This window comes from Campylobacter sp. IFREMER_LSEM_CL2256, assembly GCF_025771645.1.
Taxonomy (GTDB): Bacteria; Campylobacterota; Campylobacteria; order Campylobacterales; family Campylobacteraceae; genus Campylobacter_D.
The window spans coordinates 57,672-114,545 of sequence record NZ_JAKMQQ010000004.1 but is presented as its reverse complement, the minus strand read 5'-3'; the positions used below and the strand labels follow the sequence as shown (position 1 = coordinate 114,545).

Annotated in this window: 64 protein-coding genes (2 of these 64 running past the window's edge); 58 read left to right on the top strand and 6 right to left on the bottom strand. The window is 30.6% G+C overall.

Annotated elements, in window-relative coordinates:
• The 23 genes from L8U00_RS03195 to L8U00_RS03085 all read left to right on the top strand — a co-directional run.
• Nucleotides 1–1,135, top strand: the 3' portion of a protein-coding gene (locus L8U00_RS03195; protein ID WP_173786794.1) for a LutB/LldF family L-lactate oxidation iron-sulfur protein. The gene continues 281 nt to the left of window position 1, outside the view; only the last 1,135 of its 1,416 coding nucleotides appear in the window; its start codon lies off the left edge, out of view; the stop codon is at nt 1,133–1,135.
• The gene (locus tag L8U00_RS03190; RefSeq protein WP_230107723.1) at nt 1,128–1,778 is read left to right on the top strand and encodes a LutC/YkgG family protein; all 651 of its coding nucleotides are present in this window, start codon (nt 1,128–1,130) and stop codon (nt 1,776–1,778) included. Before L8U00_RS03195 ends, L8U00_RS03190 begins: the two co-directional genes overlap by 8 nt.
• 198 nt (nt 1,779–1,976) lie before the next feature.
• Nucleotides 1,977–3,920 (top strand): BCCT family transporter, encoded by a 1,944-nt coding sequence (locus L8U00_RS03185; protein WP_230107724.1) that lies wholly within the window; start codon nt 1,977–1,979, stop codon nt 3,918–3,920.
• 43 nt (nt 3,921–3,963) lie between these two features.
• On the top strand, nt 3,964–5,499 hold the full coding sequence (locus tag L8U00_RS03180; RefSeq protein ID WP_263708474.1) for an ABC transporter substrate-binding protein: 1,536 nt from the start codon (nt 3,964–3,966) through the stop codon (nt 5,497–5,499).
• 11 nt (nt 5,500–5,510) lie between these two features.
• Nucleotides 5,511–6,449, top strand: coding sequence for an ABC transporter permease (locus L8U00_RS03175; protein ID WP_318529511.1), 939 nt, complete (start codon nt 5,511–5,513; stop codon nt 6,447–6,449).
• A complete protein-coding gene (locus L8U00_RS03170) occupies nt 6,442–7,218 on the top strand; it encodes an ABC transporter permease (protein ID WP_070255426.1) in 777 nt (258 codons plus the stop codon). Before L8U00_RS03175 ends, L8U00_RS03170 begins: the two co-directional genes overlap by 8 nt.
• Nucleotides 7,215–7,988 (top strand): ATP-binding cassette domain-containing protein, encoded by a 774-nt coding sequence (locus tag L8U00_RS03165; protein ID WP_070255422.1) that lies wholly within the window; start codon nt 7,215–7,217, stop codon nt 7,986–7,988. Before L8U00_RS03170 ends, L8U00_RS03165 begins: the two co-directional genes overlap by 4 nt.
• Entirely contained in the window at nt 7,972–8,640 is a 669-nt protein-coding gene (locus L8U00_RS03160; RefSeq protein WP_070255459.1) for an ATP-binding cassette domain-containing protein, read from the top strand. The genes L8U00_RS03165 and L8U00_RS03160 overlap by 17 nt, the downstream gene beginning before the upstream one ends.
• Before the next feature lie 119 nt (nt 8,641–8,759).
• The gene (locus L8U00_RS03155) at nt 8,760–9,179 is read left to right on the top strand and encodes an NAD(P)H-quinone oxidoreductase subunit 3 (RefSeq protein WP_263679533.1); all 420 of its coding nucleotides are present in this window, start codon (nt 8,760–8,762) and stop codon (nt 9,177–9,179) included.
• Nucleotides 9,158–9,655, top strand: a complete 498-nt coding sequence (locus L8U00_RS03150; protein ID WP_039619352.1) for a NuoB/complex I 20 kDa subunit family protein — start codon at nt 9,158–9,160, stop codon at nt 9,653–9,655. Before L8U00_RS03155 ends, L8U00_RS03150 begins: the two co-directional genes overlap by 22 nt.
• Nucleotides 9,655–10,446: an NADH-quinone oxidoreductase subunit C gene (locus tag L8U00_RS03145; RefSeq protein ID WP_070255416.1), complete on the top strand. Its 792-nt coding sequence runs from the start codon at nt 9,655–9,657 to the stop codon at nt 10,444–10,446. Before L8U00_RS03150 ends, L8U00_RS03145 begins: the two co-directional genes overlap by 1 nt.
• Nucleotide 10,447: 1 nt before the next feature.
• Entirely contained in the window at nt 10,448–11,674 is a 1,227-nt protein-coding gene (gene nuoD / locus L8U00_RS03140; RefSeq protein WP_039619347.1) for an NADH dehydrogenase (quinone) subunit D, read from the top strand.
• Nucleotides 11,671–11,898 (top strand): NADH-ubiquinone oxidoreductase subunit E family protein, encoded by a 228-nt coding sequence (locus L8U00_RS03135; protein ID WP_039642382.1) that lies wholly within the window; start codon nt 11,671–11,673, stop codon nt 11,896–11,898. Before nuoD ends, L8U00_RS03135 begins: the two co-directional genes overlap by 4 nt.
• Nucleotides 11,895–12,611 (top strand): hypothetical protein, encoded by a 717-nt coding sequence (locus L8U00_RS03130; RefSeq protein WP_070255409.1) that lies wholly within the window; start codon nt 11,895–11,897, stop codon nt 12,609–12,611. Before L8U00_RS03135 ends, L8U00_RS03130 begins: the two co-directional genes overlap by 4 nt.
• Nucleotides 12,608–15,061 (top strand): NADH-quinone oxidoreductase subunit G, encoded by a 2,454-nt coding sequence (locus tag L8U00_RS03125; protein WP_230107727.1) that lies wholly within the window; start codon nt 12,608–12,610, stop codon nt 15,059–15,061. Before L8U00_RS03130 ends, L8U00_RS03125 begins: the two co-directional genes overlap by 4 nt.
• Entirely contained in the window at nt 15,058–16,056 is a 999-nt protein-coding gene (gene nuoH / locus L8U00_RS03120) for an NADH-quinone oxidoreductase subunit NuoH (RefSeq protein ID WP_039619340.1), read from the top strand. The genes L8U00_RS03125 and nuoH overlap by 4 nt, the downstream gene beginning before the upstream one ends.
• Nucleotides 16,057–16,064: 8 nt before the next feature.
• A complete protein-coding gene (nuoI, locus tag L8U00_RS03115) occupies nt 16,065–16,697 on the top strand; it encodes an NADH-quinone oxidoreductase subunit NuoI (RefSeq protein ID WP_039668894.1) in 633 nt (210 codons plus the stop codon).
• Nucleotides 16,690–17,196, top strand: coding sequence for an NADH-quinone oxidoreductase subunit J (locus tag L8U00_RS03110; RefSeq protein ID WP_070255396.1), 507 nt, complete (start codon nt 16,690–16,692; stop codon nt 17,194–17,196). Before nuoI ends, L8U00_RS03110 begins: the two co-directional genes overlap by 8 nt.
• A complete protein-coding gene (gene nuoK, locus L8U00_RS03105) occupies nt 17,196–17,507 on the top strand; it encodes an NADH-quinone oxidoreductase subunit NuoK (RefSeq protein ID WP_070255456.1) in 312 nt (103 codons plus the stop codon). Before L8U00_RS03110 ends, nuoK begins: the two co-directional genes overlap by 1 nt.
• The gene (nuoL, locus tag L8U00_RS03100; protein WP_230107728.1) at nt 17,495–19,297 is read left to right on the top strand and encodes an NADH-quinone oxidoreductase subunit L; all 1,803 of its coding nucleotides are present in this window, start codon (nt 17,495–17,497) and stop codon (nt 19,295–19,297) included. The genes nuoK and nuoL overlap by 13 nt, the downstream gene beginning before the upstream one ends.
• 1 nt (nt 19,298) lies before the next feature.
• Nucleotides 19,299–20,768: a complex I subunit 4 family protein gene (locus tag L8U00_RS03095; protein ID WP_220701701.1), complete on the top strand. Its 1,470-nt coding sequence runs from the start codon at nt 19,299–19,301 to the stop codon at nt 20,766–20,768.
• A complete protein-coding gene (locus L8U00_RS03090) occupies nt 20,768–22,165 on the top strand; it encodes an NADH-quinone oxidoreductase subunit N (RefSeq protein WP_220701700.1) in 1,398 nt (465 codons plus the stop codon). Before L8U00_RS03095 ends, L8U00_RS03090 begins: the two co-directional genes overlap by 1 nt.
• Before the next feature lie 24 nt (nt 22,166–22,189).
• Nucleotides 22,190–24,553: a tetratricopeptide repeat protein gene (locus L8U00_RS03085; RefSeq protein WP_263708472.1), complete on the top strand. Its 2,364-nt coding sequence runs from the start codon at nt 22,190–22,192 to the stop codon at nt 24,551–24,553.
• On the opposite strand, the gene miaA is transcribed toward L8U00_RS03085, so the two are convergent.
• Nucleotides 24,544–25,419, bottom strand: coding sequence for a tRNA (adenosine(37)-N6)-dimethylallyltransferase MiaA (gene miaA / locus L8U00_RS03080; protein WP_263708471.1), 876 nt, complete (start codon nt 25,417–25,419; stop codon nt 24,544–24,546). The genes L8U00_RS03085 and miaA overlap by 10 nt on opposite strands.
• 69 nt (nt 25,420–25,488) lie before the next feature.
• On the opposite strand from miaA, the gene mqnP reads away from it, so the two are divergent.
• From mqnP to purF, 22 genes are all read left to right on the top strand, one after another.
• A complete protein-coding gene (gene mqnP, locus L8U00_RS03075) occupies nt 25,489–26,364 on the top strand; it encodes a menaquinone biosynthesis prenyltransferase MqnP (protein WP_263708469.1) in 876 nt (291 codons plus the stop codon).
• Complete coding sequence (locus L8U00_RS03070; protein WP_263708468.1) at nt 26,355–26,858, top strand: hypothetical protein; 504 nt, start codon at nt 26,355–26,357, stop codon at nt 26,856–26,858. Before mqnP ends, L8U00_RS03070 begins: the two co-directional genes overlap by 10 nt.
• Nucleotides 26,851–27,372, top strand: a complete 522-nt coding sequence (locus L8U00_RS03065; protein WP_070255378.1) for a hypothetical protein — start codon at nt 26,851–26,853, stop codon at nt 27,370–27,372. Before L8U00_RS03070 ends, L8U00_RS03065 begins: the two co-directional genes overlap by 8 nt.
• A 9-nt stretch (nt 27,373–27,381) precedes the next feature.
• Nucleotides 27,382–28,350: a GTP 3',8-cyclase MoaA gene (moaA, locus tag L8U00_RS03060; RefSeq protein ID WP_173776936.1), complete on the top strand. Its 969-nt coding sequence runs from the start codon at nt 27,382–27,384 to the stop codon at nt 28,348–28,350.
• On the top strand, nt 28,350–29,099 hold the full coding sequence (locus L8U00_RS03055; RefSeq protein ID WP_074692349.1) for a 7-carboxy-7-deazaguanine synthase QueE: 750 nt from the start codon (nt 28,350–28,352) through the stop codon (nt 29,097–29,099). Before moaA ends, L8U00_RS03055 begins: the two co-directional genes overlap by 1 nt.
• Complete coding sequence (locus tag L8U00_RS03050; protein WP_074692352.1) at nt 29,096–29,680, top strand: 6-pyruvoyl trahydropterin synthase family protein; 585 nt, start codon at nt 29,096–29,098, stop codon at nt 29,678–29,680. The genes L8U00_RS03055 and L8U00_RS03050 overlap by 4 nt, the downstream gene beginning before the upstream one ends.
• Complete coding sequence (locus L8U00_RS03045; RefSeq protein ID WP_074692355.1) at nt 29,680–29,880, top strand: hypothetical protein; 201 nt, start codon at nt 29,680–29,682, stop codon at nt 29,878–29,880. The genes L8U00_RS03050 and L8U00_RS03045 overlap by 1 nt, the downstream gene beginning before the upstream one ends.
• Nucleotides 29,880–30,290: a hypothetical protein gene (locus L8U00_RS03040; protein WP_039668881.1), complete on the top strand. Its 411-nt coding sequence runs from the start codon at nt 29,880–29,882 to the stop codon at nt 30,288–30,290. The genes L8U00_RS03045 and L8U00_RS03040 overlap by 1 nt, the downstream gene beginning before the upstream one ends.
• Nucleotides 30,290–30,952, top strand: coding sequence for a 16S rRNA (uracil(1498)-N(3))-methyltransferase (locus L8U00_RS03035; RefSeq protein WP_173776935.1), 663 nt, complete (start codon nt 30,290–30,292; stop codon nt 30,950–30,952). The genes L8U00_RS03040 and L8U00_RS03035 overlap by 1 nt, the downstream gene beginning before the upstream one ends.
• A 77-nt stretch (nt 30,953–31,029) precedes the next feature.
• Nucleotides 31,030–31,230 (top strand): 50S ribosomal protein L31, encoded by a 201-nt coding sequence (gene rpmE / locus L8U00_RS03030; RefSeq protein WP_012662118.1) that lies wholly within the window; start codon nt 31,030–31,032, stop codon nt 31,228–31,230.
• A complete protein-coding gene (gene rsmI, locus L8U00_RS03025) occupies nt 31,230–32,048 on the top strand; it encodes a 16S rRNA (cytidine(1402)-2'-O)-methyltransferase (RefSeq protein ID WP_263708466.1) in 819 nt (272 codons plus the stop codon). Before rpmE ends, rsmI begins: the two co-directional genes overlap by 1 nt.
• Before the next feature lie 19 nt (nt 32,049–32,067).
• On the top strand, nt 32,068–32,748 hold the full coding sequence (gene rlmB / locus L8U00_RS03020; RefSeq protein ID WP_263663882.1) for a 23S rRNA (guanosine(2251)-2'-O)-methyltransferase RlmB: 681 nt from the start codon (nt 32,068–32,070) through the stop codon (nt 32,746–32,748).
• Nucleotides 32,741–33,619: a hypothetical protein gene (locus L8U00_RS03015; protein WP_263708465.1), complete on the top strand. Its 879-nt coding sequence runs from the start codon at nt 32,741–32,743 to the stop codon at nt 33,617–33,619. The genes rlmB and L8U00_RS03015 overlap by 8 nt, the downstream gene beginning before the upstream one ends.
• Nucleotides 33,613–34,419, top strand: a complete 807-nt coding sequence (locus L8U00_RS03010) for a hypothetical protein (protein WP_263663884.1) — start codon at nt 33,613–33,615, stop codon at nt 34,417–34,419. Before L8U00_RS03015 ends, L8U00_RS03010 begins: the two co-directional genes overlap by 7 nt.
• 12 nt (nt 34,420–34,431) lie before the next feature.
• Nucleotides 34,432–35,634 carry an LL-diaminopimelate aminotransferase gene (locus tag L8U00_RS03005; RefSeq protein WP_263708464.1) on the top strand — a complete coding sequence of 401 codons (1,203 nt, stop codon included), beginning with the start codon at nt 34,432–34,434 and terminating at the stop codon, nt 35,632–35,634.
• A gap of 1 nt (nt 35,635) precedes the next feature.
• Nucleotides 35,636–36,889 (top strand): homoserine dehydrogenase, encoded by a 1,254-nt coding sequence (locus tag L8U00_RS03000; RefSeq protein ID WP_263708463.1) that lies wholly within the window; start codon nt 35,636–35,638, stop codon nt 36,887–36,889.
• The gene (locus L8U00_RS02995) at nt 36,890–37,228 is read left to right on the top strand and encodes a YraN family protein (protein WP_220555475.1); all 339 of its coding nucleotides are present in this window, start codon (nt 36,890–36,892) and stop codon (nt 37,226–37,228) included.
• Between the two features lie 51 nt (nt 37,229–37,279).
• Nucleotides 37,280–37,594: a thioredoxin gene (trxA, locus tag L8U00_RS02990; protein WP_012662110.1), complete on the top strand. Its 315-nt coding sequence runs from the start codon at nt 37,280–37,282 to the stop codon at nt 37,592–37,594.
• Nucleotides 37,595–37,712: 118 nt separating this feature from the next.
• Entirely contained in the window at nt 37,713–38,651 is a 939-nt protein-coding gene (gene trxB / locus L8U00_RS02985) for a thioredoxin-disulfide reductase (RefSeq protein ID WP_149062791.1), read from the top strand.
• Between the two features lie 64 nt (nt 38,652–38,715).
• Nucleotides 38,716–39,015, top strand: coding sequence for a PepSY-like domain-containing protein (locus tag L8U00_RS02980; RefSeq protein ID WP_070255351.1), 300 nt, complete (start codon nt 38,716–38,718; stop codon nt 39,013–39,015).
• 70 nt (nt 39,016–39,085) lie between these two features.
• Entirely contained in the window at nt 39,086–39,814 is a 729-nt protein-coding gene (gene dapB, locus L8U00_RS02975; RefSeq protein WP_263708462.1) for a 4-hydroxy-tetrahydrodipicolinate reductase, read from the top strand.
• Nucleotides 39,815–41,155 (top strand): amidophosphoribosyltransferase, encoded by a 1,341-nt coding sequence (gene purF, locus L8U00_RS02970; RefSeq protein ID WP_263708461.1) that lies wholly within the window; start codon nt 39,815–39,817, stop codon nt 41,153–41,155. It begins immediately after the preceding gene.
• A 3-nt stretch (nt 41,156–41,158) separates the two neighbouring features.
• On the opposite strand, the gene L8U00_RS02965 is transcribed toward purF, so the two are convergent.
• The 4 genes from L8U00_RS02965 to ilvE are packed head-to-tail and all read right to left on the bottom strand — an operon-like array spanning nt 41,159 to nt 44,240.
• The gene (locus tag L8U00_RS02965) at nt 41,159–41,689 is read right to left on the bottom strand and encodes a DUF2393 domain-containing protein (RefSeq protein ID WP_263663889.1); all 531 of its coding nucleotides are present in this window, start codon (nt 41,687–41,689) and stop codon (nt 41,159–41,161) included.
• A complete protein-coding gene (locus L8U00_RS02960; protein WP_263708460.1) occupies nt 41,689–42,225 on the bottom strand; it encodes a DUF2393 domain-containing protein in 537 nt (178 codons plus the stop codon). Before L8U00_RS02960 ends, L8U00_RS02965 begins: the two co-directional genes overlap by 1 nt.
• Nucleotides 42,226–42,242: 17 nt before the next feature.
• Nucleotides 42,243–43,313, bottom strand: a complete 1,071-nt coding sequence (locus L8U00_RS02955) for a prohibitin family protein (RefSeq protein WP_263706757.1) — start codon at nt 43,311–43,313, stop codon at nt 42,243–42,245.
• A 12-nt stretch (nt 43,314–43,325) separates the two neighbouring features.
• On the bottom strand, nt 43,326–44,240 hold the full coding sequence (ilvE, locus tag L8U00_RS02950) for a branched-chain-amino-acid transaminase (protein ID WP_012662102.1): 915 nt from the start codon (nt 44,238–44,240) through the stop codon (nt 43,326–43,328).
• A gap of 97 nt (nt 44,241–44,337) precedes the next feature.
• Between ilvE and L8U00_RS02945 the strand changes: the two genes are divergently transcribed.
• The 11 genes from L8U00_RS02945 to L8U00_RS02895 all read left to right on the top strand — a co-directional run bounded on the left by L8U00_RS02945 (nt 44,338) and on the right by L8U00_RS02895 (nt 55,202).
• Nucleotides 44,338–44,544, top strand: coding sequence for a tautomerase family protein (locus L8U00_RS02945; RefSeq protein WP_263706753.1), 207 nt, complete (start codon nt 44,338–44,340; stop codon nt 44,542–44,544).
• Nucleotides 44,541–45,002, top strand: a complete 462-nt coding sequence (bcp, locus tag L8U00_RS02940; protein WP_263682466.1) for a thioredoxin-dependent thiol peroxidase — start codon at nt 44,541–44,543, stop codon at nt 45,000–45,002. The genes L8U00_RS02945 and bcp overlap by 4 nt, the downstream gene beginning before the upstream one ends.
• Nucleotides 44,996–46,069 (top strand): epoxyqueuosine reductase QueH, encoded by a 1,074-nt coding sequence (locus L8U00_RS02935; protein WP_263682465.1) that lies wholly within the window; start codon nt 44,996–44,998, stop codon nt 46,067–46,069. Before bcp ends, L8U00_RS02935 begins: the two co-directional genes overlap by 7 nt.
• A gap of 68 nt (nt 46,070–46,137) precedes the next feature.
• The gene (fabZ, locus tag L8U00_RS02930) at nt 46,138–46,578 is read left to right on the top strand and encodes a 3-hydroxyacyl-ACP dehydratase FabZ (protein WP_039619275.1); all 441 of its coding nucleotides are present in this window, start codon (nt 46,138–46,140) and stop codon (nt 46,576–46,578) included.
• Nucleotides 46,578–47,369, top strand: coding sequence for an acyl-ACP--UDP-N-acetylglucosamine O-acyltransferase (lpxA, locus tag L8U00_RS02925; RefSeq protein ID WP_257942047.1), 792 nt, complete (start codon nt 46,578–46,580; stop codon nt 47,367–47,369). Before fabZ ends, lpxA begins: the two co-directional genes overlap by 1 nt.
• Nucleotides 47,362–48,591 (top strand): ATP-dependent Clp protease ATP-binding subunit ClpX, encoded by a 1,230-nt coding sequence (gene clpX / locus L8U00_RS02920; protein WP_039619273.1) that lies wholly within the window; start codon nt 47,362–47,364, stop codon nt 48,589–48,591. The genes lpxA and clpX overlap by 8 nt, the downstream gene beginning before the upstream one ends.
• Nucleotides 48,592–48,593: 2 nt before the next feature.
• Complete coding sequence (locus L8U00_RS02915) at nt 48,594–49,631, top strand: rod shape-determining protein (protein ID WP_012662095.1); 1,038 nt, start codon at nt 48,594–48,596, stop codon at nt 49,629–49,631.
• The gene (gene mreC / locus L8U00_RS02910) at nt 49,621–50,364 is read left to right on the top strand and encodes a rod shape-determining protein MreC (RefSeq protein ID WP_214116643.1); all 744 of its coding nucleotides are present in this window, start codon (nt 49,621–49,623) and stop codon (nt 50,362–50,364) included. Before L8U00_RS02915 ends, mreC begins: the two co-directional genes overlap by 11 nt.
• Nucleotides 50,365–50,450: 86 nt before the next feature.
• A complete protein-coding gene (locus L8U00_RS02905) occupies nt 50,451–51,422 on the top strand; it encodes a catalase (protein ID WP_263708458.1) in 972 nt (323 codons plus the stop codon).
• A gap of 97 nt (nt 51,423–51,519) precedes the next feature.
• Nucleotides 51,520–54,783: a carbamoyl-phosphate synthase large subunit gene (gene carB, locus L8U00_RS02900; protein WP_263708457.1), complete on the top strand. Its 3,264-nt coding sequence runs from the start codon at nt 51,520–51,522 to the stop codon at nt 54,781–54,783.
• On the top strand, nt 54,780–55,202 hold the full coding sequence (locus tag L8U00_RS02895) for a Sua5 YciO YrdC YwlC family protein (protein ID WP_263708456.1): 423 nt from the start codon (nt 54,780–54,782) through the stop codon (nt 55,200–55,202). The genes carB and L8U00_RS02895 overlap by 4 nt, the downstream gene beginning before the upstream one ends.
• On the opposite strand, the gene L8U00_RS02890 is transcribed toward L8U00_RS02895, so the two are convergent.
• Nucleotides 55,203–56,237, bottom strand: coding sequence for an isoaspartyl peptidase/L-asparaginase family protein (locus tag L8U00_RS02890; RefSeq protein WP_263708455.1), 1,035 nt, complete (start codon nt 56,235–56,237; stop codon nt 55,203–55,205).
• Nucleotides 56,238–56,411: 174 nt separating this feature from the next.
• Between L8U00_RS02890 and L8U00_RS02885 the strand changes: the two genes are divergently transcribed.
• Both L8U00_RS02885 and L8U00_RS02880 read left to right on the top strand, forming a co-directional pair.
• Nucleotides 56,412–56,759, top strand: a complete 348-nt coding sequence (locus L8U00_RS02885; protein ID WP_087699708.1) for a DMT family transporter — start codon at nt 56,412–56,414, stop codon at nt 56,757–56,759.
• Nucleotides 56,759–56,874: the 5' portion of a DMT family transporter gene (locus tag L8U00_RS02880; RefSeq protein WP_039619256.1), read on the top strand. The gene runs 199 nt beyond the window's last position; the window shows 116 of its 315 coding nt (coding positions 1–116); it begins with the start codon at nt 56,759–56,761; its stop codon lies off the right edge, out of view. The genes L8U00_RS02885 and L8U00_RS02880 overlap by 1 nt, the downstream gene beginning before the upstream one ends.

Below are 56,874 nucleotides of genomic sequence, written 5' to 3'. Positions count from 1 at the left end.
TGAATTAATGGTAGAAAAAAACATCGGTAAAATTCTAAAAGGCAAATCTATGGCTAGTGAGGAAATAGGTTTAAACCACTACCTAGAATCCAAAGGCTTAAAAGCCATAGAAACAGATTTAGGCGAACTTATATTGCAGTTAAATGATGAAACTCCCGTGCATATTGTAGTTCCAGCGGTACATAAGAACCGCTATGAAATTGGTAAAATTTTTCAAGAAAAATTAGGCTCTAATTTAGAAAGTGAGCCAGAAAAGCTAAATTCTATTGCAAGAAAGCATTTAAGAGATGAATTTGAAGGGCTTAAAATGGGACTTAGCGGAGTAAATTTTGCTATGTCTAAAGAAGGCGCTTTTTGGCTTATAGAAAATGAGGGAAATGGTAGGATGTGCACCACAGCAAGTGATATACATGTAGCACTTTGTGGTATAGAAAAAGTTATGGAAAGCTTTGAAGATGCTGCCACTATGGTGTCTTTACTTACTCCATCAGCTACGGGTCAATTTATACCAACTTATAACAATATCATTACAGGACCTAGAAAAAATGGAGATTTAGATGGCCCAAAAGAAGTGCATATTATTCTTTTTGATCATAATAGAAGCAAAATGCTAAATGATGAAGATTATTATGAAGCTTTGCGTTGTATAAGATGTGGGGCTTGTATGAATTTTTGTCCTGTGTATGATAAAATAGGCGGCCATACTTATCAAAGTGTATATCCAGGGCCGATTGGAGAAGTCATAAGTCCTAATCTTTTTGGTATGCAAGAAAATGGTGATATTCTTACTTTTTGCTCGCTTTGTGGAAGATGTTCTGAAGTTTGTCCGGTAAGAATTCCTCTTGCGGATTTAATACGCAAATTAAGAGCAGCAAAAGTAGGTCAAGGAAGTTTTGATAATATCACTCCAAATACTGCTGAAGCTATGGCATTTAAGATTTTTGAAAAAGTAGCTACAAGTCCTATTATTTGGAAAAATACTTTAGCAAATTTACATAATTTTAATTGGCTTTTGCAAAAAGGAAAAAATTCTTTACCAGTAGTTAAAAAATGGAGTGCTTATAAGGAATTTCCACAAATAAAACTTGATCTTTATAAAGAACTTGAAAATATGCAAGGAGTAAAGTGTGAGTAGAATAAATGAAATTTCTTCACAAAGCAAAAAAGCTATTTTGGATAAGATTAAAAATACACATTTATCTTTTGAAAAAATTCCGACTATGGATCCTATAGAGCATATCAAAACAAGTGATGATATGTATAGTGAGTTAAAAGAAAAAATGAGTGCAAATAAATACATAGTAGAAGAAAGCTCGTTAGGAAAATTAGAAGAAAAAATCAATCAAATTGTTAAAAGTTATGGCTATAAAAGTCTTATTTATCCTGATAATTTAAATTTAGATATAAATAAAATTGAAGCCGAAAAAAAGACTTGTTTTAATCAAGAGATTGAAAAAATACGAAAAGAAGTTTTTCATAGTGATTTTTCTATCATCCAAGCAAGAGTTGGAGTAAGCTCACATGGCGTTGCTTTAGTTTTGTCTGATAAAACTCAACCAAGAATGCTTTCTTTGGCTCCTATGCTTTGTATTGTCTTATTAAAAAAAGAAAATATTGTAAAAAGCATTAGCCAAGCATTGAATTTAGTAAAAGAAGAAAATGAAATTTTACCTAGCAATATTTTGTTTATAGCAGGGCCATCAAGAACTGCAGATATTGAACTTATCACTGTTTTTGGAGTTCATGGATCTCAAAAGGTTCATATTATACTTTATTGATTTATTTAGAATTTGCACTTAGTGTAAATTCTAAAATCACCTTCAAATCAAAAATTAACTTCTTGGTTTTTAAAACATTAATTAAATTATATTTTTATCAACCTTTGCTATTTTATTGATTTTAGTTATATTTAAGATATTTTTTGACATAGTAAAAAAGGTATTAACTTAAATTTTAAAACTATAAAAAGGAAAATCATGTTAAAAACAAGTTTTAAAAAGGCAGTATTTTTACCAAGTATTAGTATTATAGTTGTTTTAAGCCTTAGTTGTATTTTCTTGCCTAAACTTACAAATGATTTTATCAATCATATAAAAAGTGGAATTTTTGCAAATTTTTCATGGTTTTATATATTAAGTGTGAGCTTTTTTGTGTGTTTTATGCTCGCACTTGCACTTTCAAAATTTGGCGATATTAAACTCGGTGATGACGATGAAAAACCTCATTTTAAATTTACTTCTTGGCTTGCTATGCTTTTTGCTACGGGTATGGGTGTGGGGCTTATGTATTTTGGTGTGGCTGAACCTCTCATACATAAAAAAGCCTTGCAAACAAGCGATGAAGAAGCTATGCTACATACTATCTTTCACTGGGGAATTCACCCATGGGCTATTTATGGGGTGTGTGCTTTGGCTATGGCGTATTTTGGTTTTAGATATAAAATGCCTCTTAGTTTGCGTAGTGCTTTTTACCCTTTACTTAAAGATAAAATTTATGGTTTTTGGGGAAATTTAGTTGATATGCTTGCTTTAATTGTCACGGTTTTTGGCATTAGCACTACACTTGGTTATAGTGCATCTCAACTAAATGCGGACTTTTCAAATTTGGGTATTTTAAACGGACAAAGCTTTTTAGAACAAAGCGTGATTATAATCATCATTATTTCTTTAGCCACACTCTCATCGATTAGTGGCTTAACAAAGGGTTTAAAAATTTTAAGTGAAGCAAATTTAGTTTTTGCAGTGTGTTTAATGCTTTTTGTGCTTTTTTCAACAAATACCATCCAAATTCTTTCACAATTTAGCTCTAATATTGGAAATTATTTGCAAAATTTAATTTCTTTGAGCTTTAAGACTTATTATTATGAAAAAGAACATATAGAATGGTTTAATAATTGGACTATTTATTATTGGGCTTGGTGGCTTAGTTGGGCGCCTTTTGTGGGCTTTTTCATTGCTAAGATTTCTCGTGGTAGAACGATAAGGGAATTTATTTTTGGCGTGCTTGTAGTGCCTACTAGTTTTAATATACTTTGGTTTAGCATTTTTGGCAATAGTGCTTTAAATTTCAATGATATTTTAAGTCCTTTTACTTCAGCACCTGAAAGTTTGCTTTTTTATTTTTTACAAAATTTTTCTTTTTCTTATTTTAGTTCTTTGCTTGCGCTTTTAGTTTTAGCTTTGTTTTTCATCACTTCAGCAGATAGTGGGATATTTGTGTTAAATTCTTTAAGTAGTGGTGGCGCTCATGAGCCATACAAATGGCAAAATATCCTTTGGGGTTTTGTGCTTGCGCTTTTAGCTACTTCTTTGCTGTATTCAGGCGGCTTGGGGGCGATTTTAAGTATCACTATGATAGTGGCTTTACCTTTTGCATTTTTGCTTTGTTTGATGTGTTTTTCATTGCTTAAAGGCTTAATTGTAGATGTGAATTACTCTTTAACTAAGCTTAGTCAAAGCAGTGTGTATTTTACAGGAGAATTTTGGCAAGAAAGACTTGCTAGAATTTTAAAACAAAGCAAAGAACAAGACATACAAAATTTCTTAAATACCAAAGTTAAAAATGCTATGGAATCACTCAGCCAAAGTCTAAAAAACTACGGCTTGAAAACACAGATCGTTCAAGAAAAATCAAGTATAAGTTTGATTATAAAAAAAGAATTTGCAAAAGATTTTATCTATGGAGTGCAAGTGGTAAAAAAACAAGCAAGCCAAAGCATAATCGATGATAAATTTATGCCAACTTATTCTAAAGAATTTATCTTTGAGCCACAAACTTTCTTTGCTGATTCGCGTAATGGTTATAATATAGAGTATTTAAACGAGCAAGAAATCATCGTAGATATACTAAAGCAATATGAGAGGTATTTGCAACTTTTATTTGATGATAAAAATGAAATTTTTACCAAAGCTTATGATTAAAAAGCGTTATAATTACACTTTATTCTTATAAGAAAGGCCTTTTATGTTGAGATTTTTTTTAATGTTTTTTTGTGCTTTAAATCTTTTTGCTATTACGCCAAAAGATACGATCGTTATAGCAGTGGAAAATGAGCCAGAGCGTATAAATCCGCTTTTTAGTGAAGATCATGATGTGGCAATTGCTCTTGTGTTTTCAGGACTTACACGCTTTGATGAAAATATGAGCTTAGCGCCTGATCTTGCTAGATCTTGGAAAGTTAGTAAAGATGGGCTTGTTTATGAATTTACTTTAAGAGATGATATATTGTGGCATGATGGGACTAAATTTAGTGCCAAAGATGTGGAATTTAGTATAAATGCTTTAAAAGATGAGAAGTTAAATTCACCCTCAAAGGTAAATTTTGACGCAGTTAAAGAAGTAAAAATCATTGATGATTATCATTTGTCCATCACACTTTCAAAGCCTTTTCCTGCATTTTTAGACGCTTTGAGTGTGGGAATTTTACCAAAACATTTACTTGAAAAAGAAAATTTAAATACTACTAAATTTAATCAAATGCCTATAGGAACAGGACCATATAAGCTAAAACAATGGAAAAAAGGTCAATACATGATCTTAGAAGCAAATGAAAATTATCATTTAGCTAAGGTAAAAACACCAAAACTCATACTAAAACATATTAAAGATCCAAGTATTAGCGCTATTGAGCTTAAAAATGGTTCTATTGATGCAGCTTTAGTCGATTTTGCTCTAGCTTCAAATTTTGCAAATGATAAAAACTTTAAAATGCTTATAGAGCCTTCGGCTGATTATCGTGCTTTGATGTTTAATTTTAATCATGAGTTTTTAAAAGATCAAAATGTGCGTTTAGCACTAAATTATGCTATCGATAAGAAAGCTATTGTGGATTCTCTTTTGCATTCTTTTGGAAAAGTAGCAAATCATCCTTTGGAAAAATCATGGGCAAATCCTAAAGAATTTGCAACTTATACTTATGATGTAAAAAAAGCAAATGAGCTTTTAGCAAAAGCAGGCTTTGTGAAAAACAAAAATGGAATTTTAGAAAAAAATGGCAAAGAATTTAGCTTTGAAATGTATGCTATGAGTGAAGATCCACTAAGAATAGCTTTGGTAAATATCTTACAAAGTGAGTTTTTAAAGCTTGGTATTAAGGCAAAGGCAGTTGCTAAGCCGAGTGGAAGTTTTGACTATACTAAGATTGACAGCTTTTTGGTAGGTTGGGGTAGTCCTTATGATCCTGATTTTCATACTTTTAGAGTTTTTGAAAGCTCTCAAGATAGTGCTTTAAACTCTAGTGGATGGAATTTTGGTCATTATCAAAATGCTAAAGTTGATGAAGCTTTGATAAAAGCTAGAAATTCACTTGATGTAAATGAAAGAAAAAAATACTATAAAGAATTTATTGACGCTTTATATAAAGATCCTGCATTTTTATTTATAGCTTATATCGATTATCCTTTAGTTTTTGCTAAAAATATCCAAGGTATAAAACCTCATATTTTAGGTCATCATGGGGTAGGTTTTACTTGGAATGCTTATGAGTGGAGCAAAAATTAGTGCTAAAACTCATTTTTAAACGCCTTTTATGGGCGTTTTTTTTGATGATTTTTGCAAGTTTTTTATGTTTTGTGATGATTTATCATGCTAAAGGAAGTGTGGTTTTTGCTAGTGTGCCTCAAGGAACTAGCCTTAAAATAAAAGAAGAAATTGAGCATAATTTAAATTTAGACAAGCCTTTATTAGAGCAGTATGAAAATTGGCTTTTTAATGCCATGAAAGGCGACTTTTCCTACTCTTTAATCAGCGGAGAAAAGGTTAGTGAAATTTTAAAAGAAAAACTTCCCTATACCATCATACTAGGAAGTTTGGCTTTTTTGGTGCTTTTTGTGTTGTCTTTGGTTTTGGCACTTTTTTGCGTTCTTTATAAAGATAGTTTTTTGGATAAAATTATTACCTTTTCAACGATGAGTTTTTTTGCATTGCCTACTTTTTCTTTATCGCTAATGCTTATTTTAGTTTTTACTGTATTTTTTAAGCTTTTTCCAAGTTCGGCTATTGCTGATATTGGCTTTGAAGATGATATATTTAATCGTTTGTGGCATTTGTTTTTACCAGTGTGTGCTTTAGTGCTTTCACATTTAGCTGTTTTTGTGCGTTTTATAAGGACAAGTTTGATTGATAGTTTAAATCAAAGCTTTATAGAAAGTGCTTTTGCAAGAGGGCTTAGCAAAACAAGAATTTATTTGCACTTTGTGTTAAAAGATGCTTTTGGTTCTATACTTGCGTATTTTGGTGCTTCTTTTGTGAGTTTTTTAATGGGAACTTATATAGTAGAAAGTGTGTTTTCTTATGAGGGTGTGGGAAATTTGGTGATTAAAAGCATATTGTTTAAAGACTATCCTGTGGTGCTAGCTGTGGTGATTTTTAGCATTTTAGTAGTGGTGCTTGTAAATTTGATCGTAGAAATAATTTGCAAGATGATTAATCCAAGGTTTGCTAATGCGTAAGTTTTGCGTGATGATGATTTTGCTAAGTTTTATTTTAGCACTTTTTGCACCTTTAATAAGTTCTTATGATCCAAATTTAGTAGATTTAAGCAAGGCTAAAATAGCCCCAAATTTAAGTCATATTTTTGGCACAGATTTGCTTGGTAGAGATGTTTTTACGCGTATTTTATATGCCTTGCGTGTTTCTTTGTTTGTAGGGGTAATGGCAGCATTTTTTAGTGTGCTTTTTGCTTGTGTTTATGTGTTTTTAACAAGATTTTTTGCTTATGCTTTTTTTGCTAGGGTGCTTGATATGCTTTTAGCACTACCTTCTTTGCTTGTGATTATGTTTTTTCAAAGCTTTTTGGCGGGATCTTTGTGGAGTATGATTTTTATCATCGCTTTGGGGCATTTTGCTTTTGTGGCAAAAGTGCTTGATACCCAACTGAATAAATTTCAAAAACTTGAGTTTTATCAAAATGCTATCATTTTAGGTTCTAGCAAGATGAAAGCTTTATTTAGTGAGCTTTTGCCTGCTTGTTGGAATTTGCTTTTTGTGCTTTTTGTTTTAAATATTGCTCATGCTATTACAAGTGAAGCCACTTTGAGTTTTTTTGGCTTGGGTGTAGAGCTTTGGACTCCAAGTTTAGGAAATATGCTAAATGAAGCAAGCAAGGCTGTGTTTTTAGGATTTTGGTGGATGATAGTTTTTCCAGTAGCCTTTATACTTATGCTTATCTTGCCTTTGCTTGCTTTGGGTAATGATTTACAAGAAGAGATTAAAGTATGATAGAAATTTCAAATCTTAACCTTAGCTTTAAAGATAAAATCTTACTAAAGGATATCAATCTTAATTTAGAAGATGGCAAAGCTTTGTCTATCATGGGCAAAAGTGGAGCTGGAAAAAGCTTGCTTTTAAAAAGCATGATTAGGCTTTTTGATAAACACTATAAACTTAATGCACAAAAATTTCAGATAGATCAAAAAGATATTTTAAATTTAAAAGAAAAAGAACTAAATGCCTTAAGAGCTAAGGTAAATTTACTTTTTCAAGATGTTTATGGGAGTTTTTATCCTCTTGTTGATATAGGGAGTTATTTTAATATAGTTTTAAAAACTCATACTAATTTAAGCACAAAAGAGATTAAAGAAAAGGCCTTTTATTTTTTTGAGTGCTTAGGGCTTAAAAATCATGATCTTTTGTGGCATTCTTTTATATATCAGTTAAGTGGTGGTATGGCAAGACGCATTCAAATAGCTCTAGCTTTGCTTAGTGGGGCTAAGTATTTATTGTGTGATGAGATTACAAGCTCACTTGATAGGGCTAATGAAGAAAAAATCATCGCTATTTTAAATGAGTTAAAAGCACAATTTAAAAATCTCATTTTCATCACGCATGATATAAATTTAGCTAAAGAGCTTTGCGATGAGGTGGCTATCATAGAAGATAAAACTTTGCTTTATCAAATGCCTATGAAAGAATTTTTAAGCAATCCAAAAGGAACTTTTGCAAAAGAATTGCTAGAACTTTATGAGAATGAAAATGTTTTTAGAAGTTAAAAATTTAAGCAAGTCTTATAAAATTAAAAAACACTGGTATTTAAAAGAAGAAGAAATTTTTGTTTTTAAAGATGTGAGTTTTTCTTTAAATCAAAATGAGAATTTATTGCTTTGTGGGGAAAGTGGTAGCGGTAAAAGCACTCTAGCTAAAATTCTTTGTATGCTTGAACGCGCGAATACTGGAGAAGTTTTGTTTGAAAATGAAAGTATATTAAATTTAGATTTTAATACTCAAAGAAAATTACGCCAAAAAATTCAATATATTTTCCAAGATCAAAAGCTAGCTTTAAATCCCTACAAAAGCACTAAAAGACTTTTACTTGATGTGTATGAAAATTTTAAACTTAAGCCCGATTTTGAAGAGCTTTTTAAGCTTTTTGATGCTTTTGAGCTTGAAAAAGATATTTTAAATTTAAAACCCTCTAAGCTAAGTGGTGGTCAAAGCCAAAGATTAGGTTTGATTAGAGCTTTGCTTTTAAGGCCAAAATTGCTTATTTTAGATGAAATCACAGCAGCGCTTGATGTAGTAACTGCTTATAAAATTTTAAACTATTTGCACACTTTTCAAAAAATGCATGATATTACTTATATATTTATTTCTCATCAAGAAAAAATCTTACAAGATATATGCCATAAAAAAGTGTTTTTATAATAAAGATAAAAATTGTTTCATTTTGAAATACCTAAAAAATTATTTTTTTGATAATAAGTTTTTATATAGCTAAGTTAAAGTAAAATAAATTTTAATTATGCTTGAATAAAAGGTTTATTATGACGCACGCAACTATAGAGCATCAATACTTTGGCATCTTTGCAATGCTTGTTATTGCAAGTGTTATATTTTTTACTTTGGTGTACATTTCTTCTAAAATAGGATCCAAACTCGCCTCTCATAATAGAAAAAAACTCGGACTTGGGATTTATGAGTGTGGACCTATGGCTTCTAAGCAAGCAAACAAAATTAATTCTCAATTTTTTGTTTTTGCTTTGATTTTTATTTTGCTTGATATTGAAGTAGTATTTTTATTTCCTTGGGCGGTGATTTTTAAAGATTTAACCGCAGAGCTTTCAAATTACGGCCTATCTTTATTTGCCTTAGTGGAAGTATTTGTTTTTATTTTATTGCTTGCAATAGGTTTTTTATACGCTTATAAAAAAGGAGCATTCGCATGGCAGAGTATCAAAAAATGAGCAATGCACCAGTTGTTTTAACTACGGTTGATAAGTTAGTGCAATGGGGTAGGAGTAATTCTTTATGGGCACTATCTTATGGGCTTGCCTGTTGTGCTATTGAAATGATGGCAGCAGGTGGTGCAAGATATGATTTTGATAGATTTGGAACGATTTTTAGAGCAAGTCCAAGACAATCTGAAGTAATGATTATAGCGGGTACTTTAAGCAAAAAACATGCTGAATTTACAAGAAGACTTTATGATCAAATGCCTGATCCTAAATGGGTTATTTCTATGGGTTCTTGCGCAAATACCGGTGGTATGTTTAATACTTATTCTACTGTTCAAGGGGTAGATAGAATCATTCCTGTTGATATTTATGTACCAGGCTGTGCCCCACGCCCTGAAACTTTTCAATTTGCTTTGATGATTTTGCAAAAAAGAATTCGTAAAGAAAAAGCAAGCAGAAAAATAGCTCCAAAAAGGCTTATATGATGAGAAAATATAGCGATAAGAAAAATGCTCAGCTAAAAAATTATTATGAAGATAGATTTTACCATGCACCTGCAACTAAAAAACTAAGCACAGAGAGTAGTGCTTTTGAGAGTGATCATCAAATTTTAAGCCAAGAATTTGAGTTAAAAAATTCTTTTATAGAGCTTGATTTTTGGGTGATTGAAATAAATAAAGATGATAATGTTGCTATTCTTAGTAAGCTTAAAAATTTAGGTTATAGTTGTTTTACTGATGCAAGTGCGATTGATTTTGTTGCTCAAAAACAAGGTTTTGAAGTATATTATCAGCTTTTAAATATGGAGAAAAATTTAAGAGTGAGAATAAAGACTTTTGTTGGTTTAAAAGAAAGACTTCAAAGTGTTATGAGTGTTTTTAAGGGTGCTAATTGGTGTGAGAGAGAAATATATGATATGTTTGGAATTTTCATTATCAATCATCCGAATTTAAAAAGACTTTTAATGCCTGATGATTGGTATGGACATCCTTTTTTAAAAAGCTATCCTTTGCATGGTGATGAATTTGCTAAATGGTATGAGATAGATAAAATTTTTGGAAAAGAATATCGCGAGGTTGTAGGTGAGGAAAATAGAGATCCAGGTTTTGTAGATGAAAAAGACACGCTAAACTTTAGCAGAATTTATCATGAGGTTGGTAAAGGCGAAGTCCCAAGAGAAGATAAATATCTACAAGAATATCAAGAAGAAGGTGGCGTGCCTTTTGTGAAAAAAGCCAAAAGAACGCAAGTAAAAATTTTAGATAAGAGAAGATAAAATGCAAATTTCTACTAAATTAAAACCTTATTATGAAAATATAAGCTTTGAGCGTGAAGATGGTACTATGATAGTAAATCTTGGTCCCCAACACCCTAGCGCTCATGGAAATTTACGCCTTATTTTAGAGCTTGATGGAGAAGAAATCACCAAGGCTGCTCCTTGTATAGGCTATATGCATCGTGGTATGGAAAAAATGGCTGAAAATATGATCTATCAAGAGTTTATTCCAACTACTGATAGAATGGATTATATCGCAGCTAGTGCAAATAATTATGCCTATGTAGCTGCTGTAGAAAAACTTTGTGGTTTAGAAATTCCACGCAGGGCAAGTGTGATAAGGATGATTTTGCTTGAGTTAAACCGCATTGCTTCGCATTTGCTATGGCTTGCTACACATGCTCTTGATATTGGTGCGATGACAGTATTTTTATACTGCTTTAGAGAGCGTGAATATGTGCTTGATCTAATAGAAAAATATTGTGGGGCAAGACTTACACATTCATCTATGAGAATAGGCGGGGTAATGCTTGATTTACCTGAAGGTTTTTTAGATGAACTTTTAGCATTTTGCAATAAATTTCCAAATGATATAAAAGATTATGAAGCCTTGCTTGATGATAATAGAATTTGGCGCGCAAGAACTGAAAATGTAGGAGTGGTAAGTAAAGAACAAGCGCTAAGTTGGGGTTGTAGCGGGGTTATGCTAAGAGGAAGTGGGATTGCTTATGATGTTAGAAAAGAAGAGCCTTATTTGCTTTATGATGAGGTAGATTTTGGCGTGCCTGTGGCTAAAATGGGTGATTCTTATGCAAGATATAAAGTTTATATGCAAGAATTTAGAGAAAGTTTAAAAATTTTAGTTCAATGTGCTAAGCTCTATCAAGATACTCCGCCTGAAATTTTATGCAATCATCCTGAGTATGTAAGTGCTTCAAAAGAGCAAATCATGACACAAAATTATTCGCTTATGCAACATTTTGTCCTAGTAACCCAAGGCTTAAAACCACCAAAAGGAGAGGTGTATGTGCCAACTGAAAGTCCAAAAGGCGAACTTGGGTTTTTTATTCACTCAGATGGTAGCGGTAGGCCATATAGATTAAGAGCTAGAACCCCAAGTTTTTTTCACTGTGCGTTTTTAGAAGAAATGCTTGTAGGATCATATTTGGCTGATGCGGTGGCGATTTTAGGGAGTATTAATATAGTTTTAGGTGAGATAGACCGATGAGACGCGTGGATTTAAGAAAAAGTCAAGATTTGTTTAAGGATTTAGAACAAATCATTCAAAATGCTTATATGGGTGAAGTTTTAGTGGTTTTGTTTGAAATAGGAGATTTTTCTAATGTAGAAAAAAGTTTTGCTTTCATAAAAGAGCAAAATTGTGAACTTTTAAATTCTTTAAAATTTAATCAAGTAGATTGGACTATAGTTTTTAAAAAGGTAGGACAATGAAATTAGCAAAATATCAAGAAGGCTTAAATGCTTTGTGTTTTGTGGATTTGCTTTCTTTAAAAAATCCTTCACTTTGTGCTAAGCTTAACAAAAGTAAAAATTACAATATTTCCTGTTTAGAAGATAAAAATTTAAAAGCAAGCTTTTATAAATGTGAGATTGCAAGTGTGCCTTTCGTGCTTGCATTACTTTGTAAGATGAGTTTGGATACTGAATTTAACGAGCTTGATGAGGGTTATTTAAGTGCTGAATCTTGCTTTGGTGAAGAAGAGGCTTTAGAGATTTTGGAATTTTTAAAAGAAGCAAAGTGTATTATTTTTGATGAAAATTTATACCAACATAAAGACTTTGAAAATATTAAGTATTTTTTAGAAAAACTTTGTCATAAATTTAATCTTTTGCTGATTTGCTCTAATGAAAATGAAGAAAATTTGTTAATACAAAATTCTTTTAGTGAACTTTTAGAACTTGATAATTTTGATGGAACTATCATCATGCAAGCACCTTTAAGGGATAAAAATTTGCATTGTTCTTCATCTTTTGCTTTGATTGCCAAGGTTAAGGATGAGGATAAAATTAATTTAAAAATAAACACTCAAGAATTTACAACTATAGTAAAAATCAATCATGATTTAAAAGGCACGGTGGCTTTGTTTGATTATGAAAGCGCTGGTTTTGCTTTTTCAAAAGCTCAAGTTAAGGTTATAAAATGAAAGTTATCATTAATGGTATAGAATGTGAGGCAAATGAGGGTGAGTATATCTTAAATGTCGCAAGAAAAAATGATATTTTCATTCCCGCAATTTGTTATTTAAATGGTTGTTCTCCAACACTTGCATGTCGTATGTGTATGGTAGAAGCTGATGGTAAAAAGGTTTATTCTTGTAATACTAAAGTTAAAGAAGGTATGGTAGTAGAGAGTGATTTGCCAAATTTATGGGATGAGCGTAATGCTATCATGCAAGCATATTGTATCAACCACCCTTTACAATGTGGGGTATGTGATAAATCTGGCGAATGTGAGCTTCAAAACTTTACACACAAAGCAAGAGTAAATGTGCAAAATTATTGGATTAAAGATACCCATAAAGAGCATAAAAAATGGGGCGAGATTAATTATGATCCAGCTTTATGTATAGTGTGTGAAAGATGTATTACAGTTTGTAAAGATAAGATAGGTGAAAGTGCTTTAAAAACTACTCCAAGAGGGGCAAATGCACCTGATGCAAGCTTTAAAGAAAGTATGAGTAAAGACGCGTTAGCGATTTGGACTAAATTTCAAAAGAGTTTAATTGCGCCAAGTAGTGGCGATATGCTTGATTGTTCTTTTTGTGGAGAATGTACAAGTGTATGTCCAACGGGAGCTTTGGTGGGTTCGGCTTTTCAATATACATCTAATGCTTGGGAATTAAAGAAAATTCCAGCTAGTAATCCACATTCTAGTGATTGTGAGTTGATGTATTATGATATTAAACAAACTAGTATTAATAATCAAAAAGAAAAAATTTATAGAGTGAGTAATGATTTTGCTTTTGCTACGCTAAATAAAGCTGCAAGATATGGTTTTAATACCCAAAATGAAGTTCAAGGTAAAGATGAAAAAGCTTTTGAAAAACTAGTAAATATGATAAAAAATGATGAAATAAAAAATATTTTATTTAATAGTTTTATTACTAATGAGGAAGCTTTAATCTTGCAAAATTTAAGTAAAAAATTTAATCTTAACCTTATAAACCATGAAGCTAAAAAATTCCAAGATTTCCTAGCTTGTTTTTATCAAAATGCAAATGCAATGTATAATGCAAATACAGATGATATTACTCAAAGTGATTTTTTAATCATCGTAGGTTCATTTTTACGCTATGATGCGCCAACGCTAGGATATAAAGTTAATAACGCTTTAGTGATGAATAAAGGTGCGGGACTATATTTTCATCCTATAAAAGATAAAGGTGTGGATAAATATTCTAAAAATTTCTTGCAGATTAATCATGATATTAAAGATAATGAAAATATTTTATTGTTTATCTTGCAAAAATTTGCTAAAGAGTTTCCACAAGATTTTAAAAATACATTAGAAAATGCGTATCATCAAGGCACTAAAGAAATAGAAGAAACTATTAATGAAGAAGTTATTGAAAAGATAGAAAAGCAAAATGAAAATGGTGAAACTATTATAGAAGAAGTTAAAAAGCTTGTGCCTAAAAAAATTAAAAAAAGCATAGAGGTGCAAAGATCAAATTATGCGAAAAATCTTGGCATAGATGAGGATATTTTAGAAACTTTGCTCGCAAAAAAGCAAAAATTTACACTTGTTATAGGAAGTGATTTTTACTATGACGAGCAAAGTGTAAAGCTAGCAAAACTTTGTGCTTTGGTGCAAAAATATACTGATTTTAAAGTCTTTTTAAATCCAACTTGTACCAATACTTTAGGCGTGAGTTTAATTTGTGATTTAAGTCAAGATTTTCAAGCGGGAAAAACACTAGGTTATAACGAAAAAGGCGATTTTACTTTTTCTTATGATGGGCATTTTGATCTTGCAAGTTCTAGTTTAAATCAACAAGAAGGTAGCTTTGTAAATTATGACAAAAGATTAGTTCCTACAAATGCAGCTTTAGAATTTAAAGGTTATTTTTTAAATGATTTAGCAAATGCTTTAGGTTTTGATGAGGAATTTACAATCAACTATACTAAATTTTTACCACAAAATAAAGGCTTTATGGCAATTGATTTTGATGAGTTGGAAAATCATTATGATAATGGTGAGGCAAATCATAGAGGCTATGAGCTTGATTTTTCTCATTTTGAGTTTGAAAAAACATTAAGCGTTCAAGAAATTAAAGAGCAAAATGAAGGAAATTTAACCTTATATCATGCAAATTGTATTCACCAGTTTTCAAAGCTTAGCAATAGAGCTTTTAATGAGGTTGGAGCTTTATTTTTATCGTCTGATTTAATGCAAAAATTTGATTTAAACCAAGATGATAGTGTTATTTTAAAAAATGAAAAAACTCAAATTGCTATAAGTGTAAAATGTGATGAATCTTTAGAAAATGGCGCGTATTTGGGGGATTATGATAGTAAGATTGATTATAAATCTTTATTTAATAATACTCGATATGCAAAAGTTTGGCTTGAAAAAGTAGGAGCTAAAATATGAGTGATATTACTTTTTTTATTATAGAAACAATTATCAAATGCGTGCTTGTTATAGCTATTTTTGCAACTTTAGCAGGCTTGGCAACTTATCTTGAAAGAAAGGCTTTGGCTTTATTTCATCGTCGTTTAGGGCCTGATATGGTAGGTCCTTTTGGATTGCTTCAAGTAGTTGCTGATATGATTAAGCTTTTTACTAAAGAAGATATTGTTCCAACTTATGCTCAAAAAGTGGTGTTTTTAATCGCTCCATTGATTGCAGCAATTTGTGCTTTTGTGGCAATTGCGGCTATACCTATTTTTCCTGAGTTTACTTTATTTGGTAGAGTGATTCGTCCTATTATCGCTGATATTAATGTGGCCTTGTTATTTGTCATAGGTATGGGCGGGGTTAGTTTTTATGCGATTTTTTTAGGAGGTTTGGCTAGTAATAATAAATGGTCATTGCTAGGCGGGGCAAGAGGGCTTGTTTCTATCATTTCTTATGAGAGTGTTGCAGGACTTTCTTTGGTGTGTGTTGTAATGCTTGTTGGATCTTTGTCTTTAGTAGATATTAATAATTATCAAAGTGAAGGCATACTTTCTTGGCTTATTTTTAAACAACCTTTAGCTTTTATTTTATTTGTAATAGCCATTTTTATAGAAACCAATAGAACTCCACTTTGTTTAAGCGAAAACGAAACTGAACTTGTTTCAGGTTATGGCACTGAATATAGTGGGCTTAGATGGGGTATGTTTTTTATCGGAGAATATACAGCCATGATAACAGGAGCGATTATGATATCGCTTTTATTTTTGGGTGGATTTAATGATTTTTGGATTATACCAGGGGCTATTATGATGCTTTTGAAAGTGTCTTTTGTGTTCTTTTGGTATTTTTGGGCTAGAGGGGCTTTTCCGCAACTGCGTCCTGATCAAGTAATGAGAATGTGTTATTTGATTTTAATTCCTTTAGCGGTTTTAAATTTATTAATTAGTGCTTTAGTACTTGTGATATAGGAAAAACAATGAAAAAAGGTTATTTTAAAGTAGATTTTGAGCGTAAAAATCCTCAAAATGCTTATGAAAAATTCATACAAGTAATCAAGCGTTCTTTAAATACAGAACTTTTTGTAGGTTTGTTTGTCGTATTAAGAGAAATGTTTAAAAAAAATAATAGTGCAACGATTAAATACCCTATGGAAAAAGTTGCTTTAGATAATCGCTACCGTGCGGTACATCGTTTGATGCGTTTTATTGAAAGTGAAAATGAATGTTGTATTGGTTGTGGCTTGTGCGAAAAAATTTGCATTAGTAATTGCATAAGAATGGAAACAAGTTTAAGCGAAGATGGACGTAAAAAGGTTGAAAATTATAGTATCAATTTAGGACGTTGTATTTATTGTGGCTTTTGCGCTGATGTTTGTCCTGAACTTGCTATTGTGCATGGCAAAGAGTATGAAAATGCAGCAGAGCAAAGATCGTATTTTGGTCAAAAGGAAGATTTTTTAACTCCTATCGATGAGCTTAAAAATCAAGTAGTATTTGAAGGAAGTGGTAGTTTAAGAAAAGATGCTGATGATTTAGTAAAGAAAACTCCAAATTATTATGAGATAGATTTGCAAAGACAGCAAGATACCCCAAAGGAAGAAAATGTTTGAAACGATAGCTTTTTGTTTGTTAAGTGTTTTGGTATTGGGATTTTTTCTAATTAGCGTTTTAAGTACTAGTGTACTTTATGCTATTAGTTCTTTGGCTGCGGCTATGGTGTTTTTGAGCGGATTTTATTTTTTACTTAATGCTGAATTTATTGGAGCGATTCAAATTATCGTTTATAGTGGGGCTATTTTAGGTCTTTATAGTTTTGCTATGATGTTTTTTGATGCTTCGATAAAAGTAAAGGAAGGTCTAAAAGGTAAAAGAGTATTTATTTTTGCTGTGATTTTTAGTGCTATTTTGTTAATTAGTATTATTATGGGCTATAACTTTGGTTTAAATGAAACTAGTGAAGTTTATGATCTTGATTCAACTCAGCAAATAGGTTTTACTTTATTTACAAAATACATGCTCGCTTTTGAATTTATGGCAATTTTACTTTTAATAGCTTTAATTTGCGCTATAGCACTTACTCAAAAAAATATAAAAAAGGATGAGCAATGATGTTAGAAAAATACTACATTGTGGCTATTTTAATGTTTATCATTGGTCTAATAGGTATTATAAAACGCCAAAATTTAATTATGCTTTTTATTTCAAGTGAAATTTTATTAAACGCTGCTAATTTGGCCTTAGTTACAGCAGGAGTTTCTCATAAAGATATTGAAGGACAAATTTTTGCTTTATTTGTAATGGGGGTTGCAGCTTGTGAAGTAGCTGTTGGGATAGCACTTTGTGTTTTATGGTATAGAAAAACAGGAACACTAGAGCTTAGTTCTTTAGCTGAAAAAGGAGAGTTAAAATGCAAAATTTAGCTTTAATTGCACTTTTTTCTCCTTTAGTTTCGGCCATTGTTTTAGGTATTTTTGCTTTTAGTGCTAAGAAAATTATTTTAGGTTATTTAGCTTCTTTATTTATAGCTTTTTCGGCACTTGCTTCAATTATTTTATTAAGCAATGGAGTGCATTTTAATTTTGAACTTGGTACTTGGATATCTTTGGTAGATGTTAGTTTTGGTTTTAAAATAGACTCTATTACTTTAATTATGATGAATGTAGTAAGTATAGTTGCTACTTTTGTGCATTTATATAGTATATTTTATATGGAACACGATGAAGGGTTTAATCGCTATTTTAGTTATTTAGGGCTTTTTGTTTTTTCTATGATGTTCTTGATTATGAGTGATAATTTCTTAGGACTTTTCATAGGTTGGGAGGGCGTTGGACTTTGCTCATGGCTTTTGATAGGTTTTTGGTATCATAATGAAAAATATACCTTTGCTGCTAATGAAGCATTTATCATGAATAGAATTGCAGATTTGGCTTTGCTTTTAGGAATTTTCTTAATTTATATAGAGTTCAATTCTTTAAAATACGATGAGTTTTTTACCCTTTTATCTTTAGGGCATGAAAATGATATGATTTTGATTTTAATAGCACTTTTACTTTTTGTGGGCGCTATGGGTAAATCAGCACAATTTCCTTTCCATACTTGGCTTGCTGATGCTATGGCAGGACCTACACCAGTTTCAGCGCTAATCCATGCTGCAACTATGGTTACTGCGGGAGTTTATTTGGTGATTCGTGCTGGAGAGCTTTATTTGCAAGTCCCTGAAGTAGGGTATTTTATCGCTATACTTGGAGCTTTTGTAGCGCTTTTTGCCGCTTCTATGGCTATGGTGGCTAAAGATTTAAAGAGAATTATTGCTTATTCAACGCTTTCTCAACTTGGGTATATGTTTGTAGCAGCAGGTCTTGGGGCTTATGCTATAGCTTTATTTCATCTAGCAACCCATGCATTTTTTAAATCTTTATTGTTCTTAGGTGCAGGTAATGTTATGCATGCGATGAATGATAAGCTTGATATTAGCAAGATGGGTGGACTTTATAAAAGTATGCGTTTTAGTGCTATTTTAATGCTTATAGGTTCTTTAGCTTTAGCAGGAATTTATCCTTTTGCAGGATTTTTCTCTAAAGATTTAATTTTAGGATTTTCTTTTATAAGTCATCATCATGGAATTTTCTTGGTACTTTTAATAGCAGCTTTTATGACAGCTTTTTATAGTTTTAGACTTTTAATGCTTGTATTTTTTACTCCAAAAAGACATGAAGAACATCCTCATGAAGCTAGTAAAATAGCTTTACTTGCGATGAGTCCTTTGGCTTTGCTTGCTATTGTTGCAGGATTTTTTGAGCATAGCTTTATGGAGTTTGTAAGTAAAAATTTAGCTTTTATTGATGGGCAAAATTCTTTAGTTATGATGCTTGCAAGTGCTGCTGCAGTGCTTGGAGTGCTTTTGGCTATCATGGCTTATTGGAAAAATTGGTTTAAACCATCACTTTCTAAAACAAGTATTTATAAGATTTTGTTTAATGAATACTATATACCAAGGTTTTATCATCAATTTATTGTTAGTAAATATGCTTTATTTTGTGAATTTTTAAGAAAAAGCGATAAAGAAATTTTAGATACTTTGGTAGATAGTGTTGCATTTTTCCTTAAAACTTTTGCTAGGACTCTTAGTATAGGTAAGGATTATTCTTTGGTTTTAAGAATCGCAGTGTTGGCTTTTGTATGTTTATTTTGTTTAGCGTTGGCGGTGTAGAATGCTTAGTTTATTAATGTTATTTCCATTTTTTGCAGCTTTTATAGCTTTGTTTTTGCAAAAAGAAGATAGCAAGTCTTTTGCTATTTTAGTTAGCTTTTTGATTTTAGTTTTTAATGTTTTTTTATTGTTTAATTATTATAATGGCATAGCTTATGAGTTTAGTTTAAATTCTTTAATAGTTAATTTTCATATCGGTGTAGATGCTATAGCGCTTTACTTGATGTTGCTTTGTTCTATTATGATTTTTTTATCTTTTATATGTTTGGATATTCAAGATAAAAGTGTTGTTGTAAGTATATTTTTATTGCAATTTTGTATTATAGGACTTTTTGCTTCATTGGATGCTTTATTGTTTTATGTATTTTGGGAGTTTTCTCTTATACCTCTTATTTATTTAATAGGCAGATATTCAGATAATTATAAAGCAGGGATTAAATTTTTCATTTATGCATTTTGCGGTTCTATGCTCATGCTTTTAGCGATTATTTATGTAGGATTTTTGTATTATCAAAGTTTTGGGTATTGGAGTTTTGATTTACTTGCTTGGTATAAGAGTGAATTTTTCATACCTGAAAGTGTGCAAAATTTAATCTTTATAGGATTTTTTATCGCTTTTGCGATTAAAAGTCCTTTGTTTCCTTTCCACACTTGGGCGCCAAAAGTTTATGCAAAAAGTCCGACTTTAGTATCTGTAATGCTTGTTAGTTTTAAAATGGCTCCTTTTGGATTTTTAAGATTTATCTTGCCTTTAACACCTGATACTTTAAATCATTATTATTCTTTACTTGCTATTTTATGTATAGTTGGAATTTTATATGCAGCTTTAATTGCTTTTAAAACCAAAGATTTAAAAGAATTAATTGCTTATAGCTCAATTTCGCATTTGGGTGTGGTGATTTTGGGTATTGTGACTTTTACTTATAATGGGGTTAGTGGTTCTGTATTTTACATGTTTGCACATGGTATAGTAACGGGTGGTTTGTTTTTGGCTGCTTATATGCTTTATAAAAGATATCATACTTTTGATTTAGACTTTTATAAAAATTTAGCTAAAACAGCTCCATTATTTAGCTTTTTCTTTGCGGTGTTATTATTTTCATCTATTTCACTGCCTTTGACTATTTCTTTTGTAGGTGAGTTTTTAATTTTACAAGGCATAGCAAGTGTGAATTTGTGGTATGCATTATTTGCAGGTGGTGTGATTATTTTAGGGGCTATTTACATGTTAAATATTTATAGAAATATGTTTTTTGCCACTAGTGAAGAAAAAATGGAGAAATTAATATTAAAAAAAGGTGAAATTTTTGTTTTGGGTATTTTAAGTGCCTTGGTAATTTATTTAGGGATAGCTCCAAGTGCTATGCTTGATGAAATTGCTTTGAATGTAAATAGCATTCTTGAAGTTATGCAAACAAGAAATATTGCAATAGAAAATCAAAAAATCATAGATGATATAAGAGGTTTTTAATGAGTGGCTTTAGTTTAGAAAAATTCAATTTTGTATTATTATTTCCTGTGTTATCATTGCTTTTTTGGGCTATTGTTTTGCTTTTATTGGATGCATTTAAAAAACTTTCTAGAAATTTTTATATAGGAGCAAGTGTTATAGCTTTATTTAGTGCTTTGTGTTTTTTATTGCTTTATAATGGCTTTGTTTTAGATAATTCTCATGCCTTTTTTGGTTTATTTGTAAGTGATAATTATGCAATTTTTGCTCAAATAGTTATTTTAGTTTTTTCAATGCTTTATTTATTAATGGATAAAGATGAGCAAAAGGCAGAGTTTTTTTCTTTGTTTTTATTTATGATTGCTTCTTTGATATTGATGATATCAAGCACTAATTTAATTGTAATTTTCCTAGCTTTAGAAGGTTCTTCTTTAGCTCTTTATACGTTAATAGCGCTAAGAGGAACTCATAATGCTATTAGCTCTAGTATAAAGTACTTTACTTTAGCTGCAGTAGGCGCTGGGTTTTTTGTCTTTGCTTGTGCTTTTGTATATTTAAAAACAAAATCTTTGGATTTAGATAATCTATTGTATTCTGAATATATTTCAGATCCTATCTTGCTTTGTGCTGGGGTAATGTTTTTAGTTATTGTTGGAGTAAAACTTTCTATTGCACCTTTTCATTTTTGGTTAAAAGATGTGTATTGTGGAGTGCATACAAATTTTATAGCATTTATATCTATAGTACCAAAAATAGCTATGATAATAGTAGTTTTAAGAATTTTTTCTGCTTTGGGCGGTGGAGTAAAATTTGAATACATAGTAGCATTACTAGCAATTTTTTCTATGCTTGTTGTAAGTATAGTAGCTTTAATCCAAAAAGATGTGAAAAAAATGCTAGCATATAGTTCTATTACTCATTCTTCTTTTATATTAGCAGTTATTGTTTCTAGTATGAGTGTGAGTTCTCAAGGAGATGGGACTTCTTATTTGCTTTCAATTTTTGCTTTGTTTGTGTATTGGATATCTTTTGCTTTTGCAAATTATGGAATTTTTTTGATATTGAGTTTATTTCAAAAAAGTTCATTTGAGAGTTTTTCGGGCTTGTTTAATCAAAGACCAGTATTGTCTATAATGCTAGCTATATTCATTTTGTGTATAGCAGGTATTCCGCCTTTTGGTATTTTTTGGGGTAAAATTTTAATTTTAGCTTCTATTTTAAACTCAGGCTATTATGTACTTATATTTGCTATAGCTTTAAGTTCTATGATTATGCTTTATGCTTATTTAAAAATTTTAATTTATGTTTTTTTCAAAAAGGCTCAAATCATAGAAAGTGCAAACTTAGATGTAAAACAAAAGATTATTTTATGCTTGTGTTTGATTGGAAGTGTTTCTTGCGTGTTTTTGCTTTTGTAAAATAATATTGCTATAATCACGCTTATGATAAGGGTTTTATTTTTATTTTTATTAAGTATAACTTATACATTTTCTTTTGAAATTATTGTTAATAAAGGGGAAGAGCATAAACGCCCTTTTACGCTTTTGCATTTAAAAGATGATAAGGATTTTACTTGCAAAAGTGTTTTTGAATTTGAAAAAACCCATTTTGAGTGCAATGTTTTAGGTGTTAGCAATATGCAGTTTCAAAATAAAGAATTTGATGATTTTACGATTTATTTTGAAAAGCACCAAACTTTTTTGACAATCAAAATCTATCCTAAAATTTTAGCTAAGATGTTTAATTATTCTCAAGATATTTTTAATGCTAAAGAAATTCAAAGTCAAAGTGAAGATGCTTCTAAGCATTTTGTATTTATTTTTACCAAAGATTTAAGGTATTATAAACCTAGCGATGGGCTTGATTTTGATATTTATTTTGATGATGCATTAATGCCTTATATTGGAGCATTAGATTTAAATTCTAATCCTATGGAAACTTCAAAAAGTGCAGATTTTAACGCTTATTTTAGTATAAAACAAGAATATGAAGCAAAAAAATATGATCAGGTTTTAAGGGATGCAACTAGCGCTATTAAGCGTTATAAGGGTAGTGTATTTATGAATGAATTTGAGCTTTATAAATTAAGAGCTCAAAATAAACTATACACTTATGAACTTGATAAAGACCAGGTAATTTTAGAGCAAATGTTAGATGATGCTAAAAGATGGGTAAGAACTTATATTAACGATAAAGATTATACAGAAGTGATGTATATTATGATGAGAGTTTATATGGGTTTATCGCAAAGATCTAATGTTGAATATATTATAGATACTTTAAATACTGAACACAAAGGCGATAAATATACTATAATGGCTTTACTTGATTATGCAGATTATTTGTATCATTTGGGTAAAAAAAATACCGCAAATAATATTTATCAAGATGTGTATTATTCTACTCCAAATGCAGATTTAGCCAGTAGAGCTGCTTTATTTTTATCAAAAAATCATCTAGAGGCAAAAAATATAAAAGAAGCCAAAGAATTAGCAAATAAAATTTTAGAATCAAACCCTGAATTTTTCATGAGCGATTTGGAAAATTCTTTATTATTAGCAAAAGCTTTTGCTAATAATAGGGTTTATGATTTAAGTTCTAAAATTTATGAATATATTTTTACGCATTTAACCAAGGTAGATAAAGAATATGAAAGAGTATTAAAAGATCTTGCCTTGTCTTTATTAAATGCAAATGAGCATATTAAAGCTCAAAAATATTTAGATCTTTATGCAGAAGATTTTCCTTTGGGTGAATATGTGAGTTTAATTAAAGAAGCACAAGATAAAAACTTTTTATATTTAAAAGATGCTAATGCAAGCTTTTTGCATCAAAAATATGAAGAAATTATGAAAAAATACGCTGGAGAAATTTCTAGTAAGGCGCTGTTTGATAATGTCAAATTATATTTTCAAGAAAAAAATTATGAAAAGGTTATAAGTTATCAAAAAGACATTGAAAAATACTCCAATAAAGAAGTAAAAAATCTTTTAGAACAAGCTGCTATTTTGGTTTTAGAGCAAAGATTAAAAAATGATGAGTGTTTGGCTGCTATTAAAATATATGATGATTTTAAAGCTTATAATATAGGAGGCAAAATACAAAATAAAAAACAAATGCTTGAGTGTTTTAAACGCACAACGCGCATAGAAGAAGCTAAAAAATACATAGTGGAAAATGAAAACGATGATATTATCTTTTATAAGCTTCAAAGTGCTGATTTAGCTCTTAAAGATAAACGCTATAACTTTGTTATAAAAACAATTAACGATATTTTAAACACAAGAACGATTATTAGCGATAATGAAAAATTTGAAGCAAATTATATTAAATTTTTTGCCGAACTTAGATTGCAAGATTATAATGCCATGATAAGAACTTTACAAAAACTAGAGCAATTTCCTATGAATTATCGTATGGTGGAATTATATTATGAGTTTTTGCGTTATTGTGAAAAAAATAATTTTCTAACCAGCATTTTAACTTATGCTCCAAAGGCTATTGACTATCAAAATTTAAAAGGGGTGAATCTTTTTAGTCCTGATTTAGAATTTATCTATATCAAAGCTTTAAAACAAAACAATCAAGCCCAACAAGCTTTAACTTTGTTTAAAGACTTACTTGCTAATCCTTTAAAAGATGATGAGCGTGCAAGAGCTTTTTATATGCAAAGTAATGTATATGAAGATTTAAAAGATGTGCAAAATCAAAAGCAAAGTTTGCAAAATTGTATAGATATTAATGCAACAAGCAATTGGCAAAATTTATGTAAAGACAAATTAAATGTCTTAAACACTCAGCCTTGATATTTTTTTAAAATATAAGCTTTTAAATTTTCATAAGCGTTTTGAAAATCTAAAATTTCTTTATTGAATTTTTTATTAAAAGTTCTTTGTCTTTTGGCAAGTTGTCTTGTGTGGATGATGATGAGCTCTTCAAGCTCATTTAAATTTATTTTTTTATCTAAAAACTCTTTGCATTCTTTTAAACCTATGGAATTTAGTGCTTTTAAATTATGATCATAATTATCAAATAACATTTTAGCTTCATCTACTAAACCCTCATTTAGCATATTTTTAGTGCGCTTAATAATGCGTTTTTCTAAAAGATCTTTTTGCCAAGAAATTTCAAAAATATCAAGTTTTTTAATCAAAGCTTCTTGTTTGGTTTCTTTTAAAACTTCACTTGGAATTTTATTAGTTTGCTCATAAATTCCAAGCCATTTTTTCAAACGATAAGTATCGTTTTTTTCTATTTTTACTTGTGGATCAATTTTTGTCATTAAATGATAAATTTCATCGTTACTTAGTGCGCTTTGGCTTTCTTTGAAATTTTCACTCAAGCCATCCATTAAAGCTTTTAAATAAAAGCTAGTTCCACCTGTAATAATAAGCATTTGATTATTTTTTTTGGCAAAAGCCTTTGCTTTTTTGTATTCTTCAAAAAACAAAGCGATGTTAAAATGCTCATTGACATTTAATAAATTTATGCCAAAATAATCAAGCTCGTCTAAGGTTTTTTGCTCTGTTTTGGCTGAAGCGATGTTGATTTGTTTATACACGCAAAGACTATCAAGGCTTAAAATACTTGCATTAAATTCATAGGCTAGTTTATTAGCAAGTTCTGTTTTGCCACTTGCGGTAGTTCCAATGAGTGCAAATTCAAAAAACATCGTAAAAATATCCTAAATTTAAAATTATTTTAGTAAAATCATAACAAAAATATATTATAAAGAGAAAAAATGCCTATATTAAAAGAAAAATTGAAAGATATTTTAGATTTGATAGTTTTTAAGCATTCTATTTTTGCTTTACCTTTTTTATTCACTTCAATGATTGTGGCTTCTGTTATTTTAAATGATAGCACTTGGTTTGGCTTTAAGGCTTTATTTTTGGGTGTTATTTGTGCAGTGAGTGCAAGAAATTTTGCAATGGCGATTAATCGTTTGATGGATGAGGATATTGACAAAAATAATCCAAGGTGTGCAAATAGACCTAATATCGATGGGCGTATAGGTAAAACTAGTATTTTACTTTTTATTATTTTAAATGCTATTGTTTTTGTTTTGGCAAGTTATTTTATTAATAAGCTAGCTTTTGCTCTTTCCTTGCCGGTATTATTTATTTTAGCTATTTATTCAACCTTTAAAAGATTTTCATCTTTAGCACATTTAGTATTAGGATTTTGCCTAGGACTTGCTCCTATTGCAGGTAGCATTGTAGTTTTGGGAAGTATTGAAATTTATAGTGTGATTTTGTGTTTGGGTGTTACTTTTTGGACAGCTGGTTTTGATTTGCTTTATGCTTTGCAAGATATGGAATATGATAAAAAAACAGGCTTGTACTCTATACCTGCTAAATTTGGACTCGAAGCAACCTTATTTATCTCAGCGTTTTGCCATGTTTTAGCAGTACTTTTTTGGCTTTTATTTGTTTGGGTGGCTCCAACGGGAAATATTGCCTTTTTAGGGGTGATAATTAGTGCGATTATTTTATTTTTTGAGCACCGCATAGTTAGAAAGAATTTTGCAAAAATCGATAAAGCATTTTTTACTTTAAATGGGTATTTAAGTATAGTGTTTTTTATATTTATTTGGGTTGATCTTTTATGGAGATAAATTTTTTTAAAAGTTCGTTAGAGCTTGAGTTTGAAGAGAGTAAAGAAAGATATGAAGAGTTTTTGCAAGAATATCTTTCAAGCAATAATTATGTCAATTTAAGCAAATGGAAAAAGCTTGCCTCAAGAGTGGAATTTAGTGAGGGTGAGCAAATTATTTTTGATTTGCTTATGGATTTAAAGCAAGAATTGTATTTGATAAAAAATGATATCAATAAAACAAAATTATTTACAGATTTAAAATATAAAGCTTTTGTGGTAGGTGTAAATTTTGCACACATTCAATTTAAAGAAAAGTGTTTGACTCAAGATGAGGAATATTATGCAAGATTTGAGTTAAATGGTCAAAAAATTAGTATTTTTTTTAAAGCTTTAAATGAAAATGAGGCAAAAATCACACAAATAAAAGCAGAAGATGAGCTTGTGTATGATAATTTTGTGGCAAATATGCAAAGAGCGATGATTAAGATTTTAAAGGAGCAAGAAAATGGGTAGTGATTTATTATTGTGGCTTGTGGTAGCTTTATTAATTTTTGCTATGTTTGCTTATATGATGATAAAAGAAAAAGAAAGTATTGCTAAGATTAACGAGCTTGGTAAGATGATAGAAGATTTAAATAAGCAATATCATTATTTAAAAAAAGAAAGTTTAGATGAACAAGAGCAAGAAAAAGAAGAAATAGACACTGAAGCCATTAAAGAAGAGCTAAAAGAAGAACTTTTGCAGGTATTAGAACAAAAAATTAATCAAAATATCATTCCTATTTTAAGTGCTTTAAAAGAAGTAGAAGAGGTGATTGAAGAATTTCAAAGTGAGCAAAAAAATCGTTTATTAAATTTAGAACAAAAAACTCAAAGTATTACAAAATTAAGCCCAAGCTATGATAATGAAGAACAAAAGGTAATAGAGCTTTTTAATCAAAAAAAATCCATTGAGCAAATTGCCAAAGATTTGCGTATAGGTATGGGTAGAGTTGAGCTTATTTTGAAATTTAATAAATTATTATAAAGGCCTTTGATGTTGGTAGATAGTTATGGAAGAGTGATTGATTATTTAAGAATTTCAGTAACACAAAGATGTAATTTTCGTTGCCTTTATTGTATGCCAAAAACTCCATTTGAATGGAATGCTAAGGAAAATCTTTTATCATTTGAAGAACTTTTTATGTTTGTTAAAGTTTGCATTGATGAAGGCGTTAAAAAAATTCGTATTACAGGTGGTGAGCCTTTAGTAAGAAAAGATTTGCATAAATTTATTGCTATGATTAGTGAGTATAAGCAGGATATAGACTTAGCACTTACTACTAATGCTTCTTTGTTAAAACAACAAGCAAAAGATTTAAGACAGGCAGGTTTAAAAAGAATTAATATCTCTTTAGATACCTTAAAAGAAGAAGTGGCTTTTAAGTTAGCCCAAAAAAATATACTTAAAGATGTATTAAATGGTATTAATGAGGCTTTAGAATTAGGCTTTAATATTAAATTTAACACCGTAGCTCTTAAAGGGATTAATGATAGTGAATTTATCGATCTTTTAGAATTTGCCAAAGCACGCAAAAGCCAAATTCGCTTTATAGAATTTATGGAAAATTATCATGCTTATGGAGATTTAAAAGGCTTAAAATCAGCAGAAATTTTAAATATTATTACTCAAAAATATTCTTTTAAACAAGGACAAAAAAGTCCAAATGCACCTGCGACTATTTATGAGCTTGAAGATGGGTATGAGTTTGGCATTATTGATCCACATAGCCATGATTTTTGTGATAGTTGCAACCGTATAAGACTTTCAGCTGAAGGGCTTTTAATACCTTGTTTGTATTATGATGAGGCTTTAAGCATTAAAAAAGCTATACGCAATAAAGACATAGCAGGTGCTTGTGAGGTTTTAAAAACCGTGATAAAAAATAAATCAGAAAAAAATAGATGGGCTGAAAATGAGGCTAATCAAAGTTCTACAAGAGCCTTTTATCAAACAGGTGGATAATGGAAGTTGTTGAAACTTTTTTAAGCTTGCAGGGTGAGGGAAAATATAGTGGAAATTTAGCTGTATTTGTAAGGTTTGCTGGGTGTAATTTTAACTGTATAGGCTTTGGAGTAAAAAAAGAAAAAGATTCTAAAATACTTTTGGGCTGTGATACTATAAGAGCTGTTTTTACCAAAGAATTTAAAACTTGTTATAAAGCCTATACTTCAGCAAAGCTTTTTGATGAGGTTTTAAAGTTAGCAAATTCACGCAAAGTTATAGTTGTCATTACCGGTGGTGAGCCTTTATTAAATTATCAAAATAAAGATTTTTTGTGTTTTATAAATTTGCTTTTAGAAAATGACTTTAAAGTGCATTTTGAAACCAATGCAAGCATTGAAATTGATTTTGAAAAATATCCTTTGTATAAAAAATGTTATTTTGCTTTGGGTGTAAAGCTTAGCAATAGTGGTGTAAAAAAAGAAAAAAGGATTAATGAAAAAGCATTGAAAGCTTTTAAATATTATGCTAAAGATAGTTTTTATAAATTTGTTTTAGATAAGGATTTTTTACAAGAAAGTAAAGCCTTAGGCGAAATTAATGAAATTTTACAAATTTGTGAAAATGAGGTATTTTGCATGCCTATGGGGTCAAGTGAAGAAGAAATTTCTAAAAATGCCTTAAGCGTTGCTGAATTTTGTATAAAAAATGGATATAATTACTCCGATAGATTGCATATTAGAATTTGGGGAGATAAAGAAGGCGTATGATTATTAGAAAAATGTTTGAATTTGAAAATGCTCATATTGTTAGATTTTGTAGCTCCAAGCGATGTAAAACAAGCATACATGGACACTCTTATAAGGTAGAAATTTTACTTGAGAGTAAATACCTTGACAATGCGGGAATGGTATATGATTTTGGTTTGTTAAAAGATGAGATAAAACAAATTATTGATAGTTTTGACCATGCTATTACGCTTTTTAAAGATGATGATAAAGTTTATTTAGAAGATATGAAAAAACACTCACAAAGATGGGTAAGTTTACCTGTGAATGTAAGTGCAGAAAATTTTGTACGCATATTTTTTGTACTGATAGATACTTTGCTTTTAAAGACTAAGATGGTCAATGGCGAGCAAGGTGTTAGCTTAAAAAGTATTATTGTGCATGAAACAAGAACAGGCTATGCACAAGGTTTTAGAGAAGATGCTTATAGTGAGTTTTTGCCAAAGATAAATCTAACAGATATTGAATTTTCACAAGCTATAAGCGATGAATGGAAAGATAAAGATTTTTTTAAAAAACTTCAAGATTCAAATTTTGTTTTTGTCAATCAAAAGGAGGTATGATGAAAAAGGTTTTATTGATTGTGCCATTGTTGTTTTTTATTGCTTGCTCAAGTCAAGAAGATACAAACGTAAAAAAAGAGGTGCAGACTGAGCAAGTTCAAATTGAGCAAAGTGATTCTAATGTTATTATAGATGATGATACGCTTCCTATACCTGTAGATGATGATATCAAAGATGAAAATAACACACAAGGACAGTGATGGATCAAAGTTATGAGTTTTTTTTAGCATTGCATGTATATAGTTTATACGCAAATGGCTTTTTAATGTTGTTTTATTTGTATTTAACTCAAAGTAGTTTTTCGCAAGAGTTTATTTTTATAAAAAGAATTCGCCTATTTTTGCCAATTTATTATTTATTTTTAGCAATTACACTTTTTACAGGAAGTTTGCTTTGGGCTTTAAAGCATTTTGAGCTAAATTTATACATGCTTTCTATGTGGTTTTGTTGGATTTTTATCTTTGCTTTGGCTATTTATCAATTTGTTTTATTTAAAAAAGCAAGATTGTTCAAACGTTATGCTAAATTTAGATTTTTAAGCTTTTTTATTTTGTGTTCGGGTATATTTTTACTTTTTGTGCCTTATTTGCTTCAAAGGTTTTATTTTTAATGCGATTTTTATATCACCCACAAAGTGGTGCTTTAAATTTAGAGCTAGAAAATGAAGCTTTCTTGCATTTAAAAGCTAGAAGAATTAAAGTAGGCGATAAAATCATATTAAAAAATTTAAAAGATTTTTTTGCTTATACTTACGAATGCATAGAGTTTTCTAGACGCTCATGTGCATTAAATTTACTTGATAAAAAAGAAGAAAAACAAGAATTAAAAACGCATTTACATTTAGCTTTAGCAGTGATTGATCCAAAGATTATAGAAAAAACCTTACCTTTTTTAAATGAGCTTGGAGTAGCAAAGCTTTCTTTTGTGTATATGGATTATTCACAAAAGAATTTTAAATTAGATTTTAAAAGAATGGAAAAGATTCTTATAGAATCATCCCAGCAATGCGGTCGTGCCTCTTTAATGGAGCTTGAAAGCTTTGGTGATTTTAAAAAATTTCAGCAAGTTTATAAAAATATTGTTTTAATAGACTTTGAAGGTGAAGATTTGATGAGATTTGAACCTAGTGAGCATGTGTTTTTAATAGGCGCTGAAGGTGGATTTTCGCAAAAAGAAAGAGGGGAGAATGTAAAAAAAGCAAAATTACAGGCTGATTTTATACTTAAAGCGCAAACAGCTTTAATAGGGGTTGCTTCAAAATTCATAATTTAAAAACACGCTTAAATTTAGCTATTTTTTATATAAAAATTTATATAATTACGCCTTAATGTTTTGAAAAAGGATAAACAATGAAAAAAGAAATTCACCCAGAATATGTAGAATGCAAAGTTAGTTGTGCTTGTGGAAATTCTTTTACTACTAAGTCAAATAAACCAGAAATTAAAGTTGATATTTGCTCAAGCTGCCATCCATTTTTTACGGGTAGTGAAAAAATCGTAGATGCTGCGGGTCGTGTAGAGAAATTTAAGAAAAAATACGCAATGCAATAATGTTATATTTTATTCCTACGCCCATAGGAAATTTAAACGATATTTCTTTTCATTCTTTAGAAATTTTACAAAAATGCAAACTCTTTTTATGCGAAGATACGAGAGTTTGCAAATCCTTAGTTCATCTCCTTAATGAAAAATTTAATTTAGAAATAAAACCTGATAAATATCTAGCCTTACATACCCATAATGAAAAAGATTTTTTAGCAAAAATAGATGATGATTTTTTTAAACAAGATGTTGCATATTTGAGTGATGCGGGTATGCCAGGTATTAGCGATCCGGGGCAATTTTTAATTGAATATGCCATTAAAAATAATATTAATTATGAAGTCTTGGCAGGGTCAAATGCTGCTTTACTTGCATTAGTTTCAAGTGCATTTTGTAAAAAAGAATTTATTTTTATGGGTTTTTTGGCTAATAAAAATCCTCAAAGACAAAAAGATATTGAAAATTTAATGCTTAATCCTTATCCTAGTATAGTCTATGAAGCACCCACTAGGATATTTAATTTAGTAGAAGAAATTAGCAAAATTGATCCTTTAAGAGAAATTTTTATCATAAAAGAAGCAACAAAGAAATTTGAAGCCAAATTTAGAGCAAATGCCTTAGAAGCTTTAGAAAAATTAAAAACAATGGACTTGCGTGGTGAATGGTGTGTAGTCGTAAGTGCTAAAGAAAAGCAATTTCACCAAAATACCTTGTGTGAGCAAGATATTTATGAACTTGATTTGCCTTTAAAAACAAAGGCAAAGCTTCTTTCAAAAATCAATGCGAAATCTCCAAAAGAAAATTATCAAAAACTGCTTTTAAGTTGAATTTGGTTATTATTTAAAAATGATAGTTTATGGTAAGCAAGTGTTTTTTTATATCTTAGAAAAGCACAAAGAAAAAATTAAAGAAATTTATTTAGCAAAAGAATGTGAAAAAGCTGATTTTTCAAAAATAGCAAAGGCATCAAAAAAAATTAAAAAACTTGATTTTAAGGCCGCGCAAAGTTTGGCAAGAGGTGGAAATCATCAAGGTTTTTTAATGGAAATTGATGATTTTGAATTTAGCTCTTTTGAGAGTTTAAAAGAAAAAGATTTTATAGTTATTTTATATAATATTAGCGATGTTGGAAATATAGGCGCTATCGTGCGTAGTGCTTATGCTTTGGGTGCTGATGGGATTATTTTGGTAGCTAAAAGTGTGGCTATGGATGGAGTTATTCGTGCAAGTAGTGGCGCGGCTTTAGATATGAAAATAGTTTTAAATGATGATATTTTAAGCATGATAAATGAATTAAAACAAAAAGGTTTTTATATCTATGCTAGTGCAAGCGGAGGTAGTGATATACATACTATCAAGGCCAAAAATAAAAAAGTTTTGATTATGGGAAGTGAGGGTTTTGGTATAGCACCAAAGGTGCTTAAAAAATGCGATGAATGTGTAGGGATAAAAATGCACAATGATTTTGATAGTTTAAATGTTAGTGCAGCATTTGCAATACTTTGCGATAGGATGAAAAATGGATAGTTGGAAAAAATTAGAAGATTTAAATTTATTAGAAGTTCAAAAAAGAACACAAATAGAAATAACTTGTCTTGAATATATTATTAAAAAAGATTTTAAGTCTTTATCTCGTTTTAATATAAATGGTTTTATCAAAATTTTACAAAGAGAATATGAGCTTGATTTTTCTAGCTTTTTAGAAGAATATCATGCCTATTTAGAAGAAAATGATATTGAGAAAAAAAATCATGTGCATATTGCTCCTAGAATGAACTCATATACCAAAGAAAGCTCAAGTGTATGGTATATTGTGATTATAGTAGTAGTGCTTTTGATAGTGGCTTTAGCTTGGGGTGTTTCAAGATTTTTCCAAAGTTCCACACTAGATGAAAATACTACTAATGTGCTAAATCAAGAACAAATTATCTTAGAAGAAAAAGTTGATGAGAATGAAACTCCAGTTCTTAATTTTTTTGCTGATGAAACCACAGAAAACAATGAAACAAACACAAGTGCTATTTTAGAACCAATAGATGAGAGTAATAATACCATAGAAGAAACATTAGAGGGTAATACTAGTCTAAATATGCCTGAAGAAAATATGGTTTTGCTTAAAGAAAGTATTATAAAACCAAGCGCTGAGCTTTGGCTTGGTATGGTGGATTTAAAAACTTTTAGAAAAAGTTCTTTGACTATTAAAAATGATTATACTTTATCTTTAGATAAAGATATGCTTATTACTACGGGTCATGCTGCTTTTAGTTTAAATGATGAGAATAATAATACTTTAGAGTTTAAAAATGGTGTGTCTAAGTTTTTAATGATTAAAGATGGTAAAATCAAACAAATTACAAAAGCTGAGTTTATAAAAGAAAATAGAGGAAAATTATGGTAAGAATTTTAATATTTTCCATTTTTTTTGCTCTTAATGCTTTTGCGCTAAGTGCTTTAGAAGTTGCTAAGCATATTGTTAATGATAATTCTAAAGATGCACAATTGGAACTTTTGTTTGCAAGAAATGATTATAAAGATGAGCGTGGAAATGTAGATATTTACACTATTTCTCAAATTTTAAAAACCAATTCTTTGGCAAATTTTATATTAAATGAGCCAAAAACTTTAACTTTTAGTTTTAAAGCCCAAGCTGATTCTGTTTTGTTTTTTAAAACAATCAATGATACTTTAAATGAACTAGGTTATATTTATTTTATACCAACTGAATTAACTTTAAGGGAAAACTATATCACATATAAGTTAGCCGTAGATTCTCAGTATATGCTTGATCCAGGAGTTTTTTATAAGGCTTTGTTGGGTAGTTCTGTTTTTATTAAGGATATTTATAAAATTTCAGAATTAAATTATGAATATGAGCTAGATTTTTCAAAAGCAAAACCTAAAGTCAATACTCAAATTCCATTAAATACTATTACTCAATTAAACAAACCTTTAAGAGAATATATTATTGATTTGCAAGGTGCAAAAAGTATGGAGCTTAGTGCGCACAATCTTGATTCTTGGTTTTGCAAAATTCAATTTTTAGATAAAAACTTGAATTTTATACAAGGTGTAGAAAATACACATAAGCAAAATGAAGTAAATGTAAATATACCATTGGGCGCAAAATATGCTATTATAGGAGATATGTTTAGCCTTGATAATATAAAAAGGGGTTTAAAAATTTACTTAAGACGCTAAAAAGGACGGACGATGTTTGAAGAAATTCATTTTAATACCATAGAAAGACTTCCAAATTATGTTTTTGCTGAAGTTAATGCGATTAAAATGGCAGCAAGAAGAGCAGGGGAGGATATAATAGATTTTTCTATGGGAAATCCTGATGGCAAAACTCCTCAACATATTATAGACAAGCTTTGCGAAAGTGCAAATAAAGACAAAACTTCAGGGTATTCTGCTTCGAGTGGAATTTATAAACTAAGACTTGCAATTTGTAATTGGTATAAAAGAAAATATGATGTTGATTTAGATCCTGAAAGTGAAGTAGTTGCAACGATGGGCTCTAAAGAAGGCTTTGTAAATTTAGCAAGAGCTGTTATTAACCCAGGAGATGTAGCTATTGTGCCTACGCCTGCTTATCCTATACATACTCAAGCTTTTATCATAGCAGGTGGTAATGTAGCAACTATGAATTTTGATTTTAATGAAAATTATGAATTAAACGAAAATACTTTTTTTGAAAATTTACAAAAAACACTGCATGAAAGTATTCCGCGTCCAAAATATGTAGTGGTAAATTTTCCGCATAATCCTACAACAGTTACAGTGGAAAAAAGTTTTTATGAGAGATTGGTTGCTATGGCAAAAAAAGAAAGATTTTATATTATTTCTGATATTGCTTATGCGGACTTAACTTTTGGCTCTTATAAAACTCCTTCGATTTTTGAGGTTGAAGGTGCTAAAGATGTAGCAGTAGAAACCTATACACTTTCAAAATCTTACAACATGGCAGGTTGGCGTGTAGGTTTTGTGGTGGGTAATAAACGCTTAATTGCGGCTTTGAAAAAGATCAAATCTTGGTTTGATTATGGTATGTATACGCCTATACAAGTTGCTGCTACTGTAGCTTTAGATGGAGATCAAACTTGTGTTGAAGAGATTAAGGCAACTTATGCAAAAAGATTGGAAGTCTTACTAGAATCATTTTGTCAAGCAGGATGGGAATTAAAAAAGCCTAATGCAAGTATGTTTGTTTGGGCAAAACTCCCTCAAAGCAAGGCTCATCTTGGTAGTATGGAATTTTCTAAGCAGCTTTTACAAAAAGCAAATGTAGCAGTAAGTCCTGGAGTTGGCTTTGGTGAAGCGGGTAATGAGTATGTTAGAATAGCTTTAATAGAAAATGAAAACCGTATTCGTCAAGCAGCAAGAAATACCAAAAAATACTTAAGAGAATAAAATGAAAATAGCGATTTTAGGCTATGGCACTGTAGGAAGTGCTGTTGTAGAAACTTTGTTAAAAAATCAAGATTTAATTAAAGCAAGATGTGATGAAGAAATTATTCCGGTAATTGCTTTAGCAAGAAATCCAAAACCAAATGCATTGATTCCTGTGGTTAATGATATTGATGAGGTTTTAGAGTGTGAAGATATTGATGTATTTGTGGAGTTAATGGGTGGTATTGATTTACCTTTTGAAATAATTTCAAAAATTTTAAAAAGAAAAAAATCAGTAGTAACTGCTAATAAAGCTTTACTTGCTTATCATCGTTATGAGCTTGAAAAATTAGCACAAGATACAGCTTTTGGTTATGAGGCAAGTGTAGCGGGTGGAATTCCTATTATTAAAATTTTAAAAGAGGGTTTGAGTGCCAATAATATCGTTTCTATCAAAGGCATTTTAAATGGCACAAGTAATTATATTTTAAGCAAGATGGCAGAAGATAATGCCAAATTTCAAGAGGTATTAAAAAAAGCCCAAGATTTAGGATATGCTGAAGCTGATCCTACTTTTGATATAGAAGGATTTGATGCTGCGCACAAGCTTTTAATTTTAGCAAATATTGCTTATGGACTAAGAGTAAAACCTGAGGATATCTTGATTGAGGGTATTAGTAAGGTAAGCGATGAGGATATTTATTTTGCAAAGGAATTTGAGTACACCATAAAACATTTAGGTATTGCTAAAATAAAAGATGAAAAAATAGAATTAAGGGTTCATCCTGTTATGTTAAATAAAGATAAAATGTTAGCAAAAGTTGATGGGGTGATGAATGCTATCAGTATAGATGGGGATATTTTGGGCGAAAGTTTATACTATGGTCCAGGAGCAGGTGGTAAGGCAACTGCAAGTGCTGTTGTAGCAGATTTAATCGATATAGCAAGAAAAGAAAAAAATAGTGCTATTTTTGGATATTTAAATGATACTTCTTATAAGCTTTTAAATAAGGATGAAATTTATACAAGGTATTATCTAAGATTAAAGGTATTAGATAAAATAGGTGTTTTATCAAAAATTACACAATTAATGAGCGAACATCAAATTTCAATCGATACTTTTTTGCAAAAGCCAAAAAAAGAAAAGCAAGATTGTAGTACTTTATTTTTTATTACTCATCAAACTTATGAAAAAAATATACAAATTTTAACTCAAAAACTTAAAGAACAAGAATTTGTTAAAGATGATGTTTTTATGATGAGAATAGAAGATTAAATGGCTTTATCACAGTATCTTTTTGGTATAAAAGGTGAAGATATAGCATGTGAATATCTTAAAAATAAAGATTTTGAAATTTTAGAAAGAAATTTTCATTCTAAATTTGGAGAAATTGATATTATTGCTAAAAAAGATAAAATTTTACATTTTATTGAAGTTAAAAGTACACAAGGAAATTATGAAGTAGCCTATAGACTAGATGGCAAAAAATTTAACAAAATTATTAAAACCATAGAGTATTACTTTATGAAACACAAAAGTAATGAAAATTTTCAATTAGATTTACTTTGCGTGTATAAAGATGATATAAAACTTTTAGAAAACATTAGTTATTAAGAGAATGTTTATTTTAATCTAATAAAATCTTAAAAAATTAAAGGAGATAACATGGGAAAATATATTGATTTAACTGCAGAAAATTTTGCACAAGCAAAAGAAGGCGTAGCTTTAGTAGATTTTTGGGCTCCATGGTGCGGACCTTGTAGAATGCTTGCACCGGTAATTGATGAGCTTGCAAATGATTTTGATGGCAAGGCTAAAATTTGTAAAGTAAATACAGAAGAGCAAGGTGATTTAGCTGCGCAATTTGGTGTAAGATCTATTCCAACTATCTTTTTCTTTAAAGATGGTGAAGTGGTTGATCAATTGGTTGGTGCTCAATCAAAACAAGTTTTAGCAGATAAACTAAACTCACTTTTATAATCTCAAGCCACTTTTAGTGGCTTTTCTTCATATTTTTTACTATTTAATAATTTTTATTATTTATAATTAAAGAAAAATTTGTATAATATCTCTGAAATAAATCACAAGGAAAACAATGATGTTAGATTTAGCTATTATAGGCGGTGGCCCTGCTGGTTTAAGTGCGGGATTATATGCTACTAGAGGCGGATTAAAAAATGTTGTAATGTTTGAAAAAGGTACACCAGGTGGGCAAATAACTTCAAGTTCAGAAATTGAAAATTATCCTGGAGTTGCACAAGTTTTAGATGGAATTTCTTTTATGGCTCCATGGAATGAACAATGTATGCGTTTTGGTTTAAAACATGAAATGATAGGTGTAGAACAAATTAGCAAAAATACTGATGGTAGTTTTAATATCAAATTAGAAAATGGTAAAGTCGAACAAGCAAAGGCTGTTATTGTTTGTACAGGTTCTACTCCACGTCGTGCAGGTTTTAAAGGCGAGGATGAATTTTTTGGCAAAGGTGTAAGTACTTGTGCAACTTGCGATGGATTTTTTTATAAAAATAAAGAAGTAGCTGTTTTAGGTGGAGGAGATACAGCCTTAGAAGAGGCATTGTATCTAGCTAATATTTGCTCAAAAGTATATTTAATCCATAGAAGAGATGAGTTTAGAGCAGCGCCTTCAACGGTAGAAAAAGTAAGAAATAATGATAAAATAGAATTAATCACAAATGCAGTAGTTGATGAGGTTTGTGGTGATAATATGGGTGTTAATAAGGTAAAAATAGCATTTAATGATGGCTCTAAAAGAGATCTTGATGTGCCTGGAATTTTTACTTTTGTTGGATTGAACGTGAGAAATGAAATCTTAAAACAAGAAAATGGTGAGTTTTTATGTGCTATGGAAGAAGGTGGTCAAGTGAGTGTTGATCTTAAAATGCAAACTAATATAGCAGGGTTGTTTGCAGCAGGTGATTTAAGAAAAGATGCTCCAAAACAAGTAATATGTGCAGCAGGTGATGGAGCAGTAGCAGCACTTAGTGCTTTAGCATATATTGAAAATTTGCATTAATCTTCACATAAATTTCACAAAAATTAATTAAGATTCTCCTATAAAAAATCAAGGAGAATCTAAAATGAAAAAAATACTAATTCTAAGTACAACTTTAGCGCTAATGGCTAGTGCAAATATTACACAACAAAATACTAATTCATATCAACAAAATATGCCTCATATGCCTCAGCATAATCCTTATGCGCAAAATTATTATGGGCTTTCTAAACCTATTATGGATAAAATTCAAAGTTCTTTTCCTGGAGCTTTTATTGTAGATGTGGATTGGGAAGAATTTGGTTATGAAATTAAACTAAGTAATAATATGGAAATGTTTTTTGATAGAAATGGAAATTTTTTAGGGCAAAAATGGGATGATTAATTAAAAGCGTTATTTGCTTTTAAATAAATAAACGCTACAATTTTCCAAATTCTAAAAAGGCAGATTTAAAATGATTAATATTGGAATCCATGGAAGTAATGGGCGTATGGGTACTCAAATAAGACTTTGCCTAGAAGATGATGAGCAGGCAAAGGCTAGTGCGTTTTTTGATCAAGGATCAAATTATGAAGATTTTTTTAATAAATGTGATGTAATTATTGATTTTTCTACTCCAAAGGGTTGTGAGGATTTGCTTTTATATGCAAGAAGTAATCCCAAGCCTTTGGTGATAGGTACTACAGGTTTAGATGCTAAGCAAAATGAGTTAATGCAAAGCGCAAGTATTACTATGCCTATTCTTTATGCAACTAATATGTCTTTGGGTGTGGCGATTTTAAAAAAGCTTTCTTATTTAGCTAGTGAGACTTTGAGAGATTTTGATATAGAAATACTTGAAATGCACCATAATAAGAAAAAAGATGCTCCAAGTGGTACCGCAATGACTTTAGCACAAAATGTTGCTAAGGCTAGAAATTTAGACTTAGAAAAGGTCAGAGTAAGCGGTAGAGATGGGATTATTGGACAAAGAAGTAAAGATGAAATCGCAGTGATGAGTTTAAGAGGCGGTGATATAGTAGGTTCACATAGGGTTGGTTTTTACAATGAAGGTGAATTTATAGAATTAAATCATACGGCTACTTCAAGAGCTACTTTTGCAAAAGGTGCGATAAAATGTGCAAAATGGTTAGTTTCTCAAGAAAATGGCTTATATGATATAGATGATTGTTTAGGAATTTAAATGTGTGCAGTAGTTGGAGTAATTAATTCAAAAAATGCAAGCACTGTGGCTTACTATGCCTTGTTTGCTATGCAGCACCGTGGACAAGAGGCAAGTGGGATTAGCGTAAGTGATGGTTTGAGTATCAAAACACACAAAGCTAAAGGTGAAGTAGGGCAAATTTTTAATACACAAATTCTAGCAGGATTAAAAGGCGAGATAGCCATAGGACATAATCGTTATTCTACTGCAGGAAATTCTTCTTTGCATGATGCCCAACCTGTTGCAGCTACTTGTTCTTTGGGTGATATTTCTTTAGTGCATAATGGAAATTTGATTAATAAAGAAGAAGTTAGAAAAGAACTGATTAACAACGGGGCTATTTTTCATTCTAATATGGATACAGAAAATGTGGTACATTTAATAGCAAAAAGTAAAAAAGAAACTTTAAAAGATAGATTTATAGAAAGCTTGACTCAAAGCAAGGGAGCGTATTGCTTTATGCTTGCTAGTAAAAATCAACTTTTTGTCGTAAGAGATCCTTATGGGGTTAGACCTTTATCTTTGGGTAGATTAAAAGATGGTGGGTATATTGTAGCGAGTGAAACTTGCGCTTTTGATTTGATAGAGGCTGAATTTATCCGCGATGTAAAACCAGGTGAGATGTTGATTTTTACTCAAGGTAGTTATGAGTTTGAAAGCATTCAAGTATTTGATAAGACAGACCCAAGAATTTGTGCATTTGAGTATATTTATTTTGCTAGACCTGATAGTATTATAGAAGGTAAAAGCGTATATGAAGTGCGTAAAAAAATGGGCGAAGCCTTGGCTAAAAAATTTAAAGAAAAAGTAGATTTTGTAGTGCCAGTTCCAGATAGTGGTGTAAGTGCTGCTATAGGTTTTGCGCAATATTTAAAAATCCCACTTGAAATGGCAATAGTGAGAAATCACTATGTTGGAAGAACTTTCATAGAGCCAACTCAAGAAATGAGAAATTTGAAGGTAAAATTAAAACTCAATCCTATGAAAAAAGTCTTAGAAGGCAAAGATATAGTGGTGATTGATGATAGTGTGGTAAGAGGAACAACTTCTAAAAAAATCATTGCACTTTTAAAACAAGCAGGTGCAAGAAAAATCCATTTAGCGATTGCATGTCCAGAAATTAAATTTCCTGATATTTATGGTATAGATACACCTACCTTTGAAGAATTAATCTCAGCTAATAAAAGCGTTGAAGAGGTTAGAGAGTATACAGGTGCAGATAGCTTGACTTTTTTGGATATTAATGAACTAGTTTCAAGTATAGGCAATGAAAGAAAATACTCTTTAATTAGTTTTGATGGGGATTATTTTATTAAATAATCCTTATCTGCATTTTAATTGTTTAAATACCTTATAGCTTTGAAAATGAGGCGGTAATCCCACTTCAAATGAAAAATCTTTATAAGTATGCCCTGGTAAATTTTTTGCAATATTGATATTATATGAAGCATCTCTTTGTTCTTGATTTGCTCTTTTTATGCTATCAAAATTTTGTTGATTAAAGATTTCACCACTTACCTCATGTTTTTTGTTATCATCAATTATCCTAAGTTCTAAAAAGCATTCAGAAATTTTAAAATTAGTATCATTAGTTACTCTACCTTTTACAATAATACTTTCTGTTGCTAAGCGTCTGTAGGTTGAAAAATTACTCAAACTTGCTTTTTTGGTATATTGATCTATAGTTAATAGTAATGAAATGGTTAAAATTAATGCTAGTATAAAACTCACTATGCAAAAAATAATCATATATTTTTTATTTTGAACTTTTAAGTAAAGCAAAACCCAAGTTAAACCTGTAGAAGCTAACATAATAACAATGATTAAAATATGAAAAAATGTAAAATATCCCATTAAAAACACTTTGAACTAATCTCAATGTCAAAATTTTGACCTTCTTTAAAATCGGAAAATTTGGTTTTTAAATTAATAGTTTGTTGTGGATTTATTGTTTTTTCTATCATTGTTGATTTGCTTCTTAGAGGTTTTATAGTATGTATTAAATTTTTAAAAGTACTATTATCATCACTTTTCTTAAAAACTTCTACTTTTAATTTGCAGTATCTAAAGCTTTTTTTAGAAGTATTTGTTAAGCTATAATCAACGCTGAGTGAGTTATCGTATACAAAAAATTGAGCATTATCTAAGCTGGTTATTCTTGATCTAACTTTAGTATCAATTAAAAAATATCCTAAATAAGCGATACCTGCTGAACATAAAATTCCTAAAAAAATAATTGTAAAAGCAAAAGCAGGCTTGTTTCTAATGATTAAAGCTAAAAATAAAGTGATAATGAAAAAAAATATAACCAAGGCCATTAATAAAAAATCTATTAAGTGCAAATGAGTAGTATAAAAAATCATTTGCTCTCGAATGTGTTGGACGTTCATTATCACTTCTTTAGTTTTTAATTTGCTACTGAGCTTGTTCTTTTACTATCTTTGCTATCAACCCAAATATTTGGCACAGCTCCACCAGGTGTTAAGAAAATTTTGGCATCTTTATTAACCTTAAGTGCCTCGTTAAACTGCTTTTGAGTTTCAATTTGTTTTAAATCAAGCAAAGGATTATTTAAACTTTTTGCTATTTCTCTATTTGAATACGCTTGTGCATCAGCTTCTATTTTAACTGCACTTGCTCTACCTTTAGCACTAATTATGGTTGCATTTGCTTCCCCTTCAGCTAAAGCTGCTTTTTTAAGTGCTTCTTGATTAGCTCTTTCTACTTCGTATTTGGTTCTTTCAGCCTCTTGTTTAGCAATTTGTACTCTTTCAATTTGCTCTTTTACTTTTATAGGCAAGATAATCTCTCTAAGTTGAACTGCTTGAAGCTCAGCAGGTTCATTTGGTTGACTTTCTATGGTTTTTCTAATGCCTTGATCAATTTGCACGGCTATGGTGTTACGATTTGTTGGAAGCTCTTCTGCGGTATATTGACCTACCACATTTCTTACCACATCTCTTACCACCGGATCAATGATTTTATTTTCCCAATTAAGCCCCCAAGTAGCTATGGTTTGAGGAACTTGTAAAGGATTTAATCTATATTGAACGGTTACATCAATAGACACAGGCAAACCTCTTGAATCAAGTACAGAGATGCTATTTTTATTTACAACACCTGAGCCTATTTGTAAATTTTCATTTACGCCTTCAATAGAAGCATAATTAATTTGTCTTACTCTAGTATCTATTATAGTGATTTTTTGTAATACTGGCATAAAAAAATGAAGTCCTGGTTCAAGCGGAGTAGGGCTGTATTTACCCGTGGTAGACTTGATTCCCATTTCCCCTGAATTAACTATTGCAAAAGGTTTAAAAAGCGCAAAGACTAAAACAATTGCAATCGCACTATAAATTAATGGAGAAAATTTTCCAAAACCTTTGAAATTAAATTCTGGGGCTTTGAAATTTAAATTTTGCTTATTATTGTTTTGATTGTTTTTTTTATTAAAATAATCATTCAAATCAGCTGGCATTTAGTTCCTTTGTTAAATATAAGTTAGCATAGAAGCGTATTTTTCATTGCGTCCATAAACTATATCAAAATACGCATTTTGGAGCTTTGTTGTTAGCTCACCTCTTTTTCCATTTCCTATAATTCTTGCATCAATATTATTTATTGGGGTTATTTCTGCTGCAGTTCCTGTAAAAAATGCTTCATCGGCCACATAAACTTCATCTCTTGAAATTCTTTGGCGCACTACGCTTATGCCCAAATCATGTGCAATTTTTAAAACAGTATCTTGGGTAATACTTTTTAATGAAAAATCATTTGGCGGGGTGATTAATTTCCCGTCTTTAACCATAAAAAAGCACTCGCCTGTCCCTTCTGCTACAAAACCTTCTTCATCAAGCATTAAAGCTTCTTCATATCCTGCTTCTATAGCTTCATATTTAGCCATTTGAGAATTTAAATAATTTGCACTTGCTTTGGCTTTACCTAGGCTAGATTTTACGCTATTTCTAGCAAAAGAAGAAATTTTAACCTTAATACCTTTTTCTAAGCCTTCTTCGCCCAAATAAGCACCCCATTCCCAAGCAGCAATAGCTACTCTAACAGGAGCTTTAGCATGATAAACTCCCATAGTTCCATCACCCAAAAAGATCAATGGGCGCAAATAAGTGTTATTTTGAAAATCATTTGCTCTTAAAAGTTCAACTTGTGCATTTTCAAGTTCTTCTTGAGAAAAAGGTGAGTTGATTAAAGTGATTTTTGCAGACTCTAAAAGTCTTTTGGTATGTTCTTTTAATCTAAAAATTGCTAAACCATTTTGTGTTTTATAAGCTCTTGTTCCTTCAAAAACTGCATTTGCATAATGTAATGAATGTGTCAAAACATGAATTTTTGCATCATCAAAATCAATGATTTTTCCATCCATCCAAATTTTTTTTGCCCTAATCATGAGTAAGCCTTTATTGAAAATAAAACTAATTTTATCAAAAATATACTAATAATTGCTAGAATATAGTAAAATTCTTTATTTAAAGCAAGGAAAAACAATGCCTATTATTAGTATCAAACTCGCTAAACCAGAATTTAGCAAAGTACAAAAAGAAGAGTTAATAGCAGATATTACAGAGCTTTTGCATACAAAATATAATAAACCAAAGCAAAATATAGTCATAATGCTAGAAGATATTGAGCCATATAATATTGCTTTTGGTGGTGAAAGTGTAGAAAAATTAAGATTGAAAGGTAAAAAATGAAAGAATTGCAAATTGGCGATAAAGCCCCAGTTTTTGAACTTTTAAATCAAGATGGGGTTAAAATTTCTCTAAGTGATTTTTTGGGTAAAAAAATTATTTTGTATTTTTATCCAAAAGATAATACCCCAGGTTGTACTACACAAGCTTGTGAATTTAGTCAAAATTATGAAGATTTTTTAGGGCAAAATGCTGTGATTATAGGTATTAGTCCAGATAGTGTGAAATCACATGAAAATTTCATAAAAAAATATGATTTAAAGCACACTTTGTTAAGTGATAGCGAAAAAGAAATTTGCAAACTTTATGGTGCTTGGGGTTTAAAGAAAAATTATGGAAAAGAGTATGAAGGGCTTATAAGATCTACTTTTGTAATTAATGAGGAAGGAAATATCGCAAAAATTTATAAAAATGTAAAAGCTAAAGATCATGCTTTTAAGGTGTTAAAAGAATTATGTTAGTTCATATTTGTTGTAGCGTGGATAGTCATTATTTTATACAAGAATTAAGCAAAGCCTATCCTGAAGAAAAAATCATCGGGTATTTTTATGACCCAAACATCCATCCATATAGTGAGCATGAACTTAGATTTTTAGATGTTAAACGCAGTTGTGATAAATTAGGTATTAAACTTTATAAGGGTGAATATGAGTATGAAAAATGGCTTGAGAGTGTAAAGGGCTATGAGGATGAGCCTGAAAAAGGTGCAAGATGTCAAATTTGTTTTGATTTTAGAATGCATAAAAGTGTTGAATTTGCTCAAAAAATAGGAGAAAAAAAACTTACAACAACTCTTTTAACATCTCCTAAAAAAGACCTAGAGCAACTAAAATTAGCATTACAAAAAGAATGTGATAAATTTGGCATAGAGTTTTTAGCGCCTGATTTTAGAAAAAATGGAGGCACGCAAAGACAATTTGCCCTAGCAAAGCAAGATATGCTTTATCATCAAAATTATTGCGGATGTATTTATGCGCTTTCTAAGCAAAAAGGTCAAAAAGCCTTTATAGATGAGCTGATGAGTCCTATTAATAAACAAATATTGCCTTCAAGTATAGAAGAAAAAATTAAATTCTACAACCAAGTAAAAAATTTAGAAAAAAAGGGCATTAAATTTGAAATTCAAAGAGAGAAATTTTTAAATTATCGCTTGTTAAGGGCTTTGATAAAACAAAACAAGCAAGCTATAAGAACTCATGTTTTATTTTACTCACATTTTAAAAATTCTTACACTAAATTTAGTGTTTTAGATGAGGGTTTAAAGCATTATAAAAGTGCAAAGGATGAGATTAATTTATGGAGTTTTGATTATTTTAATAGCTTATGTAAAATGCGATTTAAAAATTACGAAGATTTTTTACAAAATCCTTTAAAAATAGAGCAAGAAATCAAAATAAGACAAAAGCATTTTGGTGCTTATGATCTTTCACCGGTGATTATTGTTGAAAATATTATTAAAGGTGCTTATGAATTTATGGCAAAAAGTGAAATTTATTTTGATAGCAAAGAAAAGATTGTGAAGTTATAAAACTTAATTAATTTATTAATATTTTTTTTGTAAAATCTGAATTTTGAATATATTTTAAGGCTAAATTTATGATAGATGTAATGCAAATTCAAAAAATTTTACCACATAGGTATCCATTTTTACTTGTAGATAAAATCGTAGAATTAAAAAACAAAGAAGTTGTTAGAGGTTATAAAAATATTAGTATAAGCGATCATGTTTTTATGGGACATTTTCCAGATCATCCAATTTATCCGGGTGTGTTAATTTTAGAAGGTATGGCACAAACTGGAGGGGTTTTAGCATTTGAAAGTATGGATGATAAAGTAGATCCAAGCACTAAGGTAGTATATTTTACGGGTATTGATAATGCAAAATTTAGAAATCCAGTGCGTCCAGGTGATAGACTTGATTATGAAATGAGTGTAGTAAAAAATCGTGGAAATATGTGGATTTTCCAAGGAAAAGCTTTTGTAGATGGACAATTAGTTGCAGAAGCTGAACTTAAAGCCATGATAGTAGATAAATGATGAGCAAAATTCATCCAAGTGCAGTTATAGAAGATGGAGCTATTATAGCAGATGATGTTGTAGTAGAAGCTTATGCTTATGTTGGTAAAAATGCTAACATAGGCGCAAATACCATCATCAAACAGGGTGCAAGAATTTTACCTAATGTAACTATAGGTGAGAATTCAAAAGTGTTTTCTTATGCTATAGTTGGAGATATCCCGCAAGATATATCTTATAAAGATGAGATAAGCTCAGGTGTTATCATAGGAAAGAATGCGGTTATTAGAGAATTTGTTACTATTAACTCAGGTACAGCTAAAGGCGATGGCTTTACAAGGATAGGTGATAATGCTTTTATCATGGCTTATTCTCATATTGCGCATGATTGTACTTTAGGAGATCATATCATCTTAGCAAATAATGCTACTTTAGCAGGCCATGTAGAACTTGGAGATTATACTGTAGTAGGTGGGCTTACTCCAATACATCAATTTGTAAAAGTAGGAGAAGGGTGTATGATAGCAGGTGCTAGCGCACTTTCTCAAGATGTGGTGCCATTTTGTTTGGCTGAGGGAAATCGCGCAAGCATTAGAAGCTTGAATTTAGTAGGCATTAGAAGACGTTTTGACAAAGAAGAAGTGGATGTTTTAAGCAAGGCTTTTAAATTTTTATTCAGACAAGGAAATTTAAAAGATAATGCTTTGAATTTATTAGAAAGTACTTCTAGTGAAAATGTTAAAAAAATGTGTAATTTTATCTTAGAAACAAAAAGAGGAATTCCTATATATAAGGAAAAAAACCATGGTTAAAAGATGTAGTTTTTGCAATGAAATAGAAACAAGTGAAAGAAGAATTTTAGTAAATGATTATAATAATGCCTTTATATGTGAGTATTGTGCTGAAAGTGCTTGTAATATTTTCTTTGGAGAGGAAAAAGAGCTAAAAAATAAAGAAGTTGATAAAGAAAATTTTAAAGACATAACCCCTAAAGAATTAAAAGCATATTTAGATAAATATGTCATCGGGCAAGATAGGGCTAAAAAAATCTTTAGTGTAGGGGTGTATAATCACTACAAAAGACTTTTTAGATCTGACTTAGAAGATGATGATACAGAATTAGCAAAATCAAATATTTTATTAGTAGGTCCAACAGGAAGTGGAAAAACTTTACTAGCACAGACTTTAGCTAGATTTTTAGATGTGCCTATTGCAATTTGCGATGCGACTTCTTTAACTGAAGCAGGTTATGTAGGAGAAGATGTTGAAAATATCCTTACTCGTCTTTTGCAAGCTGCTGATGGAGATGTGCAAAGAGCTCAAAAAGGGATTATATTTATCGATGAGATAGATAAAATCGCAAGGATGGGTGAAAATCGCTCCATTACAAGAGATGTGAGCGGTGAGGGTGTGCAACAAGCTTTACTTAAAATCATAGAAGGATCTTTAGTAAATATCCCACCAAAAGGTGGTAGAAAACACCCAAATCAAGATTTTATACAAATAGATACGACTAATATTTTATTTGTGTGTGGTGGAGCTTTTGATGGTATTAGTGATATCATTAAAAGAAAACTAGGTGATAATGTCATGGGCTTTTTTACTGATGATAAAAAAGATGAAAAAGAAGCTTTACTTCAAAGATTAGAACCTGATGATTTAGTGCATTTTGGGCTTATCCCTGAACTTATAGGAAGATTGCATGTGCTTGCTTCTTTAGAAGAGCTTGATGAAGAAAGCATGGTGCGTATTTTAACAGAGCCAAAAAATGCCATTATTAAACAATATCAAAAACTTTTTGCTATTGATAATGTGGAATTAAAATTTGAAGATGAAGCACTAAGAGAGATTGCTAAGCTTTCATTGGAGCGTAAAACAGGGGCTAGAGGTTTAAGAAGTATTATTGAAGAGATGATGGTAGATTTGATGTTTGATTTGCCAGAGTATAATGGATATAGTATAGTAATTACCAAAGAGGTAATCAAAGAAGGTGCAAAACCTTTATTTATAAAAAATAAAAAAGTTAAAGGCTGAGAATGATTTTAGATCAAATAATTGGATTTTTTTCAAGTGATATGGGGATTGACTTAGGTACTGCAAATACTTTAGTTTTGGTAAAAGATAAAGGTATAGTAATTGATGAACCTTCAGTTGTTGCAGTAGAGCGTGAAAGATATGGTAGGGTTAAAATTTTAGCTGTTGGAAAAGAAGCTAAGGAAATGGTAGGAAAAACCCCAGGTAATATCGAAGCAATCCGTCCTATGAAAGATGGTGTGATTGCTGATTTTGATATGACTGAAAAAATGATCCGTTATTTTATAGAAAAAACTCATAGAAGAAAATCTTTTTTAAGACCTAGAATTATCATTTCAGTACCTTATGGTTTAACTCAAGTTGAAAGAAAAGCAGTTAGAGAAAGTGCTTTAAGTGCGGGCGCTAGAGAAGTATTTTTGATAGAAGAGCCTATGGCAGCAGCTATTGGTGCAAATTTACCTATTAGAGAGCCTCAAGGGAGCTTGGTGGTAGATATTGGTGGTGGTACAACTGAGATTGGCGTTACTTCTTTAGGTGGACTTGTGATTTCAAAATCTATCCGCACAGCCGGCGATAAACTTGATACTAGTATAGTAAATTATGTAAAAGAAAAATACAATCTTGTCATAGGTGAAAGAACTGGCGAGGAAATTAAAATCGCTATTGGTTCAGCAGTTCAGCTTCCAAAAGAGCTTTCTATGGTGGTTAAAGGGCGTGATCAAGTAACAGGCTTGTTAAATAGAATCGAACTAACAAGTGAAGATGTAAGAGAAGCTATGCGCGAACATTTAAAAGAAATCGCTGATGCTTTAAAAATCGTTCTTGAAATGATGCCGCCTGATCTTGCAGCTGATATTGTTGAAAATGGTGTTGTTTTAACAGGAGGTGGAGCTTTAATACGCGGGCTTGATAAATATTTATCTGAAATTGTAAAACTTCCAGTATATGTAGCTGATGAGCCACTTTTAGCAGTTGCAAAAGGTACAGGTAAAGCTTTAGAAGAAATTTCATTATTACACCAGCTAACGAATGAAGAGTAAAATTCTTAGCGTTTTAATATTATCTTTTTTAGTATTTATTTCGTTTTATTATGGAGATGTAATAAAACGAAATGTTTTAGATTTAAATATTGCTATTGTTAATCAATTTTCTCAAAGTATTGATCTTTTGAAAAACAAATTCAACGAACATTTTAATCAAGCTGAAGAAATTAGAACTTTAAGAGAAAGAAATGCTGAGCTTGAAAAAAATAATATCTACATGAAAAACTTTGCTAATGAGCTAAATAATATTTTAAGCGATAAAAACTCAAGTTTTTATTATCCTAATGTGAGTTTAGTTAAGGCAACTTCTTATGCGCAAATTAGTGATTATCATAAGGTTTGGCTTGATGTTGATTATAAAGGAAAAATCAAAGGTTTAATTTATAATGGCTATACAGCAGGCATAGTCATAGAAAAAAATGGAAGAGCCTTGGGGCTTTTGCAAGGTGATGAAGAATGTATTTTTTCTGTTTATATAGGTAAAGAACAAGCACCAGGTATAGCTCATGGGAGAAATGATTATGTTTTAGTTAAATATATCCCTAAATGGCTTGAGCTTAAAATGGGTGATAAGGTTTATACAAGTGGCTTAGATGAGATTTTCTTTTCAGGAATTCCGGTGGGAGAAATTTTTAAAATAGAAGAAGAGGGTGCTTATCAAAATGCTTATGTTAAACCCTATGCTAAGATGAAAGTACCAAGCTATTTTTATATGGTAGAAAATTTATAGTAAAAAATTATTTATTTTAATTAATATAAATTATTATTTAGAATTAAATATTACAATAGCTTCTAAGTTTAAAACTAGGAGCTTTAATGAAAAAATATATTAGCAGTTGTTTGGCTATTTGTTGTTTAAGTGGTGCTATTTATGCAAACGAAGTAGAATATGATGCGCAAAAAATAGCAGATATTTTTTATCAACTTAATGCAGACCCTAAAAATCCAAAAGCAAAGGTTAATCATGCAAAGGGTTTTTGTGCTATGGGAACTTTTGAGCCAGCTTTGTCTATCAATAAAGAAATTGATGTGCCTTTATTAACACAAAAAAGTTTGCCAATCCAAGTAAGATATTCTTTGGGTGGCGCTTTTAAAGATGATAAAAGCAAAACAAGGGGTATGGCTATTAGAATTACTGATCCTAAAGATTCTGCCTCTTGGACTATGGTTATGCTAAATACAGAAATAAATTTTGCAAAAAATCCTAAAGAGTTTGGTCAGTTTTTTGAAATGAGACTTCCTGTAAATGGTAAAGTTGATCAAGAAAAAATAAGCAAGATGATGCAAGAGGTTGATTCTTATAGAAATTTTGCTGCATATACGGATAAAATTGGTATCAGTAAAAGCGTAGCAAATACTCCATTTTTTAGTATCCATACTTTTTATTTTAAACAAGCAAATGGAGAAAATTATCTACCAGCAAGATGGAAATTAGTTCCAAGCGAAGGTGTGGCGTATTTAAATGAGGCACAAATGAAAAGTGCAAGTAGTGATTTTTTAAAAGAAGATTTTCAAAATCGTATAAAGACTAATAAGCCAGTTGAGTATAAGATGTATTTAGTATATGCAAATAAAAATGATATTACTAATGATACAACGGCCTTGTGGAGTGGTAAACACAAAGAAAGTTTAGTTGGGACTTTTAAAATTAAAGCTTTGAGCAAGGAAGATTGTAATTTTGATGTATATTTTCCTTCAGATGTACCTCAAGGGGTTAATCCACCACAAGATCCTTTATTTGATGTAAGAAATGAAGCTTATGCTATAACTTTTGGTAAGCGTCAATAAAATTTAGCTCTTTAAGAGCTAAATTCTTTATTAATTTCAACTTCTAAAAAACTTATATTTGTTATAATTTGGCTAAAAATTCAGCTTAGGAAAATACATGCCAAAAAGAACAGATATAAAAAATATATTATTAATAGGCAGTGGGCCTATCGTTATAGGTCAAGCTTGCGAGTTTGATTACTCAGGAACTCAAGCAGCAAAAACCTTAAAGGAGCTAGGTTATAGAGTGGTTTTGATCAATTCTAATCCAGCTACTATTATGACAGATCCTGAATTTGCTGATGCAACTTATATAGAACCAATTACTAAAGAAAGTATTCTAAGTATAATCAAAAAAGAAAAAATCGATGCGATTTTACCTACTATGGGTGGCCAAGTTGCATTAAATGTTGCTATGGAAGTTTATGAAAGTGGTGAGCTTGCAGATGTCAAGTTTTTAGGTGCAAATCCTGAAGCGATAAAAAAAGGCGAAGATAGACAAGTTTTTAAAGAATGTATGAAAAAAATTGGCATGGATTTGCCAAAATCTATGTATGCGTATAATTATGAAGAAGCTTTAAAAGCTGTTGATGAGATTGGTTTTCCTTTGATGATTAGAGCTTCTTTTACCTTAGGTGGTGCAGGAAGTGGCGTGGTGTATAATATGGATGAGTTTGCAGAGCTTGCAAATACTGCTTTAGCACTAAGCTCTATCCATGAAATTTTAATCGAAGAAAGCTTGCTTGGTTGGAAAGAATATGAAATGGAAGTCATTAGAGATAAAAATGATAATTGTATTATCGTTTGCTCTATTGAAAATATTGATCCTATGGGGGTTCATACGGGTGATTCTATTACTATAGCTCCTGCTTTAACTTTGACTGATAAAGAATACCAAGCAATGCGTAATGCTTCTTTTGCTATTTTAAGAGAAATCGGAGTAGATACAGGTGGATCAAATGTGCAATTTGCTATCAATCCAACTAATGGTAGAATGATAGTTATTGAAATGAATCCTAGGGTTTCAAGATCTTCAGCCCTAGCTAGCAAAGCAACGGGTTATCCTATAGCTAAGGTAGCTACGCTTTTAGCGGTTGGATTTAGTTTAGATGAGATTAAAAATGATATCACAGGAACTCCTGCTTCATTTGAACCAGTAATTGATTATATCGTAACCAAAATTCCTCGTTTTACTTTTGAAAAATTTCCAAATGCAAACACAGAGCTAGGCACTGCTATGAAAAGCGTGGGTGAGGTTATGGCTATAGGGAGAACTTTTAAAGAAAGCATTCAAAAAGCACTTTGCTCACTTGAGAGAAATTTAAGCGGGTTTGATACTATAGAATGTGATAAAAATGAGCTTTTAGCAAAAATTCGCCAAGCTAATGAAAAACGCTTGCTTTATATAGCACAAGCTTTTAGAGAAGGTTTTAGCACGCAAGAACTTTTTGAGCTTTGCAAAATAGATCCTTGGTTTTTAAATCAAATCAAAGAAATAGTGGAATTTGAAAATCAAATAGATATGGATATTTTAAGTAATAAGCAACTATTAAGAAAAGCTAAAACCTTAGGTTTTTCAGATAAAAAAATTGCTAGCTTAATTAATCAAAAAGATAATCTTGAGTTAAGCCAAAATGATATTTATTATGCAAGAATTAAACACAAAATCATCGCTCAATATAGTGAAGTAGATACTTGTGCAGGCGAATTTGAAGCACTGACCCCGTATTTATACTCAAGTATTAATACAAATGAAGCTACGCAAGTAAAAGAAAGTAAAGATAAAAAAGATAAAAAAGTGATGATTATAGGTGGTGGACCAAACCGCATAGGACAAGGCATTGAGTTTGATTATGCTTGCGTGCACGCTTCTTTTGCTCTAAAAGATATGGGTGTAAAAACTATAATGTATAATTGTAACCCAGAAACGGTTTCAACAGATTATGATATAAGCGATATTTTGTATTTTGAGCCAATTGATTTTGAGCATTTAAGAGCGGTTATTGATAGAGAAAGACCAGATGGAGTGATAGTGCATTTTGGTGGTCAAACTCCGCTTAAATTTGCAAAACGCCTTAGTGCTTTTGGGGCAAAGATTATAGGAACAAGTGCAAGGGTGATAGATTTAGCTGAAGATAGAAAGAAATTTGCTAAATTTATTGAAGATTTAGGCATAAATCAACCTAAAAATGGCACAGCTATAAGCGTTGAAGAAGCGATTATAAAAGCAAATGAGATAGGTTATCCTGTGCTTGTTAGACCAAGCTATGTTTTGGGTGGTCGTGCAATGCGTGTGGTGCATGATGAGAGCGAGCTTAGACTTTATATGCAAGAAGCCGTAGATGTGAGTGATAAATCTCCGGTATTAATCGATCAATTTTTAGACAATGCAACTGAGCTTGATGTAGATGCGATAAGCGATGGAAAAGAAGTTTATGTAGCAGGTATTATGGAGCATATTGAAGAAGCAGGAATTCACTCAGGCGATAGTGCTTGTTCTTTACCTGCTGTAAATATTGATGAAACTATGCTTGAAATGATTGAGCAAAAAACAAAAGATATTGCTTTAAATTTAGGTGTGGTAGGGCTTTTAAATATACAATTTGCTATCCATGATAATAAACTTTATATGATAGAAGTAAATCCAAGAGCTAGTAGAACTGTGCCTTTTGTAAGTAAGGCTACAGGAATTCCTTTAGCTAAGGTTGCAACGCGCGTGATGTGGCAAGGAAATTTAAGAGAAAGTTTGAAATTTTATGATACCTTTAAAGTGGTAGAAGAAAAAAATGGGATTTTAAGAGCTAAAAAACCAAAACACATTAGTGTAAAATCAGTGGTATTTCCTTTTGCTAAACTTAGTGGAAGCGATCTTGAGCTTGGGCCTGAAATGCGCTCAACCGGTGAAGTTATGGGTGTAAGCAAAGACTTTGAAAACTCTTATGCAAAAAGCCAACTTGCTTCTTCAAATTTCTTACCAGAAAGTGGCAATGTATTTTTATCACTAAGAGAACAAGATAAAAAATACGCAGTAGATTTAGCTAATGAATACATTAAGCTAGGATTTAAAATCATTGCAACAAGCGGTACTTATAAAATTTTACAAGAAGCAGGTTTAGAGTGTGAGTTTGTGCATAAAATTTCTGAAGGACGCCCAAATGTAGAGGATAAGTTAAAAAATTCTCAAATTCAACTTGCTATAAATACAAGCGATGAGCATAGTTTTAAAGGTGATACTAAAAAAATTAGAGCAAATATTTTACGCTTTAAAACCCCATATTTTACAAACTTAAGAGCAGCGTATGCAGGTGCTAAAGCGATTAAAGCTATACAAAATAAATCATGTCTTGAAGTAAAGAGCTTACAAGAATACTTAAAAGCATGATTTATCTTGCTCAAACTGATACAACAGCAGGGTTTTTAAGCAAGGACTTAAAAGCCCTTAATACTTTAAAGAAAAGACCTTTAAAGCAAGATTGTTTAATTACTACAGCTAAATTTAGTGAGCTTAAAAAACTTACAAGAGTACCAAGTCATTTTAAAAACACTATTAGAAAATCCAAAAAAACTACTTTTTTATATCCTAATTCTAAAGCAATACGCGTCGTGAAAGATTGTGCTCATGAGAATTTTTTAAAAGAGTTTGATTGGCTTTATTCTACTTCTGCAAATCTTCATGGAAAAAAATTTGATCTAAATTGGGCTATGCAAAATGCAGATAAAATAGTAGATGAAAAGTTTTTTGAAAGCGGAGCCTCAAAGATTTTTAAACTTCGAGGCGTTAAAAAAGTTAAGTTGCGCTAATTATTTTCCAAGCGGCCAAAATACTTTTGGTTCTTCACCGATTTTTGCTTGTCCATGATACATTCCAAGTTTATCTTTAGTCCAAGCATAGCCAACTTTTCCATTTTTATCTATAGAGATGATTCCACCTGTGCCACCAAGTTTAGCTACTTGTTTGATAGTTTCTTCGGCTGCTTTTTGTACTGAAAGTTTTTTGTATTTATACAAAGACGCAACTTCATGAACCACAGCCACTCTTATATAAATATCACCTGTTCCTGTGCAAGAAATCGCAACTGAGTCATTATTTGCATAATTTCCTGCCCCTATGATAGGAGAATCTCCAATGCGTCCTGTCATTTTATTTGTAGTACCACCTGTGCTTGTGCCTGCTGCAAGATTGCCATTTTTATCTAAAGCTATCGCACCTACTGTGCCTAAATATGGCTCTGTGCTTACACCAAGATGAGCCTTTGCTTTATCGCTATCTAGTAATACTTCTTTGCTTTTTTTAGCTTCTTGAAGTTGTTTGTATCTGTGCTCTGTGAAAAAATATTTTTGACCTACTATTTCTAAACCATGTTTTTTGGCTAATTTATCAGCACCCTCGCCCGCTATTAAAGTATGAGGTGTTTTTTCCATAACAAGTCTTGCTGCCTCTATAGGATTTTTAATCGTCCTAGCCATAGCAATTGCACCTGCTCTTAAATTTTTTCCATCCATTATAGATGCATCAAGTTCATTAAATCCATCAGAAGTAAAAACAGCACCTTTTCCAGCATTAAATTCAGGACTATCTTCCATTACTTTAATGGCAGCTATAACTGCATCAACAGAGCTTCCACCTTTTTCAAGTATGCTTTGGCCCGCTTTTAAAGATTCTTTCATTACTTTTTCTCTTTTAGCAAATTCTTCTTTAGTAAGTCCTAAGCCACTTGTACCACCGTGTATCACGATGATAGGTTCAAAATCTTTTGCAAAAGTATTATTACTTGTTAAAAATGCTAAACTAGCTAATATTAATAAAGCCTTTTTACTATTTGTTAAAAAACTCATTTTTATCTCCTTGTTACAAGCTTTTGATTTTATAATAATAAAAATTAAATATAAATTAATATTATAAAAATATTTATAATAATGATATTTTTTATTATTATATGTTTAGTTTTTGATTAAAGTTTTATTTTTGTAATTTTAGCTATAATTTGCGCTTTTGAAAAAAGGTAGATTATGATAGAAAGAACAAAAATAAGCTCTAATTTTGGTTGGTTTATGGTGATTTTAGGTGGTTTGGTTGAGTGTTTTTGGGTGAGTGGTTTAAAATACTCTACTGAAATTTGGCATTATGCTTTAACAGCCATTGGGGTTTGCATATCTTTTACATGTTTTTTAAAAGCTTGTGAAAGACTTGAAGTAAGCATTGCTTATAGTGTTTTTGTAGGTATTGGCACGGTTGGGGTGGTGCTTAATGAGATGTTTATTTTCAATGAGCCAAGTTCTATTACCAAACTTACTTTAATAGCTATTTTACTTTTAAGTATCATAGGCCTTAAAATCATTAGCAAGGAAGCTAAATAATGGAATGGTTCTTTTTGTTTTTAGCGACTGCTTTTGAAATTTTTGGTGTGATTATCATGAAACAACTTGTAAGCACTAAAAATAAGCTTTATCTTTTAGCTTTGATAGTGTGTTT

Coding starts and splice junctions, on each gene's coding strand:
- L8U00_RS03055 (WP_074692349.1), top strand. CDS start 28,350: ATGGAAGTTGTTGAAACTTTTTTAAGCTTGCAGGGTGAGGGAAAATAT.
- L8U00_RS02890 (WP_263708455.1), bottom strand. CDS start 56,237: ATGAGTTTTTTAACAAATAGTAAAAAGGCTTTATTAATATTAGCTAGT.
- L8U00_RS02885 (WP_087699708.1), top strand. CDS start 56,412: ATGATAGAAAGAACAAAAATAAGCTCTAATTTTGGTTGGTTTATGGTG.
- L8U00_RS03015 (WP_263708465.1), top strand. CDS start 32,741: ATGGATAGTTGGAAAAAATTAGAAGATTTAAATTTATTAGAAGTTCAA.
- ilvE (WP_012662102.1), bottom strand. CDS start 44,240: ATGATTAGGGCAAAAAAAATTTGGATGGATGGAAAAATCATTGATTTT.
- carB (WP_263708457.1), top strand. CDS start 51,520: ATGCCAAAAAGAACAGATATAAAAAATATATTATTAATAGGCAGTGGG.
- purF (WP_263708461.1), top strand. CDS start 39,815: ATGTGTGCAGTAGTTGGAGTAATTAATTCAAAAAATGCAAGCACTGTG.
- L8U00_RS03065 (WP_070255378.1), top strand. CDS start 26,851: ATGGGTAGTGATTTATTATTGTGGCTTGTGGTAGCTTTATTAATTTTT.
- nuoK (WP_070255456.1), top strand. CDS start 17,196: ATGTTAGAAAAATACTACATTGTGGCTATTTTAATGTTTATCATTGGT.
- L8U00_RS03090 (WP_220701700.1), top strand. CDS start 20,768: ATGAGTGGCTTTAGTTTAGAAAAATTCAATTTTGTATTATTATTTCCT.
- L8U00_RS03160 (WP_070255459.1), top strand. CDS start 7,972: ATGTTTTTAGAAGTTAAAAATTTAAGCAAGTCTTATAAAATTAAAAAA.
- L8U00_RS03000 (WP_263708463.1), top strand. CDS start 35,636: ATGAAAATAGCGATTTTAGGCTATGGCACTGTAGGAAGTGCTGTTGTA.
- mreC (WP_214116643.1), top strand. CDS start 49,621: ATGAAGAGTAAAATTCTTAGCGTTTTAATATTATCTTTTTTAGTATTT.
- L8U00_RS03165 (WP_070255422.1), top strand. CDS start 7,215: ATGATAGAAATTTCAAATCTTAACCTTAGCTTTAAAGATAAAATCTTA.
- L8U00_RS03180 (WP_263708474.1), top strand. CDS start 3,964: ATGTTGAGATTTTTTTTAATGTTTTTTTGTGCTTTAAATCTTTTTGCT.
- L8U00_RS03125 (WP_230107727.1), top strand. CDS start 12,608: ATGAAAGTTATCATTAATGGTATAGAATGTGAGGCAAATGAGGGTGAG.
- L8U00_RS03110 (WP_070255396.1), top strand. CDS start 16,690: ATGTTTGAAACGATAGCTTTTTGTTTGTTAAGTGTTTTGGTATTGGGA.
- L8U00_RS03145 (WP_070255416.1), top strand. CDS start 9,655: ATGAGAAAATATAGCGATAAGAAAAATGCTCAGCTAAAAAATTATTAT.
- L8U00_RS02955 (WP_263706757.1), bottom strand. CDS start 43,313: ATGCCAGCTGATTTGAATGATTATTTTAATAAAAAAAACAATCAAAAC.
- lpxA (WP_257942047.1), top strand. CDS start 46,578: ATGAGCAAAATTCATCCAAGTGCAGTTATAGAAGATGGAGCTATTATA.
- L8U00_RS03155 (WP_263679533.1), top strand. CDS start 8,760: ATGACGCACGCAACTATAGAGCATCAATACTTTGGCATCTTTGCAATG.
- moaA (WP_173776936.1), top strand. CDS start 27,382: ATGTTGGTAGATAGTTATGGAAGAGTGATTGATTATTTAAGAATTTCA.
- L8U00_RS02960 (WP_263708460.1), bottom strand. CDS start 42,225: ATGAACGTCCAACACATTCGAGAGCAAATGATTTTTTATACTACTCAT.
- L8U00_RS03095 (WP_220701701.1), top strand. CDS start 19,299: ATGCTTAGTTTATTAATGTTATTTCCATTTTTTGCAGCTTTTATAGCT.
- L8U00_RS03010 (WP_263663884.1), top strand. CDS start 33,613: ATGGTAAGAATTTTAATATTTTCCATTTTTTTTGCTCTTAATGCTTTT.
- L8U00_RS03085 (WP_263708472.1), top strand. CDS start 22,190: ATGATAAGGGTTTTATTTTTATTTTTATTAAGTATAACTTATACATTT.
- L8U00_RS03135 (WP_039642382.1), top strand. CDS start 11,671: ATGAGACGCGTGGATTTAAGAAAAAGTCAAGATTTGTTTAAGGATTTA.
- trxA (WP_012662110.1), top strand. CDS start 37,280: ATGGGAAAATATATTGATTTAACTGCAGAAAATTTTGCACAAGCAAAA.
- trxB (WP_149062791.1), top strand. CDS start 37,713: ATGTTAGATTTAGCTATTATAGGCGGTGGCCCTGCTGGTTTAAGTGCG.
- miaA (WP_263708471.1), bottom strand. CDS start 25,419: ATGTTTTTTGAATTTGCACTCATTGGAACTACCGCAAGTGGCAAAACA.
- rlmB (WP_263663882.1), top strand. CDS start 32,068: ATGATAGTTTATGGTAAGCAAGTGTTTTTTTATATCTTAGAAAAGCAC.
- L8U00_RS03130 (WP_070255409.1), top strand. CDS start 11,895: ATGAAATTAGCAAAATATCAAGAAGGCTTAAATGCTTTGTGTTTTGTG.
- L8U00_RS02895 (WP_263708456.1), top strand. CDS start 54,780: ATGATTTATCTTGCTCAAACTGATACAACAGCAGGGTTTTTAAGCAAG.
- mqnP (WP_263708469.1), top strand. CDS start 25,489: ATGCCTATATTAAAAGAAAAATTGAAAGATATTTTAGATTTGATAGTT.
- clpX (WP_039619273.1), top strand. CDS start 47,362: ATGGTTAAAAGATGTAGTTTTTGCAATGAAATAGAAACAAGTGAAAGA.
- L8U00_RS02905 (WP_263708458.1), top strand. CDS start 50,451: ATGAAAAAATATATTAGCAGTTGTTTGGCTATTTGTTGTTTAAGTGGT.
- L8U00_RS02915 (WP_012662095.1), top strand. CDS start 48,594: ATGATTTTAGATCAAATAATTGGATTTTTTTCAAGTGATATGGGGATT.
- L8U00_RS03035 (WP_173776935.1), top strand. CDS start 30,290: ATGCGATTTTTATATCACCCACAAAGTGGTGCTTTAAATTTAGAGCTA.
- nuoH (WP_039619340.1), top strand. CDS start 15,058: ATGAGTGATATTACTTTTTTTATTATAGAAACAATTATCAAATGCGTG.
- L8U00_RS03005 (WP_263708464.1), top strand. CDS start 34,432: ATGTTTGAAGAAATTCATTTTAATACCATAGAAAGACTTCCAAATTAT.
- nuoI (WP_039668894.1), top strand. CDS start 16,065: ATGAAAAAAGGTTATTTTAAAGTAGATTTTGAGCGTAAAAATCCTCAA.
- L8U00_RS02935 (WP_263682465.1), top strand. CDS start 44,996: ATGTTAGTTCATATTTGTTGTAGCGTGGATAGTCATTATTTTATACAA.
- dapB (WP_263708462.1), top strand. CDS start 39,086: ATGATTAATATTGGAATCCATGGAAGTAATGGGCGTATGGGTACTCAA.
- L8U00_RS02965 (WP_263663889.1), bottom strand. CDS start 41,689: ATGGGATATTTTACATTTTTTCATATTTTAATCATTGTTATTATGTTA.
- L8U00_RS02980 (WP_070255351.1), top strand. CDS start 38,716: ATGAAAAAAATACTAATTCTAAGTACAACTTTAGCGCTAATGGCTAGT.
- nuoD (WP_039619347.1), top strand. CDS start 10,448: ATGCAAATTTCTACTAAATTAAAACCTTATTATGAAAATATAAGCTTT.
- L8U00_RS02995 (WP_220555475.1), top strand. CDS start 36,890: ATGGCTTTATCACAGTATCTTTTTGGTATAAAAGGTGAAGATATAGCA.
- rpmE (WP_012662118.1), top strand. CDS start 31,030: ATGAAAAAAGAAATTCACCCAGAATATGTAGAATGCAAAGTTAGTTGT.
- L8U00_RS02945 (WP_263706753.1), top strand. CDS start 44,338: ATGCCTATTATTAGTATCAAACTCGCTAAACCAGAATTTAGCAAAGTA.
- L8U00_RS03040 (WP_039668881.1), top strand. CDS start 29,880: ATGGATCAAAGTTATGAGTTTTTTTTAGCATTGCATGTATATAGTTTA.
- fabZ (WP_039619275.1), top strand. CDS start 46,138: ATGATAGATGTAATGCAAATTCAAAAAATTTTACCACATAGGTATCCA.
- L8U00_RS03050 (WP_074692352.1), top strand. CDS start 29,096: ATGATTATTAGAAAAATGTTTGAATTTGAAAATGCTCATATTGTTAGA.
- rsmI (WP_263708466.1), top strand. CDS start 31,230: ATGTTATATTTTATTCCTACGCCCATAGGAAATTTAAACGATATTTCT.
- L8U00_RS03045 (WP_074692355.1), top strand. CDS start 29,680: ATGAAAAAGGTTTTATTGATTGTGCCATTGTTGTTTTTTATTGCTTGC.
- L8U00_RS03170 (WP_070255426.1), top strand. CDS start 6,442: ATGCGTAAGTTTTGCGTGATGATGATTTTGCTAAGTTTTATTTTAGCA.
- L8U00_RS03070 (WP_263708468.1), top strand. CDS start 26,355: ATGGAGATAAATTTTTTTAAAAGTTCGTTAGAGCTTGAGTTTGAAGAG.
- L8U00_RS03150 (WP_039619352.1), top strand. CDS start 9,158: ATGGCAGAGTATCAAAAAATGAGCAATGCACCAGTTGTTTTAACTACG.
- L8U00_RS03185 (WP_230107724.1), top strand. CDS start 1,977: ATGTTAAAAACAAGTTTTAAAAAGGCAGTATTTTTACCAAGTATTAGT.
- nuoL (WP_230107728.1), top strand. CDS start 17,495: ATGCAAAATTTAGCTTTAATTGCACTTTTTTCTCCTTTAGTTTCGGCC.
- bcp (WP_263682466.1), top strand. CDS start 44,541: ATGAAAGAATTGCAAATTGGCGATAAAGCCCCAGTTTTTGAACTTTTA.